A 57,671-nucleotide genomic window follows, 5' to 3' on the forward strand; every position below is an offset into this window, starting at 1 on the left:
ATGTAGCGCTTACACTACCGTTGTTTTGACCACAACCGGGGTTTACCGGATTGCTTAAAACCAACGAAGGTGCTGCCGGAGCAGCAATGGTTACAGAGCCGGTTCCGGTGCAGCTATTACCATCAGTAACGGTTACATTGTAAGTACCTGCTGCCAAGCCCGATGCTGTAGCAGAAGTACTTCCGGTTGATGGCGACCAAGTATAAGTTACCGTTCCGGTTGCTCCCGTAGCAGAAAAAGTAGCAGAGCCGGAATTAGGTGTAGCACAAGTAACATCTTGCTTGCTTTGCACAGAAACCGTAATAGTTGCGCACTGCGTACACGGCTGCACAGTACTTAATCCGTTCATTACTACAGTAGTTCCTGCATTATCCACTACTCTAATGGTATCTTTTCCGGCAGGAGGTGCTACCGAAACACCTGTGGCAAATTGCACCCATTGCGCGGGTGTATTACACGAAGTAAGCGGTGTAACTCCTGCTAAACAAGTACCACCAAAAGGCAACCAAGAACCGCCACATGCTACGCACTGAGCCTGAGTAGTAATAGGTGTAGAAGTAGCAGCTTGCCAATAAGACCAAGTGTAAACCGGGTTGCCACCACTCACAGTTAAGTTACCATTGGTTTCTTTACATACAGAAACCGCAGTACAACTATTTACCGAAACCATTACAGTATCTACAAACCCACACGAAAGTGTGAACGTAACAAGGTGTGTTCCAATTCCTGCAACAGATGGATCAAAAGTACCCGTACTTGGATTGGTAATACCAGGTCCACTCCATGTTCCGGATATGTTGGCATTACACACAGTTCCCGTTCCGGTGGTAGCCGTTAAGTTAGAAGCCGCATCGAAAATACAGAACGAAGCCGTGCTTGGCACATCGGCAAAGCAGCAAGTATTAGGAACGATACTAACATCATCAATAAAATAATAGGCAAAAGTATGTGGGAAAGGAGATACTCCCGTATTCTGAATTACAGTGCCTGCATTATTAAAAAAGTTTCCAATAATAAAATATTGCTCTCCGCCTGTGGCAGTATAATCCCATTGCAAGCGCACCCAATTTTCGCTGGTATCTGTAATGGCTCCACAACCGTAATTTAATTGAGGCGTAACATTTATGAGTGCTCCCTGTGTGCAAGCATCGCGCATGTACTGTGTATTAGAAAAATACACCCCAATATTATTGGTGGCATAAGGAACTAAATCTGCTAAACTCACATACATAGACACGCAATACTTTTGCCCGGCTACCAATGGAGCAGAAGTTCTTCCCTGAATATATTCTCGGTAAGTACTTCCTAATGCATCGTAAGTAATAAAACCTGCGTGCCGAGTTCCGGTTCTAGAATACTGAAAGCCCAAAGCACCCATGCCACCACCAGGCATGTTGGTAAACGCTATATTGCAGGAAGAAAATAAATCGGGCGAAGAGCAACTGTCGCCCTGTGCATTTGAGTTGGCATTATCCCAAGATGGACTTAAATCTTGACGAAAGCCTTCTCCGCCAAAATTGGCACAATTGGTATTGGTAATTTCAAAACTTGGATTTACAACAAGGTTTTGTGAAAAAATAGCACTTGCCAGTAATAGGCAATAACATAGAGAAGAAATTTTTTTCATTCTACACTCAATTCGTTTTGTGTTTTCAAAGATGAATAAATATTCAAATCGGTTGTAAATATAGAAAGTAAGTGCACTTGTGCATTACGTAGTTTCAATAGGCTTCAATACTCAAAAAATCTTAACCCGCACACGCTTCAAAAAACTTGTGTTACTTTCATCCTTTATTTTGTATTATGAAACTCTTCAAAATTTCAATTGCAGTTCTTATGTTGGGAATACTTATCTCTTTATTTGGTTTCGGAAGAAATTCCAAGCCGCTTTTGCCTGCCGTTCATTCCGTTCATGAATTTAAAATGGAAACCATAGATGGCAAGGTGCAAAGCTTAGCCGATTACAAAGGAAAAGTATTGCTTATGGTAAATGTTGCCAGCAAATGCGGCTTAACACCGCAATACAAAGACATTGAAGCCCTTTATGAAAAGTATAAAGATAAAGGACTGGTGGTACTTGGCTTTCCTGCAAATAACTTCTTAGGCCAGGAACCGGGCACCAACAAAGAGATTCAAGAATTCTGTTCATTGAGTTACCAGGTAACTTTTCCTATGTTTTCTAAAATTTCGGTAAAGGGAAAAGATCAACATCCACTCTACCAATACCTTACAAAAAAAATAAACAATGGAGTGTTGGATGCTGATGTAAAATGGAACTTTCAAAAATTTTTAGTAGATAAGAATGGCAAGGTAATTACATCATTCAGCCCGCAAACATCCGTTACCGATGAAAGCGTAATTCAAGAAATCGAAAAACAACTCCAATTAAAATAAGGAAACTCATTCTAGTAAAATTGTGTTAAGTGATTTGCTGCAACTTAACTTGAATGTGAACTTCGCGTACAGTAACGTATGGAAAACTCTCTAAAGAAGGCATATCTTCTTACTTTCCTTTTGGTGTGTTGTTGCTGCTCGGCAAATCTTTTTGCACAAGCAAAATTTTACGCCTCTGCCAATAAGCAAGTGCCGGTAAACCAACACTTTCAAGTAAACTTCACATTAGAAAATGGAGAAACCCGCGGTTTCAAACCTCCTGTATTCAACGACTTTCAAGTACTAAGTGGTCCAAACACTTCGCAAAGTATGAGTTATATCAACGGAAGTTTATCTAGCTCCGTAACTTATTCTTTTATACTCCGACCTAAAAAAGAAGGCTCATTTAAAATTGGCAAAGCATCTGTAAATGTAGGAGGAGCAAATTTAGAATCAAATGAACTAAGCATTGAAGTAACGAAAGCTGTGCAACAGCAAGCACAACAACAGCAACGCAGAGGCTTTAATCCGTTCGGATTTCCAGATCCGTTTGAAGACGACCCATTTTTTAGCGACCCATTTGAACAACAAGAAGCAGAACCCACAACTCCTGCCACCAACGAAGCCGATGTTCAAAAAGACATTAAAAAAAACACATTACTGCGCATTGTATTGAGCGACAACTCTGTGTACCAAGGCGAACAATTAACAGCCACTTTGCGGTTGTATTTTAGCTACAGCCTAGGCAATTTGCAACTCACCAAAGCAATGGGTTTAGAAGGTTTTTGGAATCAAGAAATACAGATAGATCCCAACCTGCGTCCGCGCGTAGAAGAATACAACGGAAAAAAGTATCATGTTGTAGATATTCAAAAATACACGCTGTTTCCACAACGAAGCGGCACACTAAAGCTTAGTGCTGCCGAAATTTCGGCAGTGGCACAAGTGCAAGTGCGCAGCAATAGAAGAAGCATGTGGAGCATGTTTGGTATGGATATTCAAAATGTACCCTTTAAGCTTACCAGCAACGAAGCATCTGTACAAGTAAAAGAATTGCCTACTGCCGAAAAACCTGCATCCTTCAATGGAGCTGTTGGTGAGTACACCTTTAGCACAAAACTATCTGCTCCGGCAACCAAAACCGATGAACCGGTTACACTCTCTGCTATTGTTTCCGGAAAAGGGAACATAAAATTTGTTGATTTAAACAAACCGCAACTACCCGATGGTTTTGAAGTGTACGACCCTAAACTAAAAGAAAGCATTACCAATAACGAAGGTGGTTTCAGCGGCTCCAAACAATATGACTTTTTAATAATTCCACGCCAACCGGGCAACTATAAAATTCCAGCCACAGAGTTTTCCTTCTTCAATCCCAAAACACAAAAATATACCATACTAAAATCACAAGAGTTTTCGCTCAATGTTACAGGCGAACCTTCCGGCACCACCACTGCTGTGCTACCAAGTGTAACAGCTAAAAGCGGGGTAAGCAGTTTGGGGCAAGATATCCGCTACATTAAAACCTCTATGCCAAACTATGAAGCAGATAAGAAATTATTCCCTGCAAGCGTTGGATTTGGTGCAGCATTTGCTTCGCCATTGTTTTTACTTGTAGCACTTGTTTTTGTAAAAAGAAGAAACAGCGCACTCGGCAAAGACATTATAGGTACTAAACGCAGAAAAGCTCTTTCCGTTGCTCGCAAACGACTTGCCACCGCAGATAAACACGAGAAACAAGGCAGCAAAAAAGAGTTTTACGATGAAGTAAGCCGCGCTACATGGGGCTACTTGGCCGATAAACTTTCCATAGAAATGAGTGCTTTAAACAAAGAAAATGTAGGAGAAAAGCTAACAGCAAAAAATGTAAAACCTGCCACACAGCAGCATTTAAACAAACTGTTGCACACCTGCGAAATTGCACTATACGCCCCCGTGAGCGAAGTAGGCGAAATGCGCGAAAACTATACCGATGCACTCAACCTTATTGCCGATTTAGAAGATGAAATTAAAGGATAACAATTACCATTAACCACAGTTCTGAAGAATAAGAAATGACTATAATAAAAAGTGCTTGTTGCTATTTGTCCAAGATAATGTTGGGCACTTTTACACTTGCCATGTATACGCTTGCTGCACATGCAAGCAATAAAGATCTGTTTACCGCAGCCAATGCAGCCTACCAAAACAATAACTATCAACTTGCCGAAAATTTATACGACTCTATCTTAAAAACGGGCGTAAGCAATGTCGCATTACACTACAATCTTGGCAACTGCTATTTTAAAACCAACCAAATAGGCAAAAGCATCCTACACTACGAAAAAGCCCTCACCTTTGAACCCGAAGATGAAGACATCTTACACAATCTTAAACTTGCCAACACCAAAATTGCAGACCATATTCTTACCGTACCCGAACTAAAAATTGTAAGTTGGTGGAAACAGTTTGTAAAAACTTTCAATTCTAATGGCTGGGGAGCCTTTGCCATTGGCTTTGCATGGACAGCATTGGCATTCTTTGCACTCTATTTATTCACAGGCTTCAAAACAAGCGGTATGGTATTGGGAATTATCTTCACCATACTTTCATTAAGTTCCTTTGCATTAAGACAAAAAGTGAGCCGCTGCGAAACTAAACCCAACACAGCCATTTTAATTACTGCTTCTACCTATGTAAAAAGTGCGCCCGACCAAGGCAGTACCGATTTATTTGTTATTCATGAAGGAATAAAAGTACAAGTAAAAGATCGCGTAAGCGATTGGTGCAAAATTCGCCTGAGTGATGGAAAAGCAGGCTGGGTTGAAAAACAACAACTAGGCTTTATTTAAGCACTATTGCATACTTGCAATAAAATCATCGAAAAGATAACGCGAATCGTGCGGGCCGGGAGAACTTTCGGGGTGATACTGTACGCTAAATGCTTTGGCATTCTTAATACGAATTCCTTCAATAGTATTATCGTTTAAATTGATGTGCGTTACTTCTACGGTATTGCTCTTTTCAATTGCATCGCGGCTAACTTCAAAACCATGATTTTGCGATGTAATTTCACTTTTACCCGTTAATAGATTTTTAACGGGATGGTTGGCACCTCTATGGCCGTGGTGCATTTTAAATGTGGGAATACCATTTGCCAATGCCAATAATTGATGCCCCAAGCAAATACCGAAAAACGGCTTACCCGATGCTTGCAGCTGTTTAACAGTTTCTATTGCATAAGGCATAGAAGATGGATCCCCGGGACCATTAGAAACAAAAATACCATTGGGCTTCCATGCCAATAGCTCTTCTGCAGCCGTAGTTACCGGAAATACTTTGGCGTACACACCTCTTTCGGTTAGGCAATTCAATATGTTTGCCTTGATACCACAATCGAGCACTGCTACTTTTAAAGGTGCATTTTCGTTACCTGCAAAATATATTTCTTTGGTGCTTACTTCTTTTGCCAAATCTAAGCCGCTCATATCTGGCACACTGTTAAGTTGGGCTTTCAACTGCTGCACATCATCTGTTTCGCTGCTAATAATGCAATTCATAGCACCCGATTTTCTAATATGCACAACTAAAGCACGTGTGTCAATATCCGAAATGCCGCTAATACCATTTTCTTCTAAATAAGTTTGTAGCGAGGCCGATGCCGTCTGCCTTGAATATGCCTTAGCTGTAAACTTTTTGCATATTAAACCTGCAATTTTTATTGCACCGGATTCAACTTCGGCTTGGTGCGTACCGTAATTACCGATATGGTCGTTGGTCATTACAACAATTTGCCCGAAATACGATGGATCGGTAAAAATTTCTTGATACCCGGTCATACTTGTATTAAAACAAATTTCTCCGGTGGTGGTTCCTATTTTTCCTAATGCTTTTCCTGTAAATACGGTGCCATCTTGTAGAACCAAAACGGCATTTTGCGGTGTTGCGTTATTAGACATTTCGGAACGCGAAGGTAATTTGATTATTGAAAGGTTCAAATGGTGTTTATATCTTGTGGATTTATCTGCTTCCACACTCGTTGCAACTGCTTGCAATTATTGCTGCCTGTGAATTTGCTTGCGGATAAACTTAGGGCGCTTCTTAACCTCCTCTATAATTTTTCCTTGATATTCACCAATTACAGAAATAGCGAGCATGTTTAAACCGCCAAAGAATAATATAAGCACAATAATAGTTGTAACGCCATGCGGTGTTCCGGGCAATAGAAAGTACAATGCAATTTGTACCAAAATAGCTAAGAACGAAAAACCCGTAAGCAGCCATCCAATGTAAGTAAGCAACTCTAATGGCACAAAACTGAAACTAAAAATTGCTTTGCGTGCCCATCCAATATTTTTGCGCCAATTGTTGGTAGTTACCCCAAACATTCTTTCGGGGCGCACATAGTTTACGCCTGTTTGCTTAAAGCCAACCCAAGCTCGCAAGCCCCGCAAAAACTGGTCGGTTTCGGGCATTTTAATAAGTTCATTCACCACCTTTCTATCCATCATGCTAAAGTCTCCGGCATCTACCGGAATTGGCACATAGCTTACACTTCTAAAAATGCGATAGAATATTTTGTAGAACAACGCTAATTGCTGGCTTCCTTCGCGCGCTACTCTTCTGCCATATACCACATCGAAACCTTTTACATATTCTTCATAAAACTTCTCAATCATTTCTGGCGGGTCTTGCAAATCGCCATCGAGCAGCACTACTGCATCTCCGGTAGAAATTTCCATACCGGAAAGAAATGCACTTTGGGAACCGAAGTTGCGAGAGTGCTCAATTGCAATAACATGGTCATCGGCTTGTACAATTCCTGCCAATACTTCTGCGGTATTATCGGGGCTGCAATCGTTCACAAAAATAATTTCGTAATCCACCATTATTTTTTTGAAAGTAGCCGAAAGCCTTTCGTACATTATTGGAATGGCTTGTGCATCTTTATAGCAGGCAATAATTGCGGTAATTTTATGGCGAATTTTATCTTGAACTAACTTCTTTTCGTACAGTGGTTTCGAATATGCTTTTAGCCACTCTGCAGTAGCAAGCAGACCTTGCTCCAACGAAGTTTCGCTTTGCCAATTGAGCAATTGCTTTGCTAAAGAGGCATCGCCATACCAATCTTTCAAATCCCATTTTCTATTAGGGAAATCGCCCCAATGCGGCTCTCCCGGGATATTGAATACCTGCTTAGCAGTATTGGCAATATCGCGAATGGTGGTTTTAATACCGGATGCAATATTGATTGACTTGCCCGCTGTTTGAGAAAAGTTGGAATTGGCAGCCATTAATGTTGCCAGCACGGCATCATCTACATACACAAAATCGCGCGATATTTCGGGTTGCACCAAAGGCGGAAATTCTTGCTGCAATGCCTTTTTTATGAGTGTGGGAATTAAGCGATCCGGCTCTTCGTAAGCACCAAAAACCGAATAATATCTTAAGTTCAGCACCGGCATTTCTTTTATAGTGCCATAAAACTTAATCATGTGTGCCGCACTAGCTTTGGTTACTGCATAATGACTATTAGGCAATAGCTCATCGCTTTCTTTTGGTGCTACACAATTTAAGCCGTATTCGCTGCTGCTGCCGGCATGTATAAATGCCTTTACCGAATAGCGCGAAGCTGTTTCGAGCAGGTGCAACAATCCGGTGTAATTGGTTTCGTGAATTAACTCAACATCGCTTTGCTTGCTGTATGCGCCATAAGCAGCCAAATCAAAAATTGTTTTGAATTGAAACTGACTAAACAACTGCTCTACCTCTTGCTTCTTTATGATATTACAATGCAAGATATGCTTGGCAGGAATATCATCTAACCGCCACGGAATAAAGGGTTTGCTGGTGGTGGCATACACATCTTTGCGCTGTGCAAAAACACTTCTAAAAAGATTGGCACCTATAAAACCTCCTGCGCCAATTATTAAAATTGGGCCTTCTAACTGCTGTACCTGAAACTTAATTTTTTCTGAGAGTTGCAAAACAATTCTTTTTGAGCAGTGGCGAATTTATGCTTTAGTGCGAAGATGCGAAGGAATTTTGCTTAATCTGTTTTCACCAAGCGAAAAACACGCTTGAAATTTTCACCTACAACACTTACCGAATATACACCTTTACTCCAATTGGCGCCCATTTCGGCAGTACCGGAATTAAAGTTGTTCGCTTCTATTATCCTTCCGGTGGCATCGAATACCTGCCACGCTCCTTTTCCGGTGGAAGTAAAATGTGTGGAGCCGCTAAAAATCGTAGGAGCAAAAAAAACATTTTCTTCAGCAGGTTCTTGCACCTCCGTTGTGGTACAGTTTAGAAAAACATTTAGTGGCGTAACCACACCATTCTGCATCATTACATTCTTTACAATTTTGGTTTGGCAGCGTTTGGAGGGGTCATAGAACCTTACATCGTAACTACCGGCATCGGCAATTCCTGTTTTGTAATCGGCAAGATAATTACTTTGCTTCACTGCCTTTTCTCCAATAAAAGACACTTCAATTCCTGCAAGATTAGTTCCCTGCAAACTCTTTACTTTTCCTTCTAAATAGCAGGCACGTTGGTAAGTTGGCGTAAGCACAAACAAACCTTCTTGCCTATCGCTTGCCAATATATTTCCCGATGGCAAAAACGGATACACACCCCAGCAGCCTTCAAAACCCGAAGCATCGGCAAATGGAGATGTATCGTACTGAGCAATCTCTACCAAATTATCGTTTTTATGTGCATCTACAATGGTAATACCTGCACGGTAATAGCTTGTATGCAAAAAACTATCGGGCATAATGTACGTGTTGTGCGGTATCAAACTATCGTAATACGAGTGGCGATATTCATCTAACAGAGTAATGTTGCTTAAATCGCTCACATCGTACACCGCTACTGTTGCGTAAGGTTTTTCATCGGTAGTGTAAAGGTATTTTCCATCGTGGCTTAACCAGCAGTTGTGGGCAAATGCAAATGGAGTTTGAAAACGTTCCATTACCACTGGTTGATGTCTATTTCTCACATCAACAACAGTAATGTTTCCATTCATAATTTCTGCCGTCCATAAAGTATCGTTGCGTGCAAAACAATCGTGCACATAAAAATCGTTGTATAAACCCAAATAAGTTGGCACCAACGGATTAGGCTTTAAATCAAAAATCATTGTACCAGAAGTACCTCGGCTTCCATTCAAATACAAAAAACCCTTTTCATCTATAAAACATGTATGTGAAGCTCCTGCTTTGTATATATTCTCATCTTTCCAAAAAACTACATTTACAGAGGTGGGCAGGTTAGATAAATCTACAATCATTAAACCTTTGCGCCCATGCTCGTTTGTCATGTACACATATTGCTTCCATGTTTTAGGTTCTTGCCATAAGCTACTGTCGCCTTCAATAAAAAAAACCTCACTCGGATTATCGGGATTGGTTACATCTACAATAGATAAACCAAACTCCACTCCAACTAAAGCATACTCTTTATGATGAACAGAATCGTAATATCCCCAAAGATTAGAGAGTATTCCTTCGTATTGCAAATTGCTGCGGAGTTGAAAGTTCTTTTGTGCAGTTGCAATAAAACCACAAAAAAACAGCAAACAGCATATACTGCCTCGTGTAAAGTAACTCATGCTACGAAGAAAACAAAGAACAGGAATTATTCCTCAATTATAGTATCATTTACAGTTGGCTCATATACACGGCTAATAGGAATACCGGAATGGAACCGCAGCTTTTTATATATCAAATTCACATCTACCAAACCTACTATATCCTCTAAATGCTTTCCGTTTTTATCAAAAAATCGCATGGTCGGCAACTGGTGTATTTTCTCTTCGTTGTTTACTTCCAACCCTTCAAAACTTTCAAGATCAATATACTTCACTAGATAATGGCTATTGGTAAATGCCGCAACCACATCGTTATTCAGCACTTCCTTTCTTAGTGTTTTACAAGGTGCACACCAACTGGCACCAAACAATAAAATATATGGCTGTTTTAAGCGCACTGCTTCGCGCTTCAGCGCTTTGTAAGAGCCATCAAAATACTTGAGCGAATCGGGAGCAAGTGCCCTGCATGGATTAAAAAAACTACTGCCACATACGAGCAATACCAATACTAAAAGGAAAAATGAAACGCGCATCTCTTTGGGCTCTATATTGAAACATGCTGATAGATAAAGAAAACTTCATCGCGTTTAATCGGCTCCTCGCGTGTTTGGTAAATCAAGCGCCACTCGCGCTGAAATTCCGGATATTGTATGGGCGTATTCATTAACAACAATATGCTATCTTTTTGCTGAAATTTCATTGCAACAATATAGGGTGCATAATCGCCATTGTATTTCATGTAATTATTAAAGAAAACCGTATCGAGCGGAATAAATGTGCCATTGCGCTGCTGATCGGCATACCAAATAGGTTTTCCTTTTGGTAAATATGGCGCCACAGCAGAAGCCGCATACGATCTGTGCCCTACAATTGTGTACTTATCCAATCCGTTCTTCATTAAAAATTCACCTGTATTTTGAGCATCCGAAAAATTTCTATTGTTCTCTTCCTGAATGTAATCTATTGACTTTAAATCTTGCGAAAACATTACAAAAGCAAACAAACCTGCACCCACCCAATCGAGCCATTTATAGGTTTCTAACGAAGCAATACTTTTGTAATAACTCGCAATAATAAATGCCCCCAATAAGAACACAAGCAAGAAGCCATGATGCCGCAATGTTCCTTGAAACTTATAGGCAATAAGGTACGAAAACCCCAATACCGAAATAGCCAAAAACAATAATGCAAAAGGCTTTCTTATGAATGAAAGTGCCATAACCAAGTATAGAAACAAGGCTAAACTGCCCTCTTCTTTATTTAACAGGAGTGCATTTCCAAAAGCATCTAACAAGGCAGTTGCCGGCTGCTCCGCGCTTTTGGTAATGCCATTTTTTAAACCTGCACTTAGCAGCAATACCAAAGTAAATAATCCACCTGCTGCCATTATTGCCATAGCAACAAAATTCTTTGGTTTAAAATCCTTCTTCAATACCACTTCTAAAAAGAAAATAACGCCAATGGCAGCACCTGCACAAAACGCCAACACATTGGTTTGAAACAGTAAGAATACTATTCCTGCAAAAAGAAATGGCTGCTCGAAACGCTTTTCATAACATGCGCCTAGTATTGCCAGCAACAATGCCACCATAGCGTAGTTTCGTGCAATTACTGCATACTCATACGCAAAGTAATATGAAAACAAAAGGGTGATTGCCACCAATGGATTTAACTTGTTTTTAAAGAGCAATACCCATGCAAATGCAATTGCAATAACATTGTGCAGTATGCCGATATAACTATACGGCATTCCTAGCTTTGCAAACGGCATAAGTATAAAATACCACAGTGGTGGATGCCCTTCGTTTGGCAAATAACCCAACAATTCTGAGAGCGATAAATCGCGGGCAATGAGCCAACTTTGTGCTTCATCGCGCCACGGCTCGTGATTAGATGTAGTGTATAGTATCAACAATGAATAAATGCCCCACACCAACCATTTAAGCGGAATACTTAACTCAAACTTAAACGAAGTATTATTCTCTTTTGTAAGCGATTTTGCCTTTGCAGCACTCATGAAGTTTATTTGATTAACAGCAAAGGAAATAGATTTTACAGCACCAGCAACAATTCCATTACAACCTGTTAATTATGTGCTAGCCATAGCAAGTAAACCCTTATTATTGCAAACATAGTTTACACAGCCATGAGCCTCACCATTATTATTGTTATTGTAACCGCCATTATTTCATTTATGGCATTTAGCCGACACGAATTGGTAGAAAAATTACTATTCTACCCTTACGTAATGTGGCGAAACAATGAATGGCACCGCCTCTTTAGCTGTTCATTCATACATGCCGATATTGGGCATCTGCTCTTTAACTTACTGGCGTTTTGGAGTTTCGGCACATTTGTAGAAGGCTACTTTGTAGCATCCTTTCCAATGGGAGCACTGCTGTATTTAATTTTATACTTCGGAGCAGTTGCATTAGCAGACAGCTACAATCTTTTCGCACAAAAAAACAATCCCGGTTACAGAAGTTTGGGAGCCAGCGGAGGCGTATCGGCAATAGTGTTTGCCAGCATTTTAATTCACCCAACGGGCGGAATTTCTATTATGTTTTTGCCTTCTATGCCTGCCTATATTTTTGGTCCGTTATACCTTGCTTACTGCGCCTACATGGCAAAACGCGGAGCCGATAATATTGGACACGTGGCACACTTTACAGGTAGTATTTTTGGCTTTCTGTTTCCTTTATTGCTGCGCCCCGCCTTGCTACCAGAGTTCTTTCAACAGATTTTAGGAAAATAGTAGGCTTCCTAAAATTCCCTAAACCACAAAAGTTTTACACCTCCTTTTTAGGTAGCATCTTGCACATCTGTATTTTAGCGCAGAAACTAATTTTGAATTAAAAGTTCCCAAGCATGAGTTTACCATCACTCAGTTTACGAAGACCGGTTCTTGCACTTGTACTGAATATAGTAATTGTATTATTCGGCATCATCGGATTTTCGTTTTTGGGCGTACGCGAATACCCATCGGTAGATCCACCGGTAATAACCGTTCGAACCAGCTACACCGGAGCCAATGCCGATATTATTGAGTCGCAAATTACCGAGCCATTAGAAAAAGCCATCAATGGAATTGCGGGCATTAGAAGCATTTCGTCTTCCAGCAACCAAGGCTCCAGTGTAATTACCGTAGAATTTACACTAAGTATAAGTTTAGAAGAAGCGGCCAACGATGTGCGCGACAAAGTAAGCCAAGCCGTAAGGCAGCTACCGCAAGATATAGATGCGCCTCCGGTAGTTTCAAAAGCCGATGCTAATAGCGATGCCATTCTTGCCATGACCGTGCAAAGCCATAAGCGCAACTTACTGGAAGTAAGCGATTATGCATCCAATGTGTTGTTAGAAAAACTGCAAACCATTCCGGGTGTAAGCCAGGTGCAGGTTTGGGGCGAAAAAAAGTATGCCATGCGGCTGTGGTTAGACCCTATGAAAATGGCTGCACAAAACATTACTTTCCAAGATGTAAACAATGCATTGAATAGAGAGAACGTAGAACTGCCCGGAGGAAAAATTTATGGCAACTCCACAGAACTTACCGTAAAAACTTTTGGAAAACTTGTTACCGAAGAAGACTTTGAGAACCTTATCATTAAACAAGATGACAACGCCATAATAAAGCTACGCGATTTAGGAGAAGCGGTATTGGGACCCGAAAATGAAGAAACCATTTTAAAGTGCGATGGCGTACCTATGGTAGCGTTGGCATTGGTGCCGCAACCGGGTTCTAACTACGTTACTATTACCGATGAGTTTTACAAACGCTTCGACCAAATAAAAAAAGACATTCCTGAAGATTACAATCTTGACATAATTTTCGATAGTACTCAATTCATTAAAAAATCTATTAGCGAAGTAGAAGAAACGCTGCTTATAGCTTTTGTGCTGGTGGTGCTAATTATTTACCTCTTTTTTAGAGATTGGCTTATAGCATTCCGGCCGTTAATAGATATTCCTGTATCGCTTATTGGAGCCTTCTTTATTATGTACATTAGTGGATTTACCATTAATGTACTCACCCTATTGGGTATAGTACTTGCCACCGGGCTAGTGGTAGATGACGGTATTGTGGTAACAGAAAATATATTCAAAAAACTAGAGCTTGGCATGAGCAAAGAAAAAGCAGCCCGCGAAGGTTCAGAAGAAATTTTCTTTGCTGTAATTGCTACTTCTATTACGCTTGCCGTGGTATTTCTTCCCATTATTTTCTTGCAAGGCTTTGTAGGTAGTTTATTTAGAGAATTTGGAATTGTGGTAGCAGGAGCCGTACTTGTTTCCGCATTCGTATCACTTTCGCTCACACCGGTACTAAACGTTTGGCTTACGCGCAACCATCAGAAAAAAACATGGTTCTACGAAAAAACAGAGCCATTCTTTGAATGGATGGACAATAGCTACCGCAGTGCACTCGAAACATTTATGAAACGCAAATGGCTTGCCATTGTGGCATTGGTTATGTGCGTATTGCTTATGGCACTTTTCAGCAAGTTACTGCAAAGCGAATTAGCTCCATTAGAAGATCGCAGTATGATACGCTTAAGTGTTACCGCACCGGAAGGTACTTCGTACGATTTTATGGAAGGCTTTATGACAAAAGTTTCCAACTACCTTGTAGACTCTACTCCCGGCAAGCGACAAGTACTTACAGTTACCGCTCCTGGTTTTTCGGGCAGTGGCGCAACCAACACTGGATTTGCACGCCTTTCGTTGGTTGATCCACAAGAGCGAAATGTAACACAGCAACAAGTGGTAGATGCACTTAATAAAGGGTTAAAACAATTCAATGACGGAAAAATTTTCACCATACAAGAACAAACTATTTCTACCGGAGGTGCAGCGCGTTTTGGATTGCCGGTGCAGTTTGTAATTCAAAACATGGATTTCGAAAAAATAAAATCTGTGTTACCCAAATTTATGGAAGCCGTACAAAAGAGTCAGGTATTCCAAATTGCTGATGTAAACTTAAAATTCAACAAACCTGAACTGCAAATTGAAATTGAAAGACTTAAAGCCAACGAACTTGGCGTAAGTGTGCTCGATATTTCAAACACTTTACAATTAGCACTCAGCGGCAGAAGACTTGGCTACTTTACCATGAATGGAAGACAATATGAGGTGGTGGGTCAAGTAAACCGCGACAACCGCGATGAACCAATAGACTTAAAGAGCTTTTATGTACGCAACAATAAAGGCGAATTAATTCAATTAGACAATTTGGTGAGCATGAAAGAGGTGAGCAACCCTCCGCAGCTATACCATTTCAATCGCTTTAAATCTGCTACTGTTTCTGCAAGTTTAGCTCCGGGAAAAACAATGGGCGATGGCATTGCAGAAATGAACAGCATTGCCGACAAATTATTAGACGACACCTTTAGCACCGCACTCAATGGCGCATCTCGCGACTTTTCCGAAAGTTCATCCAACACATCTTTTGCATTCTTATTGGCGTTAATTTTGGTTTACCTAATTCTTGCCGCACAGTTCGAAAGTTTTGTAGACCCATTAGTAATAATGTTTACCGTTCCATTGGCATTGGCAGGTGCGCTTTTAAGCCTATGGATGTTTAACCAAACCCTAAACATTTTCTCCGAAATTGGCATAATTATGCTTATTGGATTGGTTACTAAAAACGGTATTCTTATTGTAGAATTTGCCAATCAAAAACAAGAAGAAGGATTAAAAAAATTAGATGCCGTAATTACAGCATCCGCCATGCGTTTACGCCCAATTTTAATGACCAGTTTAGCCACTGCTTTAGGTGCCGTACCAATTGCATTTGCCATTGGAGCAGGCGCACAAAGCCGCATACCATTAGGCATTGTAATTATTGGTGGCATTATGTTTTCACTTATCCTCACGCTATTTGTAATTCCTGCCATGTACGCCATGATGAGCAGAACCAAAACCGCCAAACATTAATTTATGAGATTGCTTTCATTGTATTTTTCATTCATCATTTTGTGTGCTTGTGCCAACCCAATAGCAGCGCAAACCCTTACTTTGCAAGATGTCATAAGCCTTAGCTTAGAAAAAAACTACGATATTATTCTTGCAAAAACAGACTCTGCCATTGCTAAACGAAACAACACTATTGGCAATGCAGGCATGTTGCCTAGCGTTAGTGTAAATGGTGGTGTAAACTATGGATTAAGCAACCTGCATCAAAAGTTTACAAACGGTACAGAAATCAATAAAAACAATGTAAATGCGCTTAATGCAAATGCCTCTGCCAACTTAAACTGGACACTCTTTGATGGTTTAAAAATGTTTTTCACCAAAAAGAGACTTTCTATGCAAGAATCGTTGGCAACATTGCAACTTAAAGAGCAGGTACAAACCAGCATTGCAGCTGTAATTATTGCTTACTCTAATGTGGTAAAACAACAGCAAGCAGTAAATGCCTACAACGAAGCAATTAAGCTGGCAGAAGAGCGCTTAAAAATTGCTACTTCAAAGGTAGAACTAGGAGTAAGTGCTAAAACAGACGCACTACAAGCCAGAGTAGATGCTAATGCGCGCAAAGCTGAATTACTCAAGCAGCAAGCATTGCTAGAAACCGCTAAACAAAACCTAAACGCACTGCTTGCCCGCAATGCAGAAACTGCTTTTGAGGTAGAAGACAGTATCACTTTTAACGATAAAATTACAGCCCAATCGCTACAAGAAATAAACAACAACCTAACCGTACAAGCCGCACTAGTGCAAGCCGGCATTGCCAAGCAGCAACTAAAAGAAACACAAGCTAAACGCTCTCCGGTAATTGTAGGAAACGCAGCTTACAGCTATACCTATTCAAAAAGCGATGCCGGCTTCTCGCTCTTTAACCAACAAAATGGATTAACCGTAGGTGCCACCTTGGTGTTTCCCCTATTCAACGGGCTGAACATAAACCGAGAAGTAAAAATTGCCCGCTTAAATATTACACGTGCCGAAACAGGTTTAGAAAAAATAAAACTGCAAATAACCGTTCAGCAAAAAAAGGCTGCTCGCGATTATGAAGTTGCCAAACAAGCACTGCAATTAGAGGAAGAAAACATTAGCTACGCCAAAGAAAATGTGATGATTGCAACAGAGCGTTTTAAGCTATCGCAAAGCACATCTATTGAATTTAGAGAAGCGCAAAAAAGTTACGAAGATGCACTGCTGCGTTTAGTTGCCGCCCGTTACGATGTAAAATCTACCGAAACGGAATTGCTTCGGCTCAGCAGTAAAATTATTGAATAGCTCTTCAACAATTAAATTCAACGTTTCGGCAAAATCAATTTCGCATTTCAACCCGAACTTGCTTCTTTCGTAACAGTATGTTCAGGAAATTTTCGCCCGAAATGCAAGCAGGCATTTACACGCTCACTTGCATTTATATACTGTTTACCTTTGTGTGGTTTATGATTTTTCACAACGAAAGTGTTGTATGGAAAGTTGAAGCTGCCATTGCCAGTTTGTTTTTCATTATCGTGCTTGGCATAATGGTGCGAGCCATAGACCGCTCCCTAGACATACATCTTCCATTTGAAAGTAATGCTACACTGCGCTTTTTTATTCAATTAGCCATTACCGTTTTTGTATTAGAAGTTCTTCGATTTGGTATATTGATAAACGTGCAAAAACTATTTCCTGAGCCACTCATAAAATTTAATGTATCGCGCGAAATGCGGCTTATTGGATTTGCCGGAGATGTAATTCTATCTGCCACACTTGTACTTTCTATGATGGTTTACCACTTCGTAAACCGCTGGAAAGAAAGCAGCCTGCGTGCTACCCGTTTAGAAAAAGAAAAAGCAACCGTACAGTTCGAAAACTTAAAAAACCAACTCAATCCACACTTCCTCTTCAATAGCCTTTCATCGCTCAATAGTTTGATTTTTGAAGATGCAAAACTGGCTTCGGAATTTCTCCACCAACTCTCTAAAGTTTATCGCTACTTACTAAATAATCACGAGAAAACTTCCGTGAGCTTAGAAACAGAATTAGAATTCATTCAAAGCTATATCAGGCTCCTCGAAACCCGCTTTCAACAAGCATTAAAAATTGAAGTAAGTGTAAGCGATATTTCTCTTCCAAAACAGATAACTCCGGTGAGCTTACAGGTACTTATAGAAAATGCCCTTAAACACAATATTGCATCGACCAAACAACCGCTAAAAATTTCTATTAGAGACGAAGGCAACTTCTTAGTTATTGAAAACAATTTACAACGAAAAGCAGTAATTCAATACTCACACCAAAAAGGTTTAAACCAGCTAAAAACTTTATATAGCTACATAACCAAAGAGCCTATTCAAATTATTGAAACAGCACAATTGTTCACCATAAAAATTCCATTAGTATGAATGTTCTAATTGTAGAAGACGAACCATTAAATGCACAAGGGTTACAAAAATTACTCTTAAAAATAAAACCAAACATACAAGTGCTGGCAGTGCTAGACACCGTGCAAAGCAGCGTGGAGTGGTTTAAAACCAATAGTGTTCCGGATATTGTGTTTATGGATGTGCAATTGGCCGATGGTTTATGTTTTGAGATATTCAACAAAGTAGAAATTACAGCACCAATTATTTTTACTACTGCATACGATCAATATGCCATTCACGCATTTAAAGTAAATAGTGTGGACTATTTACTAAAGCCAATTATTAAAGAAGATTTACAAAAATCGTTGCAAAAATTAGAGCGCTTAGCCAGTGCATCGCAACTGATGCAAGACCAACTAAAATTGCTAATTAAAAGTGTGTACACCAAAGACAAACAATACAACGAACGTTTCTTGGTACACGACAAAGGCGGCATGGCACCTATACTTTCCGATGATGTAGCATACTTCATAAAAGAATCGCTTATTTATTTGGTAACTACCGACAACCAAAAATTAGTAACCGATTACAACACTTTAGATGAATTAGATGAGTTTGTAAACCCGGAGAAATTCTTCCGCGCCAATAGGCAAATGCTCATTCATAAAAATCAAGTATTGAGCTATAAAAAACACTACACCGGAAAAATGACCGTACACATTAAACTAGAACCCAAAATGGAAGTGGATGTAAGCCGTGAAAAGAGTAATGATTTCTTAAACTGGCTTGAACACTAACCACTATGCCTATTTAGTCTTAGGATTGGATTGAAAACTTTTGAGCAATTCTTCCATCATTTTTTCCTGCTCCTCCGGTGAAAGATTTTTTAGATTTTGCAACTTAGAAATATCTATATCGGCAGGCAAGCCCGGTACCGAAGAACCTTTAGTGTAGCCATCTAAACTAAACAGCGATTCTGCTAACTTTTTCTTTTCTGCCTTTACTAAATCCATTTGCATATTCATACCTTTCTCTTTCACCAGCATGCGCACAGGAAAGCCCGCAGCGCCTTTTTCTTGCAATGCTTTGTATAGATTTTCCTTTCCTGTAAACTGTGTTTTCACCTTGTAAAAATCGTAGTACCCCGCTACTTCGGTGCTGGTCCATAAATCTTGCTCCAAGTTGCTTCCCTTTACTTTTATTTTTACATGTGTAGCATTGTAACCATTTACATTTTCTTTTCCCACTACCGCAACTGTGTAATCTGCTTGGTTATAGTCTTTCCAATCATCGTTTGCAGTTGTAGTAATTTCGCTATAAGTTTTTGCTGCAGTATTGAGCATGTAAATTTTAGTTGGCTCCTTTTCAAAATTTAAAACTGCCATTCCATCAGGCATAAACAACTTGGCATTAGGATTCAAAAATTCTACTTCGCTACGGCTAACGCCACCTTGTGCATATATTTTCATATTACCCGCAACGCCTTCTACCCCACTCATTTTAAACTCCAAAAAATACCCTTGCGAAAACAAGCCAAGTGTGCTTAGCACTAAGCACAACCATAAACTAAAGCGCATAACCATTCTATTTATTTCAAACGAAAATAAACCATTTGCATAATCGTCATCATTTTTTTTCGCCTGCATTTAAACCCTTTAAACTTAGCTTCATCGTACTACTATTCTTCAATAAAACAATAAGGAGAAACATGTTATGAAAAGCGTTTTTACACTAATGATTGCCACTTTATTTGCAACCATTTCGCAAGCTCAGCAATGGAGTTCTACATTTAACCTGCGCCTCCAAAACAATGCAAAATTTATTGCTTGGTTAGATGGGCGACAAGTAAGCCAACCAACCAATAGAATTGTGGTAGAAAATTTACGCCCCGGCAAACATCATTTAAAAATTGCGGTGGTGAGCCATCAATACGGAGTAAAATACACTAATCTAGTATTCAATAGCTTTATGAAAATTGCACCCAACCGTACAGTTTATGCTACCATCAACCACTTGGGCGATTTGATAATTGAAAAAAGTTTTGCCATGAACCAAACTCAACACCCTAACTGTACTGATGATAGTTATCACTCATGGCATCACCCACACGACAACACTTACAACTACCATCCAAGCAATTACCCAAGTTACAACACAGAACCCGCACCGCCAGTAAGTTGCAACTTGCCAGGCAACTACCAACCCGTAGCAGATGCCGTAACTTTTCAGCAATTGAAAGATGCAATTACCAACGCCTCTTTTGAAAGCACAAAACTGAGCGTTTTAAAACAAGCCTCCACTTACTACTTTTTTACTACTAATCAAGTTCGGGAACTTGTATCTCTGTTTAGCTTTGAAAGTACCAAACTAGATGTTGCCAAAATGCTCTACGATAAAACTACCGATAAGCAAAACTATTTTAATATCAGTCAGGCATTTAGTTATAGCAGCAGCACCGATGCACTTGCACAGTATGTAGCGCAACGATAAAAAAAGATTGAATGCCGTTTAACAAATGGAATGAAGGGAATACTTCATTCCATTTTTAGTTTTTACCCTCCACAGCTCCAATATCGGGCACAGTACGTGGCTTATCAAAAATATCGCTCACCACAGAGGTTGCTTTCCCCGCATCAATTAGCGGAGAATTCAAACTATCGGAAGGTGTAAAGTTATTTTCTGAAACATTTTTGAATTTAGGCTCTGCATTAAACTTACAATCTATAAAGCGACTTGCATACTTATTGGCAGTATCTTGCTTTAACTTCAACACACAATTCTCGAAACGTATTTTATCGTTATCGTCTGCAAACCTAAATTCATTATCCAGCGAACCATACACCACAGAATTTACAATATCGGCATTTAGAGCAGCACTATACAACGTTCCCTCCGAAGCAATTTTATCGGCAATAAGCAATGCCTCCTGTTTATGTTCTAGATATTTTCCGCCATTATTAAAAATGGTGCAATGCGTAAGTTTATACTCCCCGCCCAGTGCCAATGCGGCAACATTACTTCCCGCTGTATGAAAAATACAGTTCTCTGCATCTACCTTTGCATTGAGTGCAAACAGCGCTGTATTTTGCGCATTCTTCACAATACATTGCTTTAAACTAATCTCCGGTGCGGTGGCAATAGTATAATCTGCCAAATTTATAGGCAACACCTGCTGCTGAAACGATGCATTAAAAATAAACTCATCGGCTATTCCAAAGAAAGTTTCGTTTACTACCACGCGTTGCAAATTCAACTTGGCAATTTGTGCATCTTTATTTCTTCCATAAATAATTCCCCACCATTGTGCGGGCTTCTCTTTGTAATAACTTTCTAAGCGCAAACCCCTAAACACTATTGAATCGCTCCAAGAACTAGCCATAGCATTTAATGTACCATACACCCACAAACCGGCATTATTTCCCACAAAAATTTTCGTACCGCTTTCTATATTCAGCGTAGCGCCCGAATCTACTCCCACACCCGGAAATGAACTCTGCAAAATCACATGTGGTTTATCGTTTTTCCATGTTACATTTTCGCCAAACCTGTAAATTTCGCCTTTGTGATAATAAGCATCTTGCCCCCACACGGCCAATACAACTTTTTGTGTTACGCCATTGGTTACAAACTCCACTGCATCGTTTATCACAAACGGATTATTGGGATTCAACGGATTTTTAACCGTAGTTTCTACAAAAACATAAATACTGTCGTGCGCAAGAATTTCAACATCCGTAAAACTTTTCCCTGCAACCCCATCCACATTCAATCTAAAAGAAGCATCGCTTTGCAACTCCAAAAGCCTAATGCTTGAAATTTTAATTGCTCGTTTTTCTTTATTAAATATTTTAAATGCTTTAGTGGTGGAAGGAAGAGAGGTGAAAACCGTGTCGAACGAAAGTGTGTCAGTAGAAAATGAAAGTGTTCCTTTAGTAGAAAATATATCTTTTCTGCAACCGCTGGTAAATAGTGCCGATACCAATAAAAGTGTAAAAACAAAACCGATGGCAGCTTTCTTAGTGTATTTCATTAGCTGCGAATAACGCAAAAGTTTTATAGTTAGTATCTTTCTACTTGCAAATAATAGTGCAGAACAAACAGAAGGGAATATGTATTTTCTCATTAAAAAACTACATAAAGTCATTACTACTCTGGCAGGTGTCAATTACTACTTTCTTAATCCCCACCAAATAAAAACCAAGTTGAAAATACAGAGGAAGGCATACACTGCTACATGAAACCAAACAGCGGATGTATTGATGGGGAACTCTCCTTTCCACAATCCAAAATGAGATTCCCAGCGATAAAAGAATTCATTCAAATTTTGCAGATTCTTATAGCTAAATATTGCTGCATATAAAAAAGTAAAGCCATACAAAAAGAAATTGATACGCTTAGTTGCCAAACTATAAATATTGGCAAGTACTAACAATGGCAAAAAGAAAAATGCCAACGAAAACTCAAACATAGAGCGCCAATCGCGAAAATGATCTGCACTATCTTCGGGAATAAGCGGATTATTCAATTGAAAAACTGTGCCTTGGCTCAGCGCGTACGTAAGCAACATTCCACCAATAAAAAGATAGAGCCAAACACGCATCACCCGCTTTTCGCTCCACCGAAAAAACTCCATTGTGGTAGAGGCATTACGTGTAAAATACCCCATCCAAATGCCTATTGCAATAGAAGCAAAACAAATAATAAACAGCAGCACTATTTTACTTTCTTTAACTGTAAACTAAATATGTATTTGCCTAAACAAAACTTATTGTTCATAGCGGGCAATTTTGGTAGATGGCATTTCCAATTTCAGTTTCACCACCTTTTCTCTATCAATTTTATTGTAGCTTACATCCATAAATTCAAGCTGCTTCATTTGCTGCAAAGCAGGCAAGAGCAAATCGAAACTTAGCTTTGGGTTAAAAGAAATATCTAACTCTTTTAAACCTGCTAAACGATTAAGTTGGAGTGGCAGCGATGTAAGTTCATTTGCCTTTAGCAGTAGTTTTCGCAACTGATTTAACTGCAATACACTTTCCGGCAATGTACTCAACAAATTATTTCGCACATCAAGCACTTGCAATGCCTTAAACCCGCCAACACAGTCTGGCAATTGCTCAATAACATTATCTTTCAACGATAGCAATTGCAGCTTTTGAAGCAAGCAAATTTCGGCAGGCAATGTTTTTATTTTCTTATCGGCTGGATTAAAAAAGTTACCATTCAACAGCAATTGCTCCATGTTTGTAAGTTTACTAATACAAGCCGGCACCACACTGATATTGTTTTGTGAAAGATCCAACACTTTCAAGTTGCTCAATGTACAAACCGAAGCCGGAAACACATTCAATTGATTCAACGAAACATTCAGATTTTCTAATGCTGTAAGCCTAGCAATGTCGGGCAATTCGGCTAGTTTATTACCAAACAAGTTCAACACTTTCAGATTCTTTAAATCTGTAATAGTTGGCGGCAAAACTGTAATGCTGTTGTAGCGATGCCCGCTTGGCAAGCCACCTAAATCCAACACTTCTAAAGCAGCTAAACTACCTATGGTTAATGGAATTTCTTTTAGCTGATTACCATTTAGATTCAGCACTTTAATATGGCGCAACTCACCAACTTCTAATGGCACTGTTTGCAGCAAACACTCGTTTATGTGCAACTGCTTTAAGTTGGCATTGGATTTTAAAACAGCAAATAGTTTCACTAAATCTAATCGCAAATTCTGCGACAGCTTTAATGTTTCCAGCGAACTTAATTTTGAGAAAGCAGTCGGAAGCGCCACCACATCATTTATAGATAAATCCAAGGATTTTAAAGAAGTAAGATTGCCTATCTTTTCATGAATTTCGCCCACCTCAGAAGCTGAAAAATTAAGCGTTTCCACCTTAGAAGTTTTAAGCGCATCCCACAAATACTCATCTACCAAATAACCGCAATGCTCTACATCCAACGTACGCAAAGCAGTTAAATTTGAAAGTGTAAGCGGCAAGGTGGTAAACAAGTTATCTTTTAAAGTGAGTGTTTCTAAGGCTTTCAGCGTTTCAATTTCCGCAGGCAACACCTTTATGGCACAGCCATTAAGCGACAATGCTTTTAGTTTCGGCAACTGCGCTAATTGCTTCAATAGTTTTGGAATATCTAAAGCCGTGCACTTAGTACAAGTAAAAGACTCTACCTGAGAGGCATCTGTAAAATCCGGCAATTCCCTTTTAAGATACCCGTGAATGGTAATACTCACCGCTTTTTCTTCGCGTGCCAGCCGAATGGCATTCCTAGCACTTTCTGTTCCTGCCGAATCCTGTGCCGCCATACGTTTTAAATATGCTGCCTTTGCAAAGGAATCTAACTGCATTTCAGTAAACTGAGGTTGCTGAGAAAATGCCAATACACTTACCCAAAACAGCGCTAACAACAATGTTACTTTTTTCAACTTCATATAATTTAGAATTGCCAAACCTACATAAATTTAGCCTACGTTTTCATGAAATTCCTCAAATAGTATTATGAAAAAAAGTTCAATACACAAATGATTGTGGCTTCAAAATTTTAACCCTTAAAAACAATTATCCATTTTAGCACCGTGAGCAGTTTACTATTCTTTAAAAAACTCGATTGGATTCCGGCATGGGTAAAAAACCCATACCTTTTCTGCTTTACATTCTTTGTAGTTTGGATGTTTTTTTTTGACGAGCACAATTTTTCTGTTCAATGGAAAAGAAAAAACGACTTAAACGATTTAAACGAGAAAATCTCTTTTTACGAAAAGAACATAGCTAAAACCAAAACAGAGCTCAACGAACTACGAACCAACAACGAAACCAAAGAAAAATTTGCACGCGAACATTATTATATGAAACGCGACAACGAAGATGTATTTGTGTTTATTGATAACAAACCTGCGCCTGCGCAACCAAAACACTGGTGGGAAAAAATATTTTAAACAACAGCGAAATTCTTTCGCTTCATCCTAAGTTATTTCGCGAATACGCATTGTTAGACAGCGGCTCCGGAATGAAGTTAGAGCGATTTGGAAACATTACCAGCATTCGCCCCGAACCGCAAGCCGTTTGGGAGCCTTCGCAATCTATGCGCGAATGGGAAAAACAAGCCGATGTACAATTTGTGCCCACTTCTAGCAATGCCGGCAAATGGAAAAAATACAAACCCGTAGCCGATAACTGGCAACTGCAATACAACGGTAGCATTTCGTTCTCACTCAAACTTGCCCTTACCGGATTTAAACACGTTGGTGTATTTCCGGAGCAAGCAGTAAATTGGGAATATATTGCACAAGCAGTACAAGCCATAAAGGCCAAAAACACACCACCAAAATTCCTGAATTTATTTGCCTATACCGGAGGCGCTTCACTGGCTGCAAAAGCCGCTGGCGCAGATGTAACACACGTAGATTCTATAAAACAGGTGGTTACATGGGCAAACGAAAACATGCAACTCAGCAACCTAAACAATATTCGCTGGGTGGTAGAAGATGCACTCAAATTTGCCAAACGCGAAGAAAAAAGAGGCAATAAATATCACGGTATAATTTTAGACCCTCCGGCATTTGGACACGGCCCATCGGGCGAAAAATGGAAACTCGAAGACAATATTCTTGAGATGATGAACACCGTGCAGCAACTGCTACACGAAGAACATCACTTCTTAATTTTAAACGCCTATTCGCTTGGCTTCTCTTCTCTTATTCTCGAAAATTTAATTCAACCAAATTTCAAGAAACACCAATTTGAAATAGGAGAACTGTTTATTCCCGACAGCTTTGGTAAAAAACTGCCATTGGGCGCATTTGCACGCTTCTGTAAAGTATAAAATACCACAAGTATTTTCATTTACTTTCTTTGCGCAAAAATTATAGATGTTAAAGATAGTTCCGGGTCAAGTTCCGCAACCCAAATTACATGAATACTTATTAAGCTGTGTTGCACCTCGCCCTATTTCGTTTGTTTCTACCATAGATGCAGCCGGCAACGTAAATCTGGCACCTTTTTCATTCTTCAATATTTTTGGTTCCAACCCCCCGGTTTTGGTTTTTTCACCCGCCATTAGCGGCCGAACCGGAAAAAGCAAAAACACCTTAGATAATCTAAAAGAAGTAGGCGAATGTGTAGTAAACATCGTAAGCTACGACATGATTCACCAATGCAATTTAGCAGCAGCAGAATACGAAAAAGGAATAGATGAGTTTGAAAAAGCAGGGTTTCACAAAGTACCCAGCGAATTTGTAAAACCACCGCGCGTAGCAGAAAGTAAAGCACACATAGAGTGCAAAGTATTGCAAATTATAGAAACCGGAACTGGAGGCGGAGCCGGCAACTTAGTGCTGTGCGAAATTTTAGCCTTGCACATACACGAAAGCGTAATGGACGAAAGCGGCTCTGTTTCGCCCTATAAATTCGACCAAATTGCACGCATGGGCAAAAACTATTGGGCACGCACCATTCCAGAATCTATTATAGAAATGCCCCGCACACCCGATGCCACCAAAGTAATTGGCGTTAACGCACTTCCACACTTTATACGCACCTCAAAATACCTGAGCGGAAACGATATTGCCCTACTTGCCAACAACGAAACACTGCCCACCCACGCACAAGCAGCACCATACCAACACCTGCAAAACCAAACTAAAGAAACCATTGCCAACCAATGCAAAGAGCAGCTAAAAAACGGCAACCTCACAGAGGCACTCTGCATCGCCATGTTGCTTGCAGAATAAGCACCTGTATATTTTTTATCGAATATATTGCATATATAAATGAAAGCAGTATCTTCGCACTCCATTTTTTAACAAAAAAAGCAGAGAAACATGCTGAATCAGTACGAAACAACATTCATTCTCACGCCTGTATTGTCTGATGACGATGCCAAAAAAGCAATCAAATCTTATGTTGATTTGCTGAAGTCCGTTGGCGCTGAGATAGTGGCTGAAGACCACTGGGGCTTACGCAATTTGCGTTACCCAATTAAGAAAAAAACCACCGGAATTTATCACTGGGTGGAATTTAAAGCACCGGCAAATGCCATCAACACCTTAGAAATCGCCTTTAGACGCGATGAAAACGTGTTGCGCTATTTAACCGTTCGCTTAGATAAGTATGCCGTTAAATACAACCAAGACAAACGTGCCGGACTTATCGGAAAAAAGAATGAGAAAGCATTAGAAAACGAAAAACAGGAGGCATAATTTATGGCAACAGGAAATGAGCAAATCAAATTCTTAACCGCCAACAAAATTGGTGCGTTCAAAAAGAAATACTGCCGCTTTAAAAAGAGCGGAATCAAATACATAGATTACAAAGATCCTGAGTATCTATTGAAGTTCGTAAACGAACAAGGTAAAATTGTTCCTCGCAGAATTTCCGGAAACTCATTAAAGTATCAACGTAAAGTGGCTACTGCTATTAAACGTGCTCGCCACTTAGCTTTAATGCCTTACGTTGCAGACTTGTTGAAATAATTATTCACCAAACTTAAAACATTAAACAAATGGATATCATATTGCTTAAAGACGTTGAGAAACTCGGTTTTGCCGATGATGTGGTGAATGTAAAAAACGGTTTTGCATTAAACTACCTTATTCCACAAGGTTATGCCGTTGTAAAAAACGATACCAACCTTCGTGAACTAGGTACCCGTCTTAGAATAAAAGAAAAGAAAGAGGCTAAACTTTTAGAACAAATCCAAGAAATAACTGCACGTTTAAAACAAACTGCATTTAAAATTGGAGCAAAAGTTGGTTCTACCGATAAAATTTTTGGTTCTGTAACCTCTTACCACGTTGCCGAAGCTATTCGCAACCTTGCTCAAGTAGAAGTAGATAGAAGAAAGATTACTATCGTAGAAGGCGAAGTAAAAACACTCGGAAACTACACAGCCGAAGTTACTTTAGGTAAAGAATATAAAGTAACAGTTGCTTTTGAAGTAGTAGCAGAATAATATCTATAAAACTAGTTTACTTAAAGGCTGCCCCAAAGGCAGCCTTTTCTTTTTCACCAATGGCAATTTCACTATCTGCAAGTTATTTACAATTTCTGCCCTCAACTTGATAATATTACGCCATACAGCAGCCATATATACCAACCAAAGTACACTTTTTAAAAGTTGCACCTCTTTGAGCCCTATAAAAGGCTTTCTTTAAAAAGTTGTCGTTATTTACACGAAGCAGCACCCACATGGCACATAGTTTTGCGCCATGATGCAGACATCAACAAAAACAACCTTTACGGCCGAAGAAATTTTTTCGTTTTGGAGGTTACATACCGAAAATGGAAGGCAAACATGGCATTTCCAACTTCCTACTGAATATGCCAACATCAACTGGACTTCGCCCGAAGGCAAACAAATACTGCACGAAATAGATGCTGCATTTTGTTTCAATAAACACCCTAATCCCAATGTGCAAGATGCTGTATTTAGAAATTCATTTACAAAAAACAGTAACACCACTAGCAAGGCAAATACACCAACAGAAGCACTGCAAAACGGCTGGGCCTATTTTACGCAACTATTAAGCAACGAAGGGCACTTTGCCGGAGACTACGGAGGGCCGCTTTTCTTATTGCCCGGATATGTAATTGTTCACTATATCACCCAAACTAAAATAGAAGAACCTTACCAAACACTTATTGCTCGCTATATGCTCAACCACCAAAACCAAGATGGGAGCTGGGGGCTGCATATCGAAGATTCCGGAACTATGTTTGGCACCTGCCTGCACTATGTAAGTTTGCGGCTGCTTGGCTTTAAAAAAACAAACACCCAACTACAAAAAGCACAACAATGGATACTCCAGCACGGAGGCGCATTAACCCTGCCACCTTGGGGGAAATTTTACCTGTCTTGCCTAGGCATTTTTGAATGGGAAGGCAACCACTCTCTACTACCGGAACTCTGGCTACTTCCAAAAACATTGCCCATACACCCTTCGCGCTACTGGAGCCATGCACGCATGGTATATTTACCCATGAGCTATTGCTTTGGAAATAAACTCAAAGCAGCCCCTACCCCACTTTTACATGAACTGAAAACAGAAATTTATACCCAACCATACCAAGAAATAAATTGGAAAAATGCTAGAAACCAATGCTGTCCCAAAGATGTGTATCACCCGCCACACAAGGCTTTATCTACACTTAATTTCTTTACAAGTATATATGAAAAGATTGCAGTAAAAGCATGGCGAAACAAAGCCTTAAACTATGCCATCAACTATATTGATGCAGAAGATCAACAAACTAACTATATCAACATAGGACCTGTAAATAAGATGCTAAACATGCTCTGCATTTGGCATTGCTACGGAAAAAATTCAGTACAATTTCTAAGCCACATAAAACGCCTGCAAGATTACCTCTGGCTATCAGAAGACGGAGTAAAAATGCAGGGATACAACGGCTCGCAGTTTTGGGATACCATGTTTGCATACTGTGCATTAAAGGCATGGAAAAACGGCACCCACTTACGCGAAGCAGAAAGCAAAATGCTAGATTTTATTAGTGCACAACAAATACAGGCAGAGCCGCACTTACATCAAGATTTTTTTAGACACCCATCTGTGGGCGGCTTTCCATTTTCTACCAAATCGCATGGCTGGCCAATAACCGATTGCTCTGCCGAAGGATTAAAAATATTGGTACAAAATAGGCAACAGATTGCCAATGCACAGCAGCGTTGCGAACAAGCAGCCACCTTGTTGCTTTCGTTTCAAAACAAAGATGGCGGTTGGGCGAGCTACGAGAAACAACGCGCTCCAAGTTGGATAGAAACACTCAACCCCTCGCAAATTTTTGGAAACATAATGGTGGACTATAGCTACACAGAATGCAGCAGTTCTGCGGTGCAAGCGCTCATCACATTTCAACAAGCATTTCCAAACTTTCAATCTGAAAATATTAAAACTGCCATTACAAACGGATTGAACTTTATATGCAAACAGCAGCTGCAAGATGGCAGTTGGTATGGCTCATGGGCAGTTTGCTATACTTATGGAACATGGTTTGGCGTAGAAGCACTTTACCTCGCAAAGGAGAAAGGCTATTTACAATCAAACACAATAAATACAGCCTTGCAAAAGGCAGCACAGTTTTTAGCAAGCAAGCAAAACACCGATGGCGGTTGGGGCGAATCGTTTGAAAGTTGCATACAGAAGAAATATACCCCTTCGCTACAATCGCAAGTAGTAAACACCGCTTGGGCAGTACTTGCACTTTTAAAAATTGGTGGATTTGAAAACGAAATACGTAAAGGCATTGCATTCATAACCGATAAACAACTTACCAATGGTAATTGGGAGCAAGAAAACATAAATGGAGTATTCAACCATAACTGCGCCATTAGTTATACCAATTTCCGAAATATATTTCCGCTTTGGGCATTAGGCGAATACGAAGCCACTCAACCATTTTGCTAAGAAATGTGCCAAACTTTAGTGCCGCAACACAAACATTTTCTATTCCTTAGCGCCACAATATTTTTTGCAACATGTCTATCATTAAACCGTTTAAATCGCTACGACCACAGCCTGCATACACCACTCAAGTAGCATCGCTGCCCTACGATGTTATGAATACAGAAGAAGCCGCCCAAATGGCTGCAGGCAATCCATATTCCTTTCTTCATGTTAGCAGAGCAGAAATAGATTTGCCTATCGGCACTTCTTTATACGATAGCAGTGTTTACGAAAAAGCAAAGAGCAATTTCAATAAACTCATTAGTGAAAAAATTTTACAGCAAGATGAAAACGAAAGCCTCTACATCTATGCACTTACCATGAATGGTCGCACACAAACAGGCTTGGTAGCATGTTGCTCCATCGAAGAATACGAACAAAATATTATTAAGAAGCATGAATTTACCCGTCCTGAAAAAGAAGAAGATCGCATACAACACATGCAGCATCTCGAAGCACAAACAGGACCCATTTTCCTTACCTATAGAAATAACGATGCCGTAGATAAAATAATTGCCAACTACACTGCTCAGTCGCCCATTTTCAGCTTTACGGCAAGCGATGGCGTAAAACACGAAGGCTGGCAAATAACAGATGTTCCAGCCATTCGAACATTGGTGCAACTATTTGCCAGCAACATACGCTACCTCTACATTGCCGATGGACACCACCGCGCTGCCAGTGCTGCCAAAACCGGACTACGCAAAAAAACTGCCAATGCTACACATTCCGGTTACGAAGATTACAACTACTTTTTATCGGTACTTTTTCCCGCTTCGCAATTGGCAATTATGGATTACAACCGTATAGTGAAAGATTTAAACGGACATTCCAACGAGCAATTTTTGCACAAAGTAAAAGAGCACTTCGATATAACACCGGCAAATGCCTCTTTTGCGCCCAAAACACTTCATGAATTTGGCATGTACATAAACCGCCAATGGTATTGTTTAAAAGCAAAAGATGCCATTATTAAAGACGATCCCATTGGAGTGCTGGATGTAACTATTCTTCAAAACTATTTATTGCAACCACTCTTAGGAATAGAAGATCCAAGAACCGATAAACGCATAGATTTTGTGGGCGGCATTAGAGGTTTAAAAGAATTAGAAAAACGAGTAACCAGTGGTGAAATGGCGGTAGCATTTGCACTCTATCCCGTATCGTTGGAGCAATTGATGGCAATAGCCGACAACCACAACGTGATGCCTCCAAAAAGTACTTGGTTTGAACCCAAACTGCGCGATGGCTTGTTTATTCACCTCATTTAATATTGCAACTGAAATAAGTGAAAGCACCGCAGCCATTTCATTTTAAGCACTTCTCCTTACAACAATCTGCGGAAGTAATGAAAGTAAGCACCGATAGTATTTTACTCGGATCTTGGCTGCATTCAAATACGGCTGAAAACATATTAGATATTGGAACCGGAAGCGGCATTTTATCTTTGCTTGCAGCGCAAAAAAGCAATGCTGCCATTTTTGCCATAGACATTAACCCGGCTGCCATTACTGTGGCTCAACTTAATTTTAGAAACAGTGTGTGGGCTACACAATTGCAAGCACAGAATACTGCATTACAAGATTTGCATCCGGCTGCATTGTTTGATGTAATTATCAGCAATCCACCCTACTTTGAAAACGATGTGCCATCGCCCTCGAAAAACAGAAATATTGCAAGGCATCATACCACACTTTCTTTTGAAGAATTACTGCTGCATACAGCACGGTTATTGCATTTAAACGGTAGTGCATTCTTTGCTATTCCTGCCAAAAGCACATTAGCTTTTCAAACCATTGCGGCACAGCACCATTTATTTACCGTAAAGCAACTAAGCGTAATTTCAACTCCCGATAAATTGCCTTACTTAACGCTACTACAACTAAGCAAAACACGCACCACACCTAAAGAAGAAACACTTATTGTTTATACTGAAGAAGGAAAATACACTTCGGCATTCATTGAGCTTACCAAAGAAGCCTATGCCGTAAACTACGGCTAAAACCGCAAACGCATTTGTACTTTTATTTCACTCTTTTTAGCTCCGTCTATTTGGTCTAAACCGCTGCCAATTACCTTTACATCGCTGCGGAATGTTTGTGCCCAACGCACCCAAAATTCAAGCCATCGCGTAGCTTTATACTGCAATGTAAGATAATACCGAATGCCGTTTCCGTATAGTGCAGGAATAGAGAATGAATACAACACATCATTTTCGTAAGTATAAATTCTGGAATTGTAACTCGGTGTTCTAAAAATAGCAAAACGTGCATTTGCCGAAAGTGGGAAACCCATTCGTTTAAAAGCAATATCTTGGTAAAACATATATCCAACTTCGGGTTTTCTGCTTTCTAAATTATAGAAACTCACTTCTACCCTATTGGAAATAGTAATATCATCGGTTACGCGAAATCTATGTTGGTAGCGCAGTCCCTGCCGTGTTTCTTTCACCACATAATCGAGCGGCAAATCATTTAAAGGCGAATTGCGCTTCTTGGTTTCAAAACGGTAGCGTATATAAATCTCCGATTTCTTGTTGGGTTTTACAGTAGCTTGCAAATAATTTTCGTTTCCCCACGAAGGTGCATCTACCAAATACTTTAGCCAAGGATGCATATACAAATCAAAAAAAGCATCTAGCTGCAAATACTTAACTGGTCTGGCGCTCAATCCCATATACAAGCCATGTTCGTTTTGCGGATGGCTGCGCTCGGCAAAAGCACTTCCATAAGCCGATTGAAAGTTCTTAGAGAAATAGCGATGCACCACACTCATATCTACCTTTTTATCTAAACTAATAATGGCTCCATTCAGCAAACCAAAACCACCATTATTGCTCACAGCATTTTCACCAAAAAAGTGGATATTCCTAAACACTGCATGGTAATCTACACTTACATTCAGCAGTTGCTGTGCAGCAAAATCAAACATGGCGTAAGGTGCTTGCAGTTTAGAGTATGGTTTAAAATAGCGCATATAAACTGCATTGGCTCCAATGTGCCAACTCTTCTTATTGTAAGAAACATTACCGCCTGTGGTAAGTTGCGAAACCGTTTCGCGCCCGGCAATTTCACTTTGTGTTCTATGGTATCCGGTTTCCATTAAAGAAGAAAAATACTCCTCTTCATTTATACTTGTATCGCTTAGTGCCTGCGAAACCACATTAGCATCTACCAGTTTATACGATGCAAAAGCCGTTACTTCCCAATTTTTAAAACCAAGCGTAAAAGCACCTCCGCGCATATAGCGCCATTCGTTTACCGAAGTGTACGGTCGCAGTTTAGGACTTTCGCGCTTCACCATCATTACGGCAGGGCTTTTCCTAAACCCAAAACCTGTCCACATAATCAATCCTTGCCCCAAGCGCACTTCGTAATCGCCCAAGGCAAGTGCTTTTAATTGCTTCCTATTTCTAATAAAAAAATGTGCTGAATAGAAATCGAATCCTCGCTTATTGCTTCCTTTAAAAAATTCCTCTCCTGCATCTTTATCGGCAGTAAAACCATAGCTCATTTGCGTGCCGTAGGTATATCTAAAACGTGCCAACAAACGAAATGGAAGCCCCTGATAATACTGTTTTGAAGGATTGTCGGGAACGGCATAACCTCTGCTTTTTTCTATTTGCTGCTGGTAGCGACTCAGGAACTGAATGTTTCCTTTAGAGAATAAATCTTTTAACGGAACATGCATATCCTGCAAATTTTCATCCACTTTAATGTATGGCAAAACAGCCTTAATGGTGGCAACATCCCAAAGAGGAACGGCTTGTAGTTCATACACCGAAATAAGTTTTCCGTGCCGCTGAATGTAGCGCTGCAACTCTGTAATTTGCTGAGGAGAAAGCAGAATAATTTCCGATAACTCCCCAACAGAAGCCCTATTTAAGTTAAGTGGGCGCTTCTTCAAATTTTCTAAATCATCTATAGAAGCATCGAACGTAAACTCCTCTGAATCTTCGGAGCGGGCAAAATTCTCTATAATTTCTTGTTCTTCGGTATCATCGACTTGCTGCGCGCACACTGCCACAGGTATTAGCAGCAGCAGTATTTGCAGGTGCCGGGCAACCATAGATAAATAATGAAGTAAGACTTGCGTCATTCAAAGTGTTCTGCAAGTGATATTACAAGTAAATTGGCAAAACAGAAAATTACTTTTCTATTACCAATCCATCGGCAGAAGCTCCTAATTGTAGTAGTGTTGCAGAAATATCGTGCACAAAATTTTGAGAACCGCACACATAAAAACGTTGTCCAAAATCTTTAATATACTCTATCAACGAACTTTTATTTAAGCGCTTTTCTACAAAACCAATTACGCCTTCTTTGGTATAGTGGTTTATGTAATTTTCTTTTAGCATATCGTGCAGCTCTGCTCCTGCAATTACATCGGCAGAAGTATAACTGGAGTATATCAGTTTATTGTTTAAAAGTCTGTTTTGTTTTTTCAATTCGCGAAAAATTGAAATAAAAGGTGTAATACCGGAACCGCCTGCAATAAACACGCCCGGCCCTTTATATTCAATTGCGCCAAATGGTTCACCAAGAATAAACGAAGCACCAGCATTGGTTTTTGCCAATTGTGCAGTTACACCTTTTCTTTCCGGATAAATTTTTACGAGTAATTCTAAATGCTCCCAAGAATTTAAACTGGTAAAAGTGAAAGGTCTAAATTCATTGCTCCAGCCATCTTCGTTTAGTGCAATTTCTGCTGCCTGACCGGGCACAAATTGGTATCCTTTTGGTTTCTCTATAATAAACCGCTTTACATTGCTATTTACAAAGTGTGCTTCTTTAACTTGAACAATTGAAGTATTCATTTATGGATTGGTTTAATTAAAAATTACAACAAAGAAGAAAGCTCGCTTAAGCAATGCACTTCGAAGGTGGGTTTTGCCTTATGCCATTTGCGCTTTGGGTTAAACAAAACAGCATCAATACCTGCATTCATGGCGCCATCTATATCGGTTTGTATGTTATCGCCCACCATAAGGCATTCGTGTTTTTGCGAAGCAGTAATTTTAACCGTGTGCTCAAAAATAGCTACACTGGGCTTTTGGAATCCCACTTCTTCTGATACTACTGTATGTGTAAAATATGGTTGCAAACCGGAATGCAGTATTTTTTGCTGCTGCACTTCTTTAAAACCATTGGTAATAATATGCAATTGATAACGGCTCGAAAGATATGTGAGCATTTCGTGTGCATGAGGAAACAATGCTTGCCTGTGCGGGCTTTGTGTAACATACATATCTGCAATGTGCGCCACCAACGATTCATCTTCTATATTAAAGCGCGAAAGTGTTTCGCGAAAGCGCCCTAATCGCAATTCCTCTTTAGTTACTTTATGATTATGATACAAATACCAATATTGATCGTTGATGGGTTGATAGGTTTGATAAAACTGATCGAAATTAAAAATGCCTTTTTGCCTTAATGCACATGTTTCGAATATCTCCAGCAATGTACTTTTAGAATTGGTTTCAAAATCCCAAAGTGTATGATCTAAATCGAAAAAAATATGTTTATACGGCTTCATCACACATAGCACAAAGCGAACAAATTATTCGCTTTCATTAACTTTTTATTCATTTAAAATTGCTGCACAAAGAAGCAAAAAAACAATTAGCCTGCAATGCACTTATTAGATTGGATTGTTTTAGTAACCACACTCCTTGCCATTATTGTATATGGCATGTATAAAAGCAGTGGCAGTAAAAATATAAGCGACTACTTTTTAGGTAGCAAAGAAATGCCATGGTACTTTGTAATGTTTTCGGTTATTAGCACACAGGCAAGTGCCATTACTTTTATTTCTGCACCAGGGCAAGCTTTTACCGATGGCATGCGGTTTGTACAATTTTACTTTGGAATGCCCATTGCCATGTTGGTTGTAAGTTTCGTGTTTATGCCCATGTTTCGCAAAGCAAATGTTTTTACCGCATATCAGTTTTTAGAAAAAAGGTTCGATGTGAAAACAAGAGCATTCACGGCACTATTGTTTTTATTGCAAAGAGGTCTTTCTGCCGGCTTAACCATTTATGCACCTGCGCTTATCTTAAGTTCTGTTTTGGGTTGGAATATTTGGATAGCCAATTTGGTAATGGGCGGCTTAGTTATTGTGTACACCGTAAGTGGAGGCACCAAAGCCGTTTCGTACACACAGTTTCAGCAAATGCTGGTAATTACTATCGGCATGTTTATTGCTGGTTTTATGGTAGTGAAACTATTGCCCGATGGAGTTGGATTCTTTGATGCCGTAAAAATTGCCGATGCCGTAGGAAATATGAATACCATCACTACCAACTTCAACATGAACGACAAATACAATGTGTGGAGTGGCTTAATTGGCGGCTTCTTTTTATCGCTTGCATATTTCGGCACCGACCAAAGCCAAGTTGGAAGATACCTAACGGGCAAAAGCGAAAGCGAAACACGAAAAGGACTGCTTACTACTGCTTTGGTAAAGATACCTATGCAGTATTCTATTCTGCTTATTGGCGCTTTGTTGGTTGCGTTTTACCACTTCCATAATGCTCCTATTTTTTTTAACGAAACTGCATTGCAAAAAGCAAGGGTTAATGCTTCGCAAGAATTTAATGAATTAGAAAAAAAATACACCGTAATACAAGAAGAAAAAAGAAATACTGCTTTTGCCTATATACAAAGCAATAACCCTCAAGAGCAAACTCAATTAAAAAATTCCCTCCAAGAATTAAAAACAACAGAACAAAAACTCAGAAGCGAAACAAAAGCACTTATTACACAAACAAACCCTTCCAGCGATACTAACGACACCAATTACATATTCCTAAACTTTGTACTCCACTATCTTCCTGCGGGTTTAATTGGCTTGCTCATTGCAGTTATATTTTGTGCATCGTGGAGCAGCACAGCTTCTGAACTAAACGCCTTAGCTTCTACATCCGTAATAGATTTATACAAAAGATTATTAGTAACCGACCGAAACGAGCAGCATTATGTTTTTGTTTCAAAATTACTCACCGTTTTTTGGGGAATCATTGCCATTTTGGTTGCCCAATTTGCCAGTGCACTTGGCAGTATGATTGAAGCTGTAAATGTGCTGGGATCACTGTTTTACGGAACCACATTAGGCGTTTTTGTAGTGGCATTTTTTGTAAAATATATAAAAGGAACTGCCGTATTCTTTGCTGCCATTGTTGCAGAAATTACTGTAATAATTTTGTACCAAAATGAAACTACCGCATTCTTATGGCTCAATATGATTGGATGCTTGCTGGTAGTGTTACTTGGCATGGTATTTCAGTTTGTTTTAAACAAACAAACACCTCCATCTACCTTAAAAAATAGCGCGTAATTCTGCTCTGCCGGAATGCACCACTTTAGCTGTACCTGTTTTCCTGCCATCATATACAAAGGTAAGTAATACCGCAGGTGTAAGCCTATACTCCACCGTGCCATTCCAAACTAAATTATTGCCATTTTGTAAACCTTCTAGCATGGCATATTCCAGTTGCTGATTCCTATAATCTTTATCTGCATAATGCACCAATGAATATGTAAAACGCGCTTCTGCAGCTGCCTTTCCCGAAATATTATACCTCGATTGCAACCCTGCTTGGTGTATGTTTACTATTTGATTTCCCACACTATCTGTGGGATTTATTTTTTGTGCAAAGAGGTAATTTACTGCAATTCTAAATGCCGTTTTGTATTGATATGATAGTTCTGTATTGGTTTGGTTAAAATAAAAACGATAGCGCTGTTGTATATAAAAATCGCTGGTGTTGGCGCGTGTACCATTGGTATATACTGTTTGCACAGTAAGCGACTTAATAAAATTATACCGTGCAGAAACACTCTGTGTTTGTGTTAAGCGTTCCTCGTAACCATTGGTTAATAGAATTTTGCTTTGCAAATAACTAAAGTCAAACTGCAAGCCATACTTGGGATCTAAACGATTAAAGAAAAGCGATGCCCGCGAACTGTGTGTTAAACTAACCAACGAAGGATTGCTAAACGCTACCGGAAACGGATTAAACACATTGGCAACACTTGAACTTTTTGAAGCAAAACTTTTGCGCTGCACTTCTATACTGGCAAAGGCAGAAAACTTTGCAAAAAAGCGAGCTGCCCTACTTGCATTTTTTCCAAGAAGCGTTGCAGGATTTACATTAAGCGTTTGCGTAAAGGATGCCACATTCACAGGAAGCGACTCCGGTGTAACCGTAAAAACTTTTATATAAGTAGTATCCTCTTTAAATGGGGAAACCACAAATTCATCTAATTGTTTTATGCCATCATCGTTTGCATCTTTCCAAATGTAATCGCCAGTATTAGCAGGCGATTGCTGATACGAAACCTGAATTTTCTGCTCCCTCCCATTGCTAATTTCATATAAAGTAGTACTGCGCAAAAAACCTTTTAAAGCTGTAATTGAATAATCTATTCTTCCTAAATAATAGTGGCGATTGTAATTAGTTGCGTGTATAGAATCGCTATTGAATGCGTAGCGGTAAGTTGCCGTCCAGTTGAGCGCTTGATTTTTAAGTGTAGTTATTCTTCCGGTAGTAGAAACCGATTGACCGTAAAAAAAGGGCTTGGCAAAAGCGGTGGAATCTGCACGCTGCTCCATGCGCAACTTAGCTTCTAATGTAAACTGATTGCGCATGGTATCGGGCGATTTTAAATAGATTCCATAATTCTGCCACAGGTACGAATTTGATTGAAGATGCTTGGTGGCTTTATTGGTAATTGAATTTACTTCATGGTCTAAATAAACTCCTACACTAATATTCTTTGCCTTCTTAACTGCATAGCTCAAATCGGCTCTGGGTCTAATAAAGAGTGAATGCTGCAAAGGTGCATCGCTATTCATTACCGAATTTTGAGTACTAAATAAAAAGCCTTTGCCTTGTAGTGTTGCGCCTATAGAATTTTCATAACCACTAAAATTCCCTTGCTGTATATAATTCCTAAAGCGATAGTAGATATTGCCTGCTTTCTCAAATTGATATTGCAAAAATAGATTTCCGTAGTGCTCATCGCGTGGGTTTTCGAATGCAGCAGTATTCCATTCACGATTAAATTCCACCGCCCTAAAACGCTCTACATACTTAAATTTTGCTTGCACAAATTCATAAACAGCATCTATTAAAAGTTGCTCTTTCACACGGCTACTATCGCGCTTGGTAGGCACTATTCCTTTGTAATTTATTCTGGCAGCACCGCCCCTGTTGTCGTCATTATCCAATGCAGAAAGCGTGTTTACATCTCGGTTGCTCAATGCCGCTTCGGTAGAAATAACATGATTGCTATTTATTTTAAAATCGTTTGCAATAGAAAATAACTGCTGCAACTGCGGAGCAGGAAGAAGCACCGCGGGCACATAGCTTCCACGCTTGTAAATAACTCCGGCAACAGTATCGGGCTTTACCCAAGCAAACACCCTGCCATTTGCTGTTGAAGATGCCGGAATATAATCGCCTTTACCTTCACCCACCAAAGAAAAAGTGGCGGTGTAGTAAGCATTTGAACTCGTTTCGTACACCAATACAGAATCAAAGCCAAGCGTATCTTTTAAAGCATACAACACCCGATTGCCATTGGCAGCTACACTATCTAAAGTTGGATACAAAAAATGGGTTACACTATCGCCAATGCTTGAGAGGAAATCCCTCTTCTTATCGTCCAAACTTTCACTCAGGGTTTGCGATTTGCTGTCTTGCTCCGAATAAATATTTATGCGCGTGTTTACATGCTTTGTTTCCCATGCGGCATTGGCAAAAATCACAGAGCGCAGATAATTATTGTTAGTATATTCAAACTCAACCACCACGCGCAAATCGCGTGTAATTATTCGCTTAGGTGTAAATTTTATTTCAGCAGTGTTGTAGTCAATTACATAATCTCTATCTGCACCCCGCTGCATTTTTTTCCCGTTTATGAATACCTCTTCGCTATTGGCAAGAATTACAATGTAGGTTTCGCCATTTGCACCCAGCAATTTATAGGGACCTTGGTTGCCTTCACTCACCTGCAAAACATTACGTGCAAATTTTCCGCGCATAATGCCACCGGCAGCCTGTGCCTCTACATTCCCCCATTTTTTAAAATCGAAAGAACCTTGATACCAGCCACCTTGCGGCTTCTTAGAGTAGCGTAAAAAATAACTGCTTTCGGGATTATACAAATCAAAATCGCCTGCCGTAAGTTTATGATTCCGGTACTTTAACTGAATAAATATTTTATCGAACTCTTGTATTTGCTGTGTATTTCCATCGGGTTGAAAGGGCACATTATTATCGGTAAGAGCAGCCGTTATCTCTAAATCCTTTGCCAATGCTCCACTCAACTGCAAGTTAAACTGCGAGTTAAGCACCACATCTTGGTTGCTACCAAAAGTTAAGCCGCGCGAAAAGGTACCATTGTAATCTAAAGTGCCAAAATCTATAAACTGTTGCGGGCTTTCTAACGGCTTATATTCAAAAGGGTGCATTACAAAGTTCTGCTGCGAAAAACTATAATCTGCATGGCTTTTATGTGCTGCCGCTGCCATGCGCTTAAATGGATAAACCCTATATTTTATGCGCACCTCACCTTGCGGGGCTTTTTTCCAAAGCAAAAGCGATTGAAATGGAAACAATGTATATGCTGAAGTGTCCAACGGCACTCCGTTTTGATATACAAAAAACTGCCCCGGCACTAATGCCATAGAGTCCACCTTTAGCGAATCGCCCTGCACCACAACACTTTTAGTTCGAAGGTTAGAAAGCGATTGTGCCCGCAACGAACACAATACAGCCATACAGCACACCATAAATAGAGCTACCTTCCTAAGCAAAACAACCAATAGTTTCAGCGAATGAAAGTAAATGAATTGAACAAAAGTTTGCTATTACTCTTTTCAATACAAAAAAATCTTGCACTCAAAAAAACTACGTGCAATAATTAAAAAAGCGATTACTGCTGCTCATTGTAAATTATTTCTCATTTTTCATTTCAAAACATTGCAGTTGAAATTTATTGCCAAGTTCTTCATATTGCTTTGGTCTGTATGGGCAGGCTTTGTATTCTTTGGGCTGCTTGCAATTGGCTTTCCTATCATTATTATTCCTGCATTACTTGGCAGCAATTACTTAAAAAAACAAGTATGGCAGGTTTTGCGTTATATCGCAAAACTTATATTGCTGCTGTGGGGCGTACGTGTAGAGATAAAAAACAAACACTTAATTGATGCTACCGGGCAGTATGTATATGTACCCAACCATAGAAGCTATTTAGATGCGCTGGTAGTTGGCTCCAGCATTCCCAACCACATTAAATATTTAGGAAAAGCGGAAGTTTTAAAATGGCCACTTTTGGGATTTATTTTAAAGCATTACCACATTCCGGTACAACGCGATGATGCAGGAAGCCGCAACCTTAGCCTTGCTCAAATGGATGAATTAGTAAAAAGTGGCGTATCGCTCTGCATATTTCCGGAAGGCACTTGCAACACAACTCCCAACTTGCTCAAAAAATTTCACGAAGGCGCTTTTAAAATTGCAATACCCAACCAAATTCCCATAGTGCCAATTACCGTAATTGGAACCGGAGAACTCATGCCCAGAAACGGCTTACTGCTTAAGCCCGGAAAAATAATTATCTATTGGCATGCACCCATTGCCACCACTAATTATACCGCCAACGATACTCCACAACTGGTAGAAAAAGTACAGCAAACACTCTTAGAGGATTTAGTTCGCCATTATCCAAACGGCTATCTCTCCTAAAGCTTACAGTTATTTCATTTATTTGCCGAAAATTTTCTTCATGCGCATTCTATATCTTCTACCCATTTTAACCATTACCGTATTGCTAACTGCTTGTGGAAACGGCAATAACTCCGGTACAAAAAGCACTACCAATCTGCAAGCAAAAGGCGGTGTAAAATACGGAGGGGTTTTTCGCGAAAACGAAACAGAGTATTACCGCTCGCTCTTTCCGCAAAACATTACAGAAGTTGTAGGACATCGCATTACCAACCAAGTATATGAAGGCTTGGTTACACTCAATCAAAAAGATTTAAGTATTGAACCTTCCTTAGCCGAAAGTTGGACGGTAAACGACAGTGCAACCATCTTTACTTTCAAAATTCGCAAAGGCGTTTTCTTCCACCCACACGAATCTTTTGAAGGTGGAAAAGGCCGAGAAGTAACAGCACAAGATTTTGCATACTGCTTAGAATTATTGTGTAAAAAATCTGCTACCAACCAAGGTTTCTGGTTATTCGATGGCGTAGTAAAAGGCGCCAAAAACCATTACGAATCACCTAGCGAAAGCACCTTGGCAGCATTAGGAATAAAAGCCTTAGATGCAACTACACTGCAAATTACTTTAGAAAAACCCTATGCCGGATTTTTGTACCGCCTTGCCATGCCTTTTTGTGCAGTATTTCCAAAAGAATTATACGAAAAGAAAGGTGAAGCCATGCGCGATATTGCAGTAGGCACAGGACCATTTATCATTAAAAAAGTACTGCAAGACGAAGGTGTTTATTTAGCCCGCAACGAAAGCTATTGGAAGAAAGATGAATTTGGAAACAGCCTTCCTTACTTAGACGGCATCAAGTTTTCTTTTATTAAAGAAGAAAAAACCGAAATGCTCGAATTCAGAAAAGGAAATTTAGAAATGAAATACCGTTTACCTTTAGATGCCGTTAATGATATTATAGACGAAAACGGCAACCTAAAAGGCGAATACAAAGCCTTTGAAATACAAAAAGCAACAGAGTTATCATTACAGTATTATGGCTTTTTACACACCCACCCCATTTTCTCCAACCTACATGTACGCAAAGCATTTTGCTACGCAATAGACAGAAAAAAAATAGTGGATTATACCGTAAAGGGCGAAGGCATTCCTGCGTTTAACGGTATAGTACCGCTCGGCATGAACGGATACAACAACGAAGCCGTAAAAGGCTTTACCTTCGACCCTGCCAAAGCCAAAGAAGAGCTAAAACTTGCAGGCTTCGAAAACGGTAAAAATTTCCCGAAAATAACCTTGCAAATAAACAGCGGAGGAGGCCGAAACGAAAAAGTAGCAGAAGCAATTACAGCCATGCTTAAAGAAAATTTGAATGTTGAAGTTGTAATTACCCAACTCCCTTTTGCGCAACACTTAGAAAATTATGAAACCGGAAAAGCTGCCTTTTGGCGTGCAGGTTGGGTGGCAGATTACCCCGATCCCGAAAACTTTCTTACACTCTGCTATGGAAAACACGTACCTGCCAAGCCAACCGAAAAAGCATACCTAAACGCATATCGCTATAAGAATGCAGCATACGATAAATTATTTGAAGAAGCATTGGCAACCACCAATTTCGAAAAACGTAATCAGCTTTACGAACAGTTAGACCAAATAGCCATAAACGATGCCGTAATGCTTCCAATTTATTACACCATCAACCGAAGACTTATTCAACCTTATGTGAAAAATTTTCCCGTAAATGGAATGGAATACCGCAACTATCGCGAAGTATGGTTCGATAAAAAATAATTAAACTGCAAGCAATTACCATTCGTATTCATTACCATGCCGGGCATCAGACTCTTTTTCTTAAAGCAAATACTGAAAAATGTAAAGCGCAAAGCCAAATACCACAACCTGCGTGGCGCTAGAATTGGCTTTACCAAAATGGTGCGTCCTTTTAACCAACCACTACCCAACTTCACTTACCAGGCAATAGAAGTTTCAGGTATGAAAAGCGAATGGATTCAATACAAACAATGCCATGCCGAAAAGGTAACACTATACTTTCACGGAGGCGGCTACGCCACAGGAGGCATAGAAACCCACCGCTCCCTTTGCTCGCAGCTAAGCAAATTTTCGGGTACAAAATTGCTCTTAATTGAATACCGCTTAGCTCCGGAAAACACATACCCCGCACCTATAGAAGATGCCGTAGCTGCCTATAAATGGCTACTAGAAAATAACTACAAAGCAGAAAACATAGCCTTTGCGGGCGATTCTGCCGGAGGCGGTATTACCATTGGCACACTTACTTATTTGCGCAACCACCAACTACCATTGCCAGCTTGTGCAGTTACTTTTTCGCCCTGGCTCGACCATACTTTCAGCGGCAATTCCTACCAAACAAAAAGAAACATAGATCCAATGCTTATTTTTGAAGGATTTGAATTGTGGAGCAAAGCCTACTTAGGCAATGCAACCCCCGATGCGCCTTATGCCTCGCCCATTTTGCATTCTTTAGAAAAACTACCACCATTGCTAATACAAGTTGGCACCGATGAAATGCTTTTAGACGATTCTATTCGCCTTGCAGAAAAAGCAAAAGCAGCAGGCTCGGATGTTACTCTAGAAATTTTTGATAAGCACTTTCATGTGTTTAATGCCTTTTGGAGAATTTTACCCAAAGCGCGCCAAGCCAATAAAAATGCAGGTGCATTTATTGCAAAATGGCTATGTGTGAATAGATAAAACAAGCGTCTTATATCTGCATCTATTCTCCATTAAAATTCAATAATAAGTTGGCAATAAATTAATCGTTTATATCAAGCTCCCATATACAAGTAACAAAGTACTTTGTATCCTCAATATAATCGCTATTGTTAGCTCTCTTTTTAAGTGCTACAGAAAGTCTGTCGCCTGCGCTAAACGAAAATCCTGAAGTTGGTAATGTAATTGTTTGTTGCCCTCCTTCATTTAATGAAATCAGAGTAGTGTTGTCTCTATCGCTTCCGTTTACATTCAAGCTAAATACTGCTTTTATATCCGGATTAGAACCTCCGTCTTCTGCTACGCGCACCAATACTTTTGCTAATCTGCCACCATATGGCACCAACCATTGCTGTTGAATACCGGGTGTGCAGTTTTTACAATCGTCTTCAGATTCGCCACCGGCAGCCGGCAGCACTATTTTATCAACTGCCCAACCAGGACTACACCAACCACCGGCACCTACATTAACATTATGGTAGGTAATATGTTTTTCTTTCCCTCCGCCTACTGTAAGCAAGCCATTGGCATCGGCATAAATAGGGCGGCTACCTGTACCTGAAAGGTTATTTATTCTCACCGTTCCATTATGGTTTAAGCGTAATCCTTGCGTGCCGCCTGCAAATAAATCTACACCATAAAATCCTGAAACATAAACGTTGCCATCGTTGTATCCACTGCCATCATTATACTTGTGAAATCCTACTGCGTAATGGTTTAAATACTCACCATCATAAAGAAAATCATCGCCTGCTTTAAGTATGAGTGCAGGGCTGCTGTTATCTACATTAGTTGCAAATGGTATGCGTATAGAGCCGTTTACATCTACCCGAACACCTGCGGTTGCGGTTGTTCCAATTCCTATATTGGTTCCGTCATCATAAATACTACCACAAGTTGCAGCTGTACCATTGCTGCGCAATACATAATTTGGATTGGTACAACCAACAGGCCCTGTTGCACCTTGCGGCCCCGTAATACCTTGTGGACCTTGATTGCCGGTATCGCCTTTATCACCCTTATCACCTTTGCTTCCGGTAGGTCCTATTGGCCCTGTGCTTATACCATCGCCAATTGCTTTCCATTGTGTACCATCCCAAAATTCAACACGGTTTTCATCTGTATCAAATACCAATAAACCTTTGTTGACGGCAACTAAGGAACTTCCTAAAGTGTTCTTTGCCATTGTAGTTAACCGCGGAATATAAAAGCCTTTATTGCTGGCATCAGTACTAAATACTGCTTTAGCAGTATCGGCAGAGGGTGTACCTGCCACAAAACCGCGAGTACCGATTACTATTTCTCTCGCCTTAATATTGCCTGCCACATCTAATTTTTCCTCGGGATTAGAATTTCCAATCCCTACTCTTCCGCTTTGTGAATAAACAACAGATAATAATGCTACTGCTGCAATGGTTAGAACATCACGTTTCTTCATCATAATACCGTATCCCTTTAATTTTGGGGCGGCAATGATAGCTAGCTAACTTATCTTATCTATTCTTGTTTTACTTTCAAGAATGAGATGTTTACAATCTTTTAGCAGAAGCGTTTTAACTACCAGCTTAAGTCGTCATCAGAAAATGAAAAAGATGTTTTTGGACGGTCTTCTTTTTCCACATCCTTCTTAGTTTCATTTTTAGGTGCGGCACCTTTTCTATCTAGGTAATCTACGTTTTTATTTTCGCGTTTTTTCTTTTCTGGCGGAGCAGATGAGAATTCTTTCTTTTTAAAATTCCCCTCTTTTTTAAATCCACTTTTCTCGCTTCTTCTTTTCTCGAATCCACCTTCGCTTCTGCCACCACTAAAACCGCCATCGCGTTCTTTAGCTCGTGTAATAAGCGGCTTCTTGCTGCGCTTGTTTTTTTCAAATACCGCCAGCAATTGCTCTGCTTCTAAAAATGGTACATTTATAAAAGAGAATTTATCGAATACTTGAACATCCTTAATTTGTGTTGCTTCTATACCGCTCTCGCGTGAAAGAAAGTCTACCAATGCTTTTGGATTCATGCCATCGAGTTTTCCTTTGGCAACAAACAAGCGTGTAATACCTTTCATATCTACACTGCTATTAAACTGCTGCAAGTCGCGGTAGTTGTCTTCTTTTAAATCATCGCCAAAATTATATTGCAACAATGCGGCAACTAATTGTTGTGCATCTGCACCTTCGTTCATAAGTTCACCTGCGAGTTCTATATAGCTTTCGAAATTGCCTTCATTGAGCAATGCGCGCAGTTCACTTTTCAACTTCTCTTTCTTGGTTTCTATTACTTGCTTGGCATCGGGCAAGGTTTCTTTCTTAATTTTTGCATTGGCTATTTTTTGAATAAACAGCAGGCTGCGCAATTCTTTAGGAGAAATAAAAGTAATGGCAGTTCCTTCTTTTCCTGCTCTTCCGGTTCTTCCAATTCTATGCACATACGCTTCTGGATCTTGTGGCAAATGGAAATTCACTACGTGTGTAAGATCGTTTACATCTATACCTCTTGCTGCCACATCTGTAGCTACCAACACTCTTGTTTTTTTTGCTTTAAAGGCGCGTAAAACTTTTTCGCGTTGTGCTTGTGTAATATCGCCATGTATTGGTTCGGCATCGTAACCTCTATCTCCTAATCTGCGGGCTACATCATCTGTTTCTACTTTGGTACGGCAAAATACTATACCGTAGAAACTTGGCTCTACATCAATAATTCTGCAAAGAGCATCGAATCTTTCGCTATCTTTTACTTCAAAATAGATTTGTTCTGTAAGTGGTGTGGTGAGCTGTTCTTTTTTCACTTCTACCACATCATACTCTTTCATGTAGCGCTTTGCCAATTTTAAAATTTCGGGTGGCATAGTTGCGCTAAACAGTAGCATTCTACGGCTTTGCGGCACCGATTTTAGAATTTCTTCTACTTCTTCTTGAAAGCCCATATTAAGCATTTCATCGGCTTCGTCTAACACTACATGGGTTACATTTGAAAGATCGAGTGTACCTTTGTCTATATGATCGCGAATTCTGCCCGGAGTGCCTACTACAATTTGAGTTCCGCGTTTTAAACCGCGTATTTGCAACTCATAACTTTGCCCTCCGTAAACCGGCAATACAAATAGTTTTTTACCGCCTCTGAACGAGTTTATTTCTTCGGCTACTTGAATTGCCAACTCGCGCGTAGGGGCTAAAATAAGTGATTGAACTTTTTTGTTGTTGTCGTCTAACAGTTCAATGAGCGGCAAGCCGAAAGCGGCTGTTTTACCTGTTCCTGTTTGTGCTTGCCCAACTATGTCGCGCGCACCACTAATAAGCAAAGGAATAGTTTGTTTTTGAATTGGCGTAGGTTCTTCAAAACCTTTCTTTGCCAAGGCTTCGAGCGTAGTTTCGCTCAAACCGAGTTCTCTGAATTTTTCCATAAATAATATAAGTAAATAATTTTTAGGCTCTCTAAAACAAAACACTACCGATGCTTGCAATGCAAGCTGCTATTGTCGAAAAGATGCAAAGCAAACTGAGCCTTTCATCTTCGCTGCCCGGTGCGCTTTGGGAACCCTTTTGCGGCTGAATTTTGCTATTTAAGCAAGCCGCTTTTGGTGTTATGCTTTTTTAAGCCGCGGCAAAAGTAGTAGAATTTTCCACACTTTCATATAAAATATTATGTTATGGGTTGTTCGCTGTGCTTTTGTAGTTCAAATAGGGTTTGGTAAATGCCGCTTTTTTGGAGTAATTCTTCGTGTGTACCCATTTCGGCAATTTGCCCATCGTTCAACACAATTATTTTATTGAACTGCATAAACGAGAATATTCTGTGCGTAATTACTATGGTGGTTTTCCCTTTAATTGATTGGCTCAATTCCTGCTGAATTGCTTTTTCGGTTGCTACATCTACGGCACTCAGGCAATCGTCTAGAATAAGCATGCAGGGTTGCTTAATCAGCGCTCTTGCTATGCTAATTCGCTGCTTTTGTCCTCCACTTAAGGTAACGCCTCTTTCGCCAAGTATGGTTTGGTATTGCTGAGGGAAACGTTCTATTTCTTCGTGTACCGAAGCGCGTTTAGCAAATAGTTTCACATCTTCTACATTGGTTTCCTTCATACCAAATGCAATATTTTCTTCTACGGTTTCCGAAAACAGAAAAACATCTTGCGGCACATAACCTATTTGGGCTCTTAAATTGCCGGTATTCCATGCGCGTATGTCTTCTCCATCTATCTTAATACTTCCTGAAGACACATCGTACATACGCATTATTAACTCGGCAATGGTGGTTTTCCCTGAACCAGTTTTTCCAATAATTGCCCACTGCTCGCCTGCCGGAATGGAGAATGATATATTTTTTATGGCGGTTACACCTGTTTCGGGATAGGTAAAAGTTACACCTTCAAAATCTACACCTCCCTTCATGTGGTGTGTTTGGGCAGTACTATTTACAATGGTTGGTTGTATTGCAAAAAAGTCGTTGATTCTTTTCATAGATGCAGCTGCCCGCTGAATGAGCGAAGCTACCCAACCCAGTGAACTTACGGGCCACATGAGCATATTCATATAAATCAAAAATTCGGCAATGTTACCCGCAGTTACCGCACCGCTGCCCACTTTTATTCCACCTGCATAAATGGTGATAATAAGGCTTGTGCCAATAAGCAAATTCATAGCAGGGAAATAGATGGCATCTATTTTTGCCAATTTTAAATTTTTCTCTTTGTAACTGTTGCTTTCTTGTTCAAAATAATGAAGCATAGCTTCTTCTCTTGCATAAGCTTGCACCACTCGAATACCCGAATAATTTTCCTGCGCTTGCGATGTTAAATCCGATAGTTGCTCTTGAATTACGGTGCTACTTTTTTCAATCTTGTTGTTTACATAATAGATTACAAACGATAGAATAGGCAAGGGAATAAGCACCAGCAATGTGAGTTCTACGTTTATATTCAACATGGCCCACACCGCAAAAGCTATGGTAAAAAACAGGTTTACCGAATACATAATTGCGGGTCCTACATACATGCGCACCCTGCTTACATCTTCTGTAATTCTATTCATTAAATCGCCTGTGCTATTGGTGCGGTAAAATGAGGTGTCTAAACTCTGATAGTGCTGATACAAATCATTCTTTAAATCGAATTCTATATAGCGGCTTACCACAATAATAGTTTGGCGCATTAAAAAAGTGAATATCCCTTCTAACAGTGCCACTCCAATATAAATGATGAAGAAGGCAAACAGGCTTTTGCCAAGTTCGCTTTCTAAAGCAGATTGCAACACATTGTTGCCCGGCACTACATTGCTTAAAAATGCTACTACTTCATCTACTGCTTTACCAATAATTCTTGGATTGTAGGTTCTAAAAGCATTAGACAGTACTACAAATAGAATACCCGCAAACACTCTAAGTTTATGCCGCGCAAAGTATCTGTTAAGTGTAAAGAGGTGTTTCAAAACAAGTGCAAGAATAAATCAATTCTGCGGGTTCAATAGCTAGAAAATGTTAGCGCCACACTGAAATTGCAGCTGCCCGTTTCTATCATTTTTTCTGCTACTACACATTCAGGTAACGCATAAAGGAATCGTAGCGTTCCTTTAAATCTTCGGTATATTCAGTTTCTTGGTGCACTGCTTTTACTAGAATCCCGTGCCTTTCAAAAGCTGCTACTAAAGCAGAAAGGTTGGCAGAATTCAATTTAAGGGTAACTTCGGCTACCGCTACTTCGGCACGTATGTTGGTAAAGCAACTTAAAATTTGCAGTTCGTTGCTTTCTACAATTCTAGCAATTTCATACAGCGAATAATTTCGCAATGGCATTTCTAATTCAATTATGCTCCCTTCGTGTTGCAAAGAACTAAAGGTGTTTAATCCTTTCAGCAATTCTTCGGCCGTAATTAAACCTACATAGTTTTCTTCTTCATCTAATACCGGAATTGTACCAATATTCAATTTATTGCTCAGCCTTACTACTTCCAAAATATGGGCATACTCAAACACAAATGGATGGGCAAACGAAGTTTTGTATTCTGCCAGTGGCAACTCAAAATCTCCGGCATTTATTACATCTTCCATTGAAATTAAGTTCAACAACTTACCATCGTGCACAATCGGCAATTGGTGTACTGCAAACTCGTGCATCCACTGTAGTGCCTTTTCGCCATTATCGCTCTTGCGAAGTGGCGGTACTGTTTCCGAAATTAAATTTTTGGCAAGCATAACGGTGGCTTTAGTTTCCTTTACGTATTGAATTTACTTATGTTACCAAGACTGTATATTCAATAAAAGGTTGAAAAGCTATTGTAAATTTTTTGTCAGAAATTTTTGAGTAAGCTCATTAAACTCTTTTGGACGTTCCATCATGGCTGCATGTCCGCAGTGCTCGATGAAGTGCATTTCTGAATTTGGCAGTATTTTATGAAACTCTTCTGCCACAAATGGAGGCGTAATAGAATCGCTACTTCCCCAAATTAAATTTACCGGACAGGTTATATTAGGCACATCTTCGCGTAAGTTGTGGCGTACTGCACTTTTGGCAATAAGCACCACACGCAATGCCTTATTTCTATCGTTTACAATATCAAAAACTTCATCTACTAACTCTTTGGTAGCCACTTTGGGATCGTAGAATGTTTCCTCCGTTTTTTTCTTCACAAACTCATAATCGCCTTTGCGCGGATAAGTATCGCCTAAAGAATTTTCAAATAAACCTGAACTTCCTGTAAGTGTGATGGTTCTTACATCATCAGGATTTTGCAACGCATAAATAAGCGATATATGGCCGCCCAGCGAATTGCCAACTAAGTTTAAATTTTTAAAGCCCTTTAGCTCTACAAACTCCTTTACATGATTTACCATTCCTTGAACGGTAGAATTTTCTAATTCTAATTCATACAACGGTAAAATTGGGATTACAACTTTGTAATTGGGCGAAAAATATCTGATTACATCGGCAAAATTGCTTAATGCACCAAAAAGTCCGTGAAGCAATAAAATAACTTCGCCAGACCCTTCTTCGCAATAACGAAACTTGCCTTCATGCTTTATATTAAAACTCATGTTAAATCTATGGGTGTAAAATTATCTTTTTTGCTTACAAAACAAATTGCATTGAAAAACAAGCACCCGTTTATACCCCAAATTACTGATCCATTTTTACAATTTTATGAATTGTACGCTTGCCGCTAAAGTCTAGCACCAGCAAATACGCCCCTGCACTCCAAGTGCTACTTTCTTCTATGGGAAGCAATTGTACATCATTTGCAAATACCGATAAAGAAGCCTTAAATACTACTTTGCCCGACAAATCTGCAATACTTACTTTGGCTTCGCCTGCTACTTCTGTTTTTACAAAAACTGATATTGCATTATTAAATGGATTGGGGAATGCCACTATTCTTTTATCTGTATGCAGCAACTCCTTCTTTGCAGTTGTATTTAAAAATGCTTTGTAGAAATTAGGAATACCGTAACCATAATCGTTGTTGGGCGAACTATAAAGATGTGCGCTTTCCACAATTAGCGTCTTCAATTCTGCTGCAGAAAGTGTAGAATCGGCCTGCCATAAACATGCTGCTGCGCCTGCAATTATAGGGCAAGCAAATGAGGTTCCTCCGCTTACAGATGGCCTTCCAACCACATCTAATACCATTACATTTGCACCTTGTGCACACACATCGGGCTTTATGGCACCCGAAGCACTTGGCCCTCGGCTACTAAATGCCCCAATTACTCCACTTGCATTTACAGCCCCAACAGCTAATACATCTTTTCCATCGGCCGGCACGGTAATAAACCTCCACGATTTTTCGCCCTCATTTCCTGCGCTGTTTACCACCAACACGCCTTTAGAAAAAGCAGTATTTGCCGCTTGCGTAATTACCGATTTATCTCCCGTTAAATCAAAATAAGTATGGTTGGCAAAACCATCATTAAAAGTATTATAGCCCAGTGAAGTTGAAAGTATATCAGCCCCCAAACTATCTGCTTTTTCGGCAGCTTCAGCCCAATGAAACTCTTCCAGAATAGTTTCAGATTGGTTGTCTTCCGTTTTAAACAATGCAAAATTTGCCTCTGTGGCTGTACCTACATACACACCTTTGTTCTTTGCTGCAATACACGAAAGCACACTGGTGCCATGCGAACCTTCTGTGAAAATATCGGTATTTCGCTTTACATAATTTGCGGTATAAACAACTCTGTTTTCATTAAACAAATGGCGAAAAGCACTAATGGTATCCACATTTTGAAATCCATTATCGAATACGGCAATTAAGATATTCTGCCCCTGAAAACCTGCTTCGTGAAGGCGATTTAGGTGTAGCATTTGCACTTGGCTAAAACTTTTTCCATAAGTATTCCCTACATCTGCATTGTCGGCAGCCTCTTTAAATTGAAGTGCCAATTTATCGCTCTCCTTTTTTTCTGCTACTGGTGTAACATCCAATTTCTGAATTTTTGCTACAAAATTCATATTGCGTATTTGCGGCAGTTTAGAGGAATCGCTCAACACAATTGTAACTGCATTAAACCATTTAAGCGTATGTATCACACTATCGGCAACTTGTGCCACTGCTTGCTTATATGGTTCATACACCGGATAGTCATTTTCTGAAATTGCAATACCTTGTTTGGTTCTTCGCTCAATTGCTTTTGCAGAAAGGAAACTTGTAGCCGGCAAAAAGAGGTTTGATGATTTAGAATTAAACTGTACCCAATATACCTGCTGAATTTGTGCATAACCAACTCCTTGCCAAAAACAAAAAAGATACGCAACAATAATTACTCTTACAAAGGCATTTTTCATTCTGTTATAGCTTCATTCATATCTATAAAAAACTAACGAGGAGCGTAATCTGCCACACGCATCCGTATTCTAAATCCATTGGAATTTAATGGATTATCCCAGTTAGAAAGTACATCCTGTTTTTCAATAAAATCCCACTCCTTGTACACAATTCCTACACCTTTGGCATACACCTCTCTGCTCAATTGGTTGCTTATTAAATTATCGTCATCGGTATCTACATGTGTAACTAAAAGTGTTTTTGAAAAATTGAAACTGCCAATGGTTTGGGGCACTCCAACACCTGTCATCTTAAAATTCCAACCTTCTAAATATTCATACTGTCCTGTTTTTGGAATAAAAACGGTGCCATTCCATGTTTTGCCCTCGTGTGGTGGAAATGTAAGCTTCACAAATTTAAGGTCATCTTCCTGCCGCTGAAAATTGGTAACGGTACGCGTTGCCCACCAAACTCTATCTTGCTGCCAAGCATCGTCTTTATTTTTGCGTTTATAGTATTCAATTCTATATTTTAAAATACCTTGTAAAGTATCGTAAAAATCTCCGGCATATAATTCCATTAGTTGATAATGTGCCGTATCGTTTTTTTGAATATAGCCACCGCCATTTCCTGTTTTTTGAGCCGAATAGCGAATAGAATCTACATCGTAAATAATGTAATGCCCCGAATCGGTTGGATTGTAATCGTACTCATAATCTACGTTGTAATTATCACTTTTATCTTTACAACCATGCAACCCAACGCTTATTGCTGCCATTAAAAAAAATGCTCTAACCCAAAAAGAAAAACTTTTCATACTCGCATAACTTTACGCAACAGTAAAGATGCTCTTTTATTAAATTGGTTGGAAAGAAGTTTTGCGCCCCGTAATGTTGAGAATTAAAAAAATACAATATAACATGAATAGACAAGGTACTCCTTGCCTATTCAAACAACTATTTGCGAAACAAGGTAGTACCATTTCCCTATAAAATATAAATCGCAGTTGAACTAAAGCTAATTTTTATTTTCGCGCTTCGTTTTTATCACTTTAAGAAAGAATTTACCATGAGTACACCAATTAGAGAGTTTATGCAGAAACACTATCTGCATTTTAATGCAGCAGCAATGGTGGATGCTGCCAAAGGATATGAAGCACACTTAGCCGAAGGCGGCAAAATGATGATAACACTTGCAGGTGCTATGAGTACTGCCGAACTTGGCATTTCGCTGGCCGAAATGATTCGTCAAGGAAAAGTAGATATCATCTCGTGCACCGGAGCCAATTTAGAAGAAGACTTAATGAATTTGGTGGCTCACGACCACTACAAACGCGTACCTAACTACCGCGATTTAAGCCCGCAAGAAGAGTGGGATTTACTCGAAAACCACTACAACCGCGTAACCGACACCTGCATTCCGGAAGAAGAGGCTTTCCGAAGACTTCAAAAGCATATACATGCTATATGGAAAGATGCTGATAGCAAAGGCGAGCGCCACTTTCCGCATGAGTTTATGTACAAATTACTTTTAAGCGGAGTATTGGAGCAATACTACCAAATTGATCCAAAAAACAGTTGGATGTTAGCAGCCGCAGAAAAAAATATTCCAATTGTGGTTCCCGGTTGGGAAGACAGCACTATGGGTAATATTTTTGCTTCATACTGCATAAAAGGAGAACTAAAACCAACCACCGTTCGCGGAGGAATTGAATACATGATGGAACTGAGCGACTGGTATCGCAAAAACAGTTCCGGCAAAGGCGTAGGCTTTTTCCAAATTGGTGGAGGCATTGCCGGAGATTTTCCAATTTGTGTGGTGCCAATGATGTATCAAGATTTAGAATGGCACGATGTTCCTTTCTGGAACTATTTTTGCCAAATTTCAGACTCTACCACTTCGTACGGCTCATATTCCGGAGCTGTGCCAAACGAAAAAATCACTTGGGGTAAATTAGATATTCACACACCTAAGTTTATCATTGAAAGCGATGCAACCATTGTGGCTCCGCTTATTTTCGGCTGGGTGCTTGGCTGGTAATTTTCATAAACAATAAAATGTACAACATGCAGCAGAAAATAAAAGAAGCCATTGCTGCTTCCATTAAAGTAAAACAAAGCATTTTAGAAAATACTGAAATGCTGCAACAGCTTGAAACAGTTGCCAACTTAGTTGCCGATGCTTTCGAACGCGGCAATAAAGTATTGTTTTGTGGCAATGGTGGTAGTGCTGCCGATGCACAACATCTTGCAGCAGAATTTACAGGGCGTTTTTATAGCGATAGAAATCCATTGCCTGCCGAAGCGCTACATGTAAACACATCCTTTGTTACAGCCGTGGCAAACGATTATAGTTACGATGAAATATACCAACGTGCCATTAAAGCACACGGCAAAGCGGGCGATGTGCTGTTTGCAATTTCTACCAGCGGCAATTCAAAAAACTGTGTACTTGCCATGCAAGAAGCCCAACTTCGCAACATGAAAGTAATTGCATTTACCGGTGCCACAGGAGGCAATATGAAAAACTGCTGCCACTACTTATTTAATATTCCCAGCACCGATACGCCACGCATACAAGAATCGCACATTCTTATTGGGCATACCATTTGCCAATTGGTAGAAGAGATGCTTATAGAACGAAAAGTTATCTAATTGCCACATGCTGCAAACAACAACAGCACTCATATTGGCAGGCGGCTTTGGCACACGTTTACAAAGTGTGGTAAAAGACATTCCAAAGCCAATGGCTCCAATTGGCAACCAACCATTTTTACACTACCTTTTTTTGTACTTAAAGAAATTTGGAATAAAGAAGGTAGTGCTATTGGTAGGTTATAAACACGAAGTAATAACATCGCATTTTGGCAACAACTATAGTGGTATTGAAGTTGCTTACAGCATAGAACACGAGCCATTAGGAACCGGAGGTGCCATTATGAAAGCAATGCAAAGCATCAACAGCAACTGCTTTCTATTAAATGGCGATACCTTCTTCAATGTTGATTTATGGCAGATGGAAAATACCATCAATACCAATGAAACTGATATTGCACTTGCATTATCGCTTCAAAAAAAATTTGACCGCTATGGCACAGTACTTTTTAACCAACAGCAAAAAGTAACTGCATTTCAAGAAAAAAAATGGGTAGATGAAGGTTGGATAAACGGAGGCGTGTATTGGATAAACCAACATTTTTTTGAAAAAATAAAAACACAATGCAACATAGAATTACCCACTAAGTTTTCGTTTGAAAAAGATGTGTTTGAAACATTTACCCACCAACTGAATTTGCTCGCATTTTTGCAGCAACAATACTTTATAGACATTGGTATTCCCGAAGATTATACGCGTGCTCAAAGCGAATTACCACTTTACTTTTCGGCTGTATGAAATTGCCTTTTACCATAGATAAATCGTGGACGCTCTTTTTAGATAGAGATGGCGTAATTAACCTGCATTATCCAAACGATTACGTAAAACATTGGCAAGAGTTTATTTTCTTAGAAGGCGCTTTAGATGCCATTAGCCAACTCTCGCACGTTTTTAAAAGAATAATTGTGGTAACCAACCAACAAGGCGTAGGCAAAGGATTGATGAGCGATAGCGATTTGCTCTTTATTCACGAAGAGATGCGTAAAGCTGTAAGAAAGAATGGAGGAACCATACACGCAGTTTATACCGCCACCAAATTGGTTGCCGAAGACAACAATATGCGCA

General features: G+C 39.7%; 47 protein-coding genes (1 of these 47 running past the window's edge). 26 read left to right on the forward strand and 21 right to left on the reverse strand.

The window, feature by feature from the left end:
- On the reverse strand, nt 1-1,627 hold a 1,627-nt coding region (locus KF872_12150; GenBank protein MBX2904290.1), incomplete at its 3' end, for a SprB repeat-containing protein.
- 176 nt (nt 1,628-1,803) lie between these two features.
- On the opposite strand from KF872_12150, the gene KF872_12155 reads away from it, so the two are divergent.
- From KF872_12155 to KF872_12165, 3 genes are all read left to right on the forward strand, one after another.
- Nucleotides 1,804-2,394 (forward strand): glutathione peroxidase, encoded by a 591-nt coding sequence (locus tag KF872_12155; protein ID MBX2904291.1) that lies wholly within the window; start codon nt 1,804-1,806, stop codon nt 2,392-2,394.
- Nucleotides 2,395-2,472: 78 nt separating this feature from the next.
- Nucleotides 2,473-4,392, forward strand: coding sequence for a protein BatD (locus KF872_12160; GenBank protein ID MBX2904292.1), 1,920 nt, complete (start codon nt 2,473-2,475; stop codon nt 4,390-4,392).
- A 35-nt stretch (nt 4,393-4,427) separates the two neighbouring features.
- Nucleotides 4,428-5,204, forward strand: a complete 777-nt coding sequence (locus KF872_12165) for a tetratricopeptide repeat protein (protein MBX2904293.1) — start codon at nt 4,428-4,430, stop codon at nt 5,202-5,204.
- A gap of 3 nt (nt 5,205-5,207) precedes the next feature.
- On the opposite strand, the gene carA is transcribed toward KF872_12165, so the two are convergent.
- The 5 genes from carA to KF872_12190 form a co-directional block, all read right to left on the reverse strand.
- The gene (carA, locus tag KF872_12170; protein MBX2904294.1) at nt 5,208-6,311 is read right to left on the reverse strand and encodes a glutamine-hydrolyzing carbamoyl-phosphate synthase small subunit; all 1,104 of its coding nucleotides are present in this window, start codon (nt 6,309-6,311) and stop codon (nt 5,208-5,210) included.
- A 96-nt stretch (nt 6,312-6,407) separates the two neighbouring features.
- Nucleotides 6,408-8,339, reverse strand: coding sequence for an NAD-dependent epimerase/dehydratase family protein (locus tag KF872_12175; GenBank protein ID MBX2904295.1), 1,932 nt, complete (start codon nt 8,337-8,339; stop codon nt 6,408-6,410).
- A 62-nt stretch (nt 8,340-8,401) separates the two neighbouring features.
- Nucleotides 8,402-9,970 (reverse strand): choice-of-anchor B family protein, encoded by a 1,569-nt coding sequence (locus tag KF872_12180; protein ID MBX2904296.1) that lies wholly within the window; start codon nt 9,968-9,970, stop codon nt 8,402-8,404.
- Nucleotides 9,971-9,996: 26 nt separating this feature from the next.
- Nucleotides 9,997-10,482: a thioredoxin family protein gene (locus KF872_12185; GenBank protein MBX2904297.1), complete on the reverse strand. Its 486-nt coding sequence runs from the start codon at nt 10,480-10,482 to the stop codon at nt 9,997-9,999.
- 11 nt (nt 10,483-10,493) lie between these two features.
- Nucleotides 10,494-11,966 carry a hypothetical protein gene (locus tag KF872_12190; GenBank protein ID MBX2904298.1) on the reverse strand — a complete coding sequence of 491 codons (1,473 nt, stop codon included), beginning with the start codon at nt 11,964-11,966 and terminating at the stop codon, nt 10,494-10,496.
- A 129-nt stretch (nt 11,967-12,095) separates the two neighbouring features.
- Between KF872_12190 and KF872_12195 the strand changes: the two genes are divergently transcribed.
- The 5 genes from KF872_12195 to KF872_12215 all read left to right on the forward strand — a co-directional run bounded on the left by KF872_12195 (nt 12,096) and on the right by KF872_12215 (nt 19,049).
- Entirely contained in the window at nt 12,096-12,704 is a 609-nt protein-coding gene (locus KF872_12195; GenBank protein MBX2904299.1) for a rhomboid family intramembrane serine protease, read from the forward strand.
- A gap of 113 nt (nt 12,705-12,817) precedes the next feature.
- Nucleotides 12,818-15,880 carry an efflux RND transporter permease subunit gene (locus KF872_12200; GenBank protein MBX2904300.1) on the forward strand — a complete coding sequence of 1,021 codons (3,063 nt, stop codon included), beginning with the start codon at nt 12,818-12,820 and terminating at the stop codon, nt 15,878-15,880.
- A gap of 3 nt (nt 15,881-15,883) precedes the next feature.
- Nucleotides 15,884-17,185, forward strand: a complete 1,302-nt coding sequence (locus KF872_12205; protein MBX2904301.1) for a TolC family protein — start codon at nt 15,884-15,886, stop codon at nt 17,183-17,185.
- Nucleotides 17,186-17,262: 77 nt separating this feature from the next.
- Nucleotides 17,263-18,291, forward strand: coding sequence for a histidine kinase (locus KF872_12210; GenBank protein ID MBX2904302.1), 1,029 nt, complete (start codon nt 17,263-17,265; stop codon nt 18,289-18,291).
- Nucleotides 18,288-19,049 carry a response regulator transcription factor gene (locus tag KF872_12215; protein ID MBX2904303.1) on the forward strand — a complete coding sequence of 254 codons (762 nt, stop codon included), beginning with the start codon at nt 18,288-18,290 and terminating at the stop codon, nt 19,047-19,049. The genes KF872_12210 and KF872_12215 overlap by 4 nt, the downstream gene beginning before the upstream one ends.
- A 9-nt stretch (nt 19,050-19,058) precedes the next feature.
- Here KF872_12215 and KF872_12220 read toward each other — a convergent pair whose 3' ends face one another.
- Nucleotides 19,059-19,898 (reverse strand): DUF4412 domain-containing protein, encoded by an 840-nt coding sequence (locus tag KF872_12220; protein MBX2904304.1) that lies wholly within the window; start codon nt 19,896-19,898, stop codon nt 19,059-19,061.
- A 67-nt stretch (nt 19,899-19,965) separates the two neighbouring features.
- Here KF872_12220 and KF872_12225 point away from each other — a divergent pair, with 67 nt between their 5' ends.
- Nucleotides 19,966-20,742 (forward strand): DUF4476 domain-containing protein, encoded by a 777-nt coding sequence (locus tag KF872_12225; protein ID MBX2904305.1) that lies wholly within the window; start codon nt 19,966-19,968, stop codon nt 20,740-20,742.
- Between the two features lie 55 nt (nt 20,743-20,797).
- Here KF872_12225 and KF872_12230 read toward each other — a convergent pair whose 3' ends face one another.
- The 3 genes from KF872_12230 to KF872_12240 all read right to left on the reverse strand — a co-directional run bounded on the left by KF872_12230 (nt 20,798) and on the right by KF872_12240 (nt 24,694).
- On the reverse strand, nt 20,798-22,282 hold the full coding sequence (locus KF872_12230) for a hypothetical protein (GenBank protein ID MBX2904306.1): 1,485 nt from the start codon (nt 22,280-22,282) through the stop codon (nt 20,798-20,800).
- 138 nt (nt 22,283-22,420) lie between these two features.
- Nucleotides 22,421-22,966: a hypothetical protein gene (locus tag KF872_12235; protein ID MBX2904307.1), complete on the reverse strand. Its 546-nt coding sequence runs from the start codon at nt 22,964-22,966 to the stop codon at nt 22,421-22,423.
- A gap of 51 nt (nt 22,967-23,017) precedes the next feature.
- Nucleotides 23,018-24,694 carry a hypothetical protein gene (locus KF872_12240; GenBank protein ID MBX2904308.1) on the reverse strand — a complete coding sequence of 559 codons (1,677 nt, stop codon included), beginning with the start codon at nt 24,692-24,694 and terminating at the stop codon, nt 23,018-23,020.
- 144 nt (nt 24,695-24,838) lie between these two features.
- Here KF872_12240 and KF872_12245 point away from each other — a divergent pair, with 144 nt between their 5' ends.
- From KF872_12245 to KF872_12285, 9 genes are all read left to right on the forward strand, one after another.
- The gene (locus KF872_12245; GenBank protein ID MBX2904309.1) at nt 24,839-25,198 is read left to right on the forward strand and encodes a septum formation initiator family protein; all 360 of its coding nucleotides are present in this window, start codon (nt 24,839-24,841) and stop codon (nt 25,196-25,198) included.
- Nucleotides 25,180-26,085 (forward strand): class I SAM-dependent methyltransferase, encoded by a 906-nt coding sequence (locus KF872_12250; GenBank protein MBX2904310.1) that lies wholly within the window; start codon nt 25,180-25,182, stop codon nt 26,083-26,085. The genes KF872_12245 and KF872_12250 overlap by 19 nt, the downstream gene beginning before the upstream one ends.
- A gap of 46 nt (nt 26,086-26,131) precedes the next feature.
- On the forward strand, nt 26,132-26,992 hold the full coding sequence (locus KF872_12255) for a flavin reductase family protein (GenBank protein ID MBX2904311.1): 861 nt from the start codon (nt 26,132-26,134) through the stop codon (nt 26,990-26,992).
- Between the two features lie 93 nt (nt 26,993-27,085).
- Nucleotides 27,086-27,460, forward strand: a complete 375-nt coding sequence (locus KF872_12260; protein ID MBX2904312.1) for a 30S ribosomal protein S6 — start codon at nt 27,086-27,088, stop codon at nt 27,458-27,460.
- A 3-nt stretch (nt 27,461-27,463) separates the two neighbouring features.
- On the forward strand, nt 27,464-27,733 hold the full coding sequence (gene rpsR / locus KF872_12265; GenBank protein ID MBX2904313.1) for a 30S ribosomal protein S18: 270 nt from the start codon (nt 27,464-27,466) through the stop codon (nt 27,731-27,733).
- A 29-nt stretch (nt 27,734-27,762) separates the two neighbouring features.
- The gene (rplI, locus tag KF872_12270; protein ID MBX2904314.1) at nt 27,763-28,212 is read left to right on the forward strand and encodes a 50S ribosomal protein L9; all 450 of its coding nucleotides are present in this window, start codon (nt 27,763-27,765) and stop codon (nt 28,210-28,212) included.
- Between the two features lie 256 nt (nt 28,213-28,468).
- Nucleotides 28,469-30,685, forward strand: a complete 2,217-nt coding sequence (locus KF872_12275; protein ID MBX2904315.1) for a terpene cyclase/mutase family protein — start codon at nt 28,469-28,471, stop codon at nt 30,683-30,685.
- A gap of 71 nt (nt 30,686-30,756) precedes the next feature.
- The gene (locus KF872_12280; protein ID MBX2904316.1) at nt 30,757-31,995 is read left to right on the forward strand and encodes a DUF1015 domain-containing protein; all 1,239 of its coding nucleotides are present in this window, start codon (nt 30,757-30,759) and stop codon (nt 31,993-31,995) included.
- A gap of 17 nt (nt 31,996-32,012) precedes the next feature.
- A complete protein-coding gene (locus tag KF872_12285; protein ID MBX2904317.1) occupies nt 32,013-32,726 on the forward strand; it encodes a methyltransferase in 714 nt (237 codons plus the stop codon).
- On the opposite strand, the gene KF872_12290 is transcribed toward KF872_12285, so the two are convergent.
- Genes KF872_12290 through KF872_12300 form a run of 3 tightly spaced genes read right to left on the reverse strand, consistent with a single transcriptional unit; the run spans nt 32,723 to nt 36,259 of the window.
- Complete coding sequence (locus KF872_12290; GenBank protein MBX2904318.1) at nt 32,723-34,822, reverse strand: hypothetical protein; 2,100 nt, start codon at nt 34,820-34,822, stop codon at nt 32,723-32,725. The genes KF872_12285 and KF872_12290 overlap by 4 nt on opposite strands.
- A gap of 49 nt (nt 34,823-34,871) precedes the next feature.
- Entirely contained in the window at nt 34,872-35,540 is a 669-nt protein-coding gene (locus tag KF872_12295) for a flavodoxin reductase (GenBank protein ID MBX2904319.1), read from the reverse strand.
- Between the two features lie 23 nt (nt 35,541-35,563).
- Nucleotides 35,564-36,259: a YjjG family noncanonical pyrimidine nucleotidase gene (locus KF872_12300; protein MBX2904320.1), complete on the reverse strand. Its 696-nt coding sequence runs from the start codon at nt 36,257-36,259 to the stop codon at nt 35,564-35,566.
- Nucleotides 36,260-36,355: 96 nt separating this feature from the next.
- Between KF872_12300 and KF872_12305 the strand changes: the two genes are divergently transcribed.
- Complete coding sequence (locus KF872_12305; GenBank protein MBX2904321.1) at nt 36,356-38,059, forward strand: sodium:solute symporter; 1,704 nt, start codon at nt 36,356-36,358, stop codon at nt 38,057-38,059.
- Here KF872_12305 and KF872_12310 read toward each other — a convergent pair.
- Nucleotides 38,042-41,509 carry a hypothetical protein gene (locus KF872_12310; protein ID MBX2904322.1) on the reverse strand — a complete coding sequence of 1,156 codons (3,468 nt, stop codon included), beginning with the start codon at nt 41,507-41,509 and terminating at the stop codon, nt 38,042-38,044. The genes KF872_12305 and KF872_12310 overlap by 18 nt on opposite strands.
- Nucleotides 41,510-41,711: 202 nt before the next feature.
- Between KF872_12310 and KF872_12315 the strand changes: the two genes are divergently transcribed.
- The 3 genes from KF872_12315 to KF872_12325 are packed head-to-tail and all read left to right on the forward strand — an operon-like array spanning nt 41,712 to nt 45,186.
- Entirely contained in the window at nt 41,712-42,476 is a 765-nt protein-coding gene (locus tag KF872_12315) for a 1-acyl-sn-glycerol-3-phosphate acyltransferase (protein MBX2904323.1), read from the forward strand.
- A 40-nt stretch (nt 42,477-42,516) separates the two neighbouring features.
- Nucleotides 42,517-44,244, forward strand: coding sequence for an ABC transporter substrate-binding protein (locus KF872_12320; GenBank protein MBX2904324.1), 1,728 nt, complete (start codon nt 42,517-42,519; stop codon nt 44,242-44,244).
- A 36-nt stretch (nt 44,245-44,280) separates the two neighbouring features.
- Nucleotides 44,281-45,186 (forward strand): alpha/beta hydrolase, encoded by a 906-nt coding sequence (locus KF872_12325; GenBank protein MBX2904325.1) that lies wholly within the window; start codon nt 44,281-44,283, stop codon nt 45,184-45,186.
- Nucleotides 45,187-45,247: 61 nt separating this feature from the next.
- On the opposite strand, the gene KF872_12330 is transcribed toward KF872_12325, so the two are convergent.
- From KF872_12330 to KF872_12360, 7 genes are all read right to left on the reverse strand, one after another.
- Nucleotides 45,248-46,645, reverse strand: a complete 1,398-nt coding sequence (locus tag KF872_12330) for a collagen-like protein (GenBank protein MBX2904326.1) — start codon at nt 46,643-46,645, stop codon at nt 45,248-45,250.
- A gap of 116 nt (nt 46,646-46,761) precedes the next feature.
- Complete coding sequence (locus KF872_12335) at nt 46,762-48,597, reverse strand: DEAD/DEAH box helicase (protein ID MBX2904327.1); 1,836 nt, start codon at nt 48,595-48,597, stop codon at nt 46,762-46,764.
- 239 nt (nt 48,598-48,836) lie between these two features.
- Nucleotides 48,837-50,621 (reverse strand): ABC transporter ATP-binding protein, encoded by a 1,785-nt coding sequence (locus KF872_12340; protein MBX2904328.1) that lies wholly within the window; start codon nt 50,619-50,621, stop codon nt 48,837-48,839.
- A gap of 100 nt (nt 50,622-50,721) precedes the next feature.
- On the reverse strand, nt 50,722-51,384 hold the full coding sequence (locus tag KF872_12345; protein MBX2904329.1) for a CBS domain-containing protein: 663 nt from the start codon (nt 51,382-51,384) through the stop codon (nt 50,722-50,724).
- Nucleotides 51,385-51,462: 78 nt separating this feature from the next.
- Complete coding sequence (locus KF872_12350) at nt 51,463-52,224, reverse strand: alpha/beta hydrolase (GenBank protein ID MBX2904330.1); 762 nt, start codon at nt 52,222-52,224, stop codon at nt 51,463-51,465.
- Nucleotides 52,225-52,306: 82 nt separating this feature from the next.
- Complete coding sequence (locus KF872_12355) at nt 52,307-53,971, reverse strand: S8 family peptidase (GenBank protein ID MBX2904331.1); 1,665 nt, start codon at nt 53,969-53,971, stop codon at nt 52,307-52,309.
- A 32-nt stretch (nt 53,972-54,003) separates the two neighbouring features.
- A complete protein-coding gene (locus tag KF872_12360; protein MBX2904332.1) occupies nt 54,004-54,729 on the reverse strand; it encodes a hypothetical protein in 726 nt (241 codons plus the stop codon).
- 290 nt (nt 54,730-55,019) lie between these two features.
- Here KF872_12360 and KF872_12365 point away from each other — a divergent pair, with 290 nt between their 5' ends.
- The 4 genes in view from KF872_12365 to KF872_12380 are tightly spaced (at most 26 nt apart) and all read left to right on the forward strand, a layout consistent with a single transcriptional unit that may run on beyond the window.
- Nucleotides 55,020-55,991 (forward strand): deoxyhypusine synthase family protein, encoded by a 972-nt coding sequence (locus KF872_12365; GenBank protein MBX2904333.1) that lies wholly within the window; start codon nt 55,020-55,022, stop codon nt 55,989-55,991.
- A gap of 26 nt (nt 55,992-56,017) precedes the next feature.
- On the forward strand, nt 56,018-56,605 hold the full coding sequence (locus tag KF872_12370) for a D-sedoheptulose 7-phosphate isomerase (protein ID MBX2904334.1): 588 nt from the start codon (nt 56,018-56,020) through the stop codon (nt 56,603-56,605).
- Between the two features lie 7 nt (nt 56,606-56,612).
- Nucleotides 56,613-57,344: a nucleotidyltransferase family protein gene (locus KF872_12375; protein MBX2904335.1), complete on the forward strand. Its 732-nt coding sequence runs from the start codon at nt 56,613-56,615 to the stop codon at nt 57,342-57,344.
- Nucleotides 57,341-57,671 carry the 5' portion of an HAD-IIIA family hydrolase gene (locus KF872_12380; protein MBX2904336.1) on the forward strand. Its footprint extends 218 nt past the window's final position, so the window shows 331 of its 549 coding nt (coding positions 1-331); the start codon lies at nt 57,341-57,343; its stop codon lies beyond the right edge, outside the window. The genes KF872_12375 and KF872_12380 overlap by 4 nt, the downstream gene beginning before the upstream one ends.

Source organism: Chitinophagales bacterium (assembly GCA_019638515.1).
Classification (GTDB): Bacteria; Bacteroidota; Bacteroidia; order Chitinophagales; family LD1; genus UBA7692.

Bases quoted from the DNA above. Each gene is read 5' to 3' on its own strand.
- KF872_12200 (MBX2904300.1), top strand. From the start codon at position 12,818: ATGAGTTTACCATCACTCAGTTTACGAAGACCGGTTCTTGCACTTGTA.
- KF872_12325 (MBX2904325.1), top strand. From the start codon at position 44,281: ATGCCGGGCATCAGACTCTTTTTCTTAAAGCAAATACTGAAAAATGTA.
- carA (MBX2904294.1), bottom strand. From the start codon at position 6,311: ATGTCTAATAACGCAACACCGCAAAATGCCGTTTTGGTTCTACAAGAT.
- KF872_12230 (MBX2904306.1), bottom strand. From the start codon at position 22,282: ATGAAATACACTAAGAAAGCTGCCATCGGTTTTGTTTTTACACTTTTA.
- KF872_12375 (MBX2904335.1), top strand. From the start codon at position 56,613: ATGCTGCAAACAACAACAGCACTCATATTGGCAGGCGGCTTTGGCACA.
- KF872_12195 (MBX2904299.1), top strand. From the start codon at position 12,096: ATGAGCCTCACCATTATTATTGTTATTGTAACCGCCATTATTTCATTT.
- KF872_12320 (MBX2904324.1), top strand. From the start codon at position 42,517: ATGCGCATTCTATATCTTCTACCCATTTTAACCATTACCGTATTGCTA.
- KF872_12280 (MBX2904316.1), top strand. From the start codon at position 30,757: ATGTCTATCATTAAACCGTTTAAATCGCTACGACCACAGCCTGCATAC.
- KF872_12220 (MBX2904304.1), bottom strand. From the start codon at position 19,898: ATGCAGGCGAAAAAAAATGATGACGATTATGCAAATGGTTTATTTTCG.
- KF872_12350 (MBX2904330.1), bottom strand. From the start codon at position 52,224: ATGAGTTTTAATATAAAGCATGAAGGCAAGTTTCGTTATTGCGAAGAA.
- KF872_12225 (MBX2904305.1), top strand. From the start codon at position 19,966: ATGAAAAGCGTTTTTACACTAATGATTGCCACTTTATTTGCAACCATT.
- KF872_12210 (MBX2904302.1), top strand. From the start codon at position 17,263: ATGTTCAGGAAATTTTCGCCCGAAATGCAAGCAGGCATTTACACGCTC.
- KF872_12370 (MBX2904334.1), top strand. From the start codon at position 56,018: ATGCAGCAGAAAATAAAAGAAGCCATTGCTGCTTCCATTAAAGTAAAA.
- KF872_12290 (MBX2904318.1), bottom strand. From the start codon at position 34,822: ATGACGCAAGTCTTACTTCATTATTTATCTATGGTTGCCCGGCACCTG.
- KF872_12355 (MBX2904331.1), bottom strand. From the start codon at position 53,971: ATGAAAAATGCCTTTGTAAGAGTAATTATTGTTGCGTATCTTTTTTGT.
- KF872_12345 (MBX2904329.1), bottom strand. From the start codon at position 51,384: ATGCTTGCCAAAAATTTAATTTCGGAAACAGTACCGCCACTTCGCAAG.
- KF872_12160 (MBX2904292.1), top strand. From the start codon at position 2,473: ATGGAAAACTCTCTAAAGAAGGCATATCTTCTTACTTTCCTTTTGGTG.
- KF872_12295 (MBX2904319.1), bottom strand. From the start codon at position 35,540: ATGAATACTTCAATTGTTCAAGTTAAAGAAGCACACTTTGTAAATAGC.
- KF872_12310 (MBX2904322.1), bottom strand. From the start codon at position 41,509: ATGGCTGTATTGTGTTCGTTGCGGGCACAATCGCTTTCTAACCTTCGA.
- KF872_12360 (MBX2904332.1), bottom strand. From the start codon at position 54,729: ATGGCAGCAATAAGCGTTGGGTTGCATGGTTGTAAAGATAAAAGTGAT.
- rplI (MBX2904314.1), top strand. From the start codon at position 27,763: ATGGATATCATATTGCTTAAAGACGTTGAGAAACTCGGTTTTGCCGAT.
- KF872_12185 (MBX2904297.1), bottom strand. From the start codon at position 10,482: ATGCGCGTTTCATTTTTCCTTTTAGTATTGGTATTGCTCGTATGTGGC.
- KF872_12335 (MBX2904327.1), bottom strand. From the start codon at position 48,597: ATGGAAAAATTCAGAGAACTCGGTTTGAGCGAAACTACGCTCGAAGCC.
- KF872_12275 (MBX2904315.1), top strand. From the start codon at position 28,469: ATGATGCAGACATCAACAAAAACAACCTTTACGGCCGAAGAAATTTTT.
- KF872_12155 (MBX2904291.1), top strand. From the start codon at position 1,804: ATGAAACTCTTCAAAATTTCAATTGCAGTTCTTATGTTGGGAATACTT.
- KF872_12205 (MBX2904301.1), top strand. From the start codon at position 15,884: ATGAGATTGCTTTCATTGTATTTTTCATTCATCATTTTGTGTGCTTGT.
- KF872_12365 (MBX2904333.1), top strand. From the start codon at position 55,020: ATGAGTACACCAATTAGAGAGTTTATGCAGAAACACTATCTGCATTTT.
- rpsR (MBX2904313.1), top strand. From the start codon at position 27,464: ATGGCAACAGGAAATGAGCAAATCAAATTCTTAACCGCCAACAAAATT.
- KF872_12180 (MBX2904296.1), bottom strand. From the start codon at position 9,970: ATGAGTTACTTTACACGAGGCAGTATATGCTGTTTGCTGTTTTTTTGT.
- KF872_12255 (MBX2904311.1), top strand. From the start codon at position 26,132: ATGTTAAAGATAGTTCCGGGTCAAGTTCCGCAACCCAAATTACATGAA.
- KF872_12215 (MBX2904303.1), top strand. From the start codon at position 18,288: ATGAATGTTCTAATTGTAGAAGACGAACCATTAAATGCACAAGGGTTA.
- KF872_12300 (MBX2904320.1), bottom strand. From the start codon at position 36,259: ATGAAGCCGTATAAACATATTTTTTTCGATTTAGATCATACACTTTGG.
- KF872_12165 (MBX2904293.1), top strand. From the start codon at position 4,428: ATGACTATAATAAAAAGTGCTTGTTGCTATTTGTCCAAGATAATGTTG.
- KF872_12330 (MBX2904326.1), bottom strand. From the start codon at position 46,645: ATGATGAAGAAACGTGATGTTCTAACCATTGCAGCAGTAGCATTATTA.
- KF872_12305 (MBX2904321.1), top strand. From the start codon at position 36,356: ATGCACTTATTAGATTGGATTGTTTTAGTAACCACACTCCTTGCCATT.
- KF872_12190 (MBX2904298.1), bottom strand. From the start codon at position 11,966: ATGAGTGCTGCAAAGGCAAAATCGCTTACAAAAGAGAATAATACTTCG.
- KF872_12240 (MBX2904308.1), bottom strand. From the start codon at position 24,694: ATGAAGTTGAAAAAAGTAACATTGTTGTTAGCGCTGTTTTGGGTAAGT.